Source organism: Pseudaquabacterium rugosum (assembly GCF_038066575.1).
GTDB lineage: Bacteria > Pseudomonadota > Gammaproteobacteria > Burkholderiales > Burkholderiaceae_C > Pseudaquabacterium > Pseudaquabacterium rugosum.
The window spans coordinates 1-56,740 of the sequence record NZ_JBBUTF010000023.1; the positions used below are offsets into that span (position 1 = coordinate 1).

At 74.5% G+C, this 56,740-nt stretch carries 44 protein-coding genes and 1 pseudogene (1 of these 45 cut by a window edge); 13 read left to right on the forward strand and 32 right to left on the reverse strand.

Translation table 11 applies throughout. The annotated features are described in order from the left end of the window. Window positions 1–128: 128 nt before the first annotated feature. The 4 genes from urtE (at window position 129) to AACH11_RS20545 (ending at window position 5,404) form a co-directional block, all read left to right on the forward strand. Window positions 129–833, forward strand: a complete 705-nt coding sequence (urtE, locus tag AACH11_RS20530; RefSeq protein WP_341376140.1) for an urea ABC transporter ATP-binding subunit UrtE — start codon at window positions 129–131, stop codon at window positions 831–833. A gap of 205 nt (window positions 834–1,038) precedes the next feature. Next, a complete protein-coding gene (locus tag AACH11_RS20535; RefSeq protein WP_423228787.1) occupies window positions 1,039–2,385 on the forward strand; it encodes a TIGR03862 family flavoprotein in 1,347 nt (448 codons plus the stop codon). Window positions 2,386–2,692: 307 nt separating this feature from the next. Then, the gene (locus AACH11_RS20540) at window positions 2,693–4,495 is read left to right on the forward strand and encodes a S8 family serine peptidase (RefSeq protein WP_341376142.1); all 1,803 of its coding nucleotides are present in this window, start codon (window positions 2,693–2,695) and stop codon (window positions 4,493–4,495) included. 216 nt (window positions 4,496–4,711) lie between these two features. Then, complete coding sequence (locus AACH11_RS20545; RefSeq protein WP_341376143.1) at window positions 4,712–5,404, forward strand: glutathione S-transferase family protein; 693 nt, start codon at window positions 4,712–4,714, stop codon at window positions 5,402–5,404. Between the two features lie 57 nt (window positions 5,405–5,461). Here the strand turns inward: AACH11_RS20545 and AACH11_RS20550 are convergent, their stop codons facing one another. After that, a complete protein-coding gene (locus AACH11_RS20550) occupies window positions 5,462–6,292 on the reverse strand; it encodes an urease accessory protein UreD (protein WP_341376144.1) in 831 nt (276 codons plus the stop codon). A 116-nt stretch (window positions 6,293–6,408) separates the two neighbouring features. Beyond that, complete coding sequence (locus AACH11_RS20555; RefSeq protein ID WP_341376145.1) at window positions 6,409–8,151, reverse strand: aminotransferase-like domain-containing protein; 1,743 nt, start codon at window positions 8,149–8,151, stop codon at window positions 6,409–6,411. Between the two features lie 153 nt (window positions 8,152–8,304). On the opposite strand from AACH11_RS20555, the gene AACH11_RS20560 reads away from it, so the two are divergent. Continuing rightward, a complete protein-coding gene (locus AACH11_RS20560; protein ID WP_341376146.1) occupies window positions 8,305–8,712 on the forward strand; it encodes a DUF2917 domain-containing protein in 408 nt (135 codons plus the stop codon). Here the strand turns inward: AACH11_RS20560 and AACH11_RS20565 are convergent. The 10 genes from AACH11_RS20565 to AACH11_RS20610 form a co-directional block, all read right to left on the reverse strand. Then, the gene (locus AACH11_RS20565; protein WP_341376147.1) at window positions 8,675–9,442 is read right to left on the reverse strand and encodes an ABC transporter permease; all 768 of its coding nucleotides are present in this window, start codon (window positions 9,440–9,442) and stop codon (window positions 8,675–8,677) included. The genes AACH11_RS20560 and AACH11_RS20565 overlap by 38 nt on opposite strands. After that, window positions 9,439–10,290: an ABC transporter ATP-binding protein gene (locus AACH11_RS20570; RefSeq protein WP_341376196.1), complete on the reverse strand. Its 852-nt coding sequence runs from the start codon at window positions 10,288–10,290 to the stop codon at window positions 9,439–9,441. Before AACH11_RS20570 ends, AACH11_RS20565 begins: the two co-directional genes overlap by 4 nt. A gap of 38 nt (window positions 10,291–10,328) precedes the next feature. Next, window positions 10,329–11,369: an ABC transporter substrate-binding protein gene (locus tag AACH11_RS20575; RefSeq protein WP_423228784.1), complete on the reverse strand. Its 1,041-nt coding sequence runs from the start codon at window positions 11,367–11,369 to the stop codon at window positions 10,329–10,331. Window positions 11,370–11,638: 269 nt separating this feature from the next. Next, window positions 11,639–12,268 (reverse strand): LysE family transporter, encoded by a 630-nt coding sequence (locus AACH11_RS20580; protein ID WP_341376148.1) that lies wholly within the window; start codon window positions 12,266–12,268, stop codon window positions 11,639–11,641. Between the two features lie 94 nt (window positions 12,269–12,362). Continuing rightward, window positions 12,363–13,184, reverse strand: coding sequence for a hypothetical protein (locus AACH11_RS20585; RefSeq protein ID WP_341376149.1), 822 nt, complete (start codon window positions 13,182–13,184; stop codon window positions 12,363–12,365). Between the two features lie 144 nt (window positions 13,185–13,328). After that, a complete protein-coding gene (locus AACH11_RS20590) occupies window positions 13,329–14,960 on the reverse strand; it encodes an ABC transporter ATP-binding protein (protein WP_423228785.1) in 1,632 nt (543 codons plus the stop codon). A gap of 4 nt (window positions 14,961–14,964) precedes the next feature. Further along, window positions 14,965–16,071 (reverse strand): ABC transporter permease, encoded by a 1,107-nt coding sequence (locus AACH11_RS20595; protein WP_341376150.1) that lies wholly within the window; start codon window positions 16,069–16,071, stop codon window positions 14,965–14,967. 16 nt (window positions 16,072–16,087) lie between these two features. Then, window positions 16,088–17,122: a microcin C ABC transporter permease YejB gene (locus AACH11_RS20600; protein ID WP_341376151.1), complete on the reverse strand. Its 1,035-nt coding sequence runs from the start codon at window positions 17,120–17,122 to the stop codon at window positions 16,088–16,090. Window positions 17,123–17,178: 56 nt separating this feature from the next. Then, the gene (locus AACH11_RS20605; RefSeq protein WP_341376152.1) at window positions 17,179–19,374 is read right to left on the reverse strand and encodes an extracellular solute-binding protein; all 2,196 of its coding nucleotides are present in this window, start codon (window positions 19,372–19,374) and stop codon (window positions 17,179–17,181) included. Window positions 19,375–19,384: 10 nt separating this feature from the next. Further along, entirely contained in the window at window positions 19,385–20,221 is an 837-nt protein-coding gene (locus AACH11_RS20610) for a Cof-type HAD-IIB family hydrolase (protein WP_341376153.1), read from the reverse strand. Window positions 20,222–20,369: 148 nt separating this feature from the next. Here AACH11_RS20610 and AACH11_RS20615 point away from each other — a divergent pair, with 148 nt between their 5' ends. Further along, on the forward strand, window positions 20,370–20,903 hold the full coding sequence (locus tag AACH11_RS20615; RefSeq protein WP_341376154.1) for a porin family protein: 534 nt from the start codon (window positions 20,370–20,372) through the stop codon (window positions 20,901–20,903). A 128-nt stretch (window positions 20,904–21,031) separates the two neighbouring features. Here AACH11_RS20615 and AACH11_RS20620 read toward each other — a convergent pair whose 3' ends face one another. The 5 genes and pseudogenes from AACH11_RS20620 to AACH11_RS20640 form a co-directional block, all read right to left on the reverse strand. Then, window positions 21,032–22,003: a dioxygenase family protein gene (locus tag AACH11_RS20620; RefSeq protein ID WP_341376155.1), complete on the reverse strand. Its 972-nt coding sequence runs from the start codon at window positions 22,001–22,003 to the stop codon at window positions 21,032–21,034. Between the two features lie 277 nt (window positions 22,004–22,280). After that, a complete protein-coding gene (locus AACH11_RS20625; RefSeq protein ID WP_341376156.1) occupies window positions 22,281–23,462 on the reverse strand; it encodes a DUF2894 domain-containing protein in 1,182 nt (393 codons plus the stop codon). Between the two features lie 158 nt (window positions 23,463–23,620). Next, a pseudogene (locus tag AACH11_RS20630) lies at window positions 23,621–24,271 on the reverse strand (OmpA family protein); the annotation flags it as partial. A 57-nt stretch (window positions 24,272–24,328) separates the two neighbouring features. Continuing rightward, window positions 24,329–27,067 (reverse strand): hypothetical protein, encoded by a 2,739-nt coding sequence (locus AACH11_RS20635; RefSeq protein WP_341376157.1) that lies wholly within the window; start codon window positions 27,065–27,067, stop codon window positions 24,329–24,331. Then, window positions 27,064–28,368 (reverse strand): DUF3348 family protein, encoded by a 1,305-nt coding sequence (locus AACH11_RS20640; protein ID WP_341376158.1) that lies wholly within the window; start codon window positions 28,366–28,368, stop codon window positions 27,064–27,066. Before AACH11_RS20640 ends, AACH11_RS20635 begins: the two co-directional genes overlap by 4 nt. A 380-nt stretch (window positions 28,369–28,748) precedes the next feature. Between AACH11_RS20640 and AACH11_RS20645 the strand changes: the two genes are divergently transcribed. Continuing rightward, window positions 28,749–32,672: a hypothetical protein gene (locus AACH11_RS20645; protein WP_341376159.1), complete on the forward strand. Its 3,924-nt coding sequence runs from the start codon at window positions 28,749–28,751 to the stop codon at window positions 32,670–32,672. A 171-nt stretch (window positions 32,673–32,843) separates the two neighbouring features. On the opposite strand, the gene AACH11_RS20650 is transcribed toward AACH11_RS20645, so the two are convergent. After that, window positions 32,844–35,978: an ATP-binding protein gene (locus AACH11_RS20650; RefSeq protein ID WP_341376160.1), complete on the reverse strand. Its 3,135-nt coding sequence runs from the start codon at window positions 35,976–35,978 to the stop codon at window positions 32,844–32,846. Window positions 35,979–36,345: 367 nt separating this feature from the next. Between AACH11_RS20650 and AACH11_RS20655 the strand changes: the two genes are divergently transcribed. Further along, window positions 36,346–37,548 (forward strand): ammonium transporter, encoded by a 1,203-nt coding sequence (locus AACH11_RS20655; protein WP_341376161.1) that lies wholly within the window; start codon window positions 36,346–36,348, stop codon window positions 37,546–37,548. A gap of 122 nt (window positions 37,549–37,670) precedes the next feature. Here AACH11_RS20655 and AACH11_RS20660 read toward each other — a convergent pair whose 3' ends face one another. The 13 genes from AACH11_RS20660 to AACH11_RS20720 all read right to left on the reverse strand — a co-directional run bounded on the left by AACH11_RS20660 (window position 37,671) and on the right by AACH11_RS20720 (window position 49,496). Continuing rightward, window positions 37,671–38,306: a PEP-CTERM sorting domain-containing protein gene (locus AACH11_RS20660; RefSeq protein ID WP_341376162.1), complete on the reverse strand. Its 636-nt coding sequence runs from the start codon at window positions 38,304–38,306 to the stop codon at window positions 37,671–37,673. Window positions 38,307–38,531: 225 nt separating this feature from the next. Next, on the reverse strand, window positions 38,532–39,302 hold the full coding sequence (locus tag AACH11_RS20665; RefSeq protein WP_341376163.1) for a class II aldolase/adducin family protein: 771 nt from the start codon (window positions 39,300–39,302) through the stop codon (window positions 38,532–38,534). Window positions 39,303–39,361: 59 nt separating this feature from the next. Further along, window positions 39,362–40,447: a ketopantoate reductase family protein gene (locus tag AACH11_RS20670; RefSeq protein ID WP_341376164.1), complete on the reverse strand. Its 1,086-nt coding sequence runs from the start codon at window positions 40,445–40,447 to the stop codon at window positions 39,362–39,364. Continuing rightward, the gene (locus tag AACH11_RS20675; RefSeq protein ID WP_341376165.1) at window positions 40,440–41,432 is read right to left on the reverse strand and encodes a tripartite tricarboxylate transporter substrate-binding protein; all 993 of its coding nucleotides are present in this window, start codon (window positions 41,430–41,432) and stop codon (window positions 40,440–40,442) included. Before AACH11_RS20675 ends, AACH11_RS20670 begins: the two co-directional genes overlap by 8 nt. A 47-nt stretch (window positions 41,433–41,479) precedes the next feature. Then, window positions 41,480–42,004 carry a flavin reductase gene (locus AACH11_RS20680; RefSeq protein WP_341376166.1) on the reverse strand — a complete coding sequence of 175 codons (525 nt, stop codon included), beginning with the start codon at window positions 42,002–42,004 and terminating at the stop codon, window positions 41,480–41,482. A gap of 22 nt (window positions 42,005–42,026) precedes the next feature. Then, window positions 42,027–42,998 carry a PDR/VanB family oxidoreductase gene (locus tag AACH11_RS20685; RefSeq protein ID WP_341376167.1) on the reverse strand — a complete coding sequence of 324 codons (972 nt, stop codon included), beginning with the start codon at window positions 42,996–42,998 and terminating at the stop codon, window positions 42,027–42,029. A gap of 61 nt (window positions 42,999–43,059) precedes the next feature. Then, complete coding sequence (locus AACH11_RS20690) at window positions 43,060–43,821, reverse strand: SDR family NAD(P)-dependent oxidoreductase (protein WP_341376168.1); 762 nt, start codon at window positions 43,819–43,821, stop codon at window positions 43,060–43,062. A 14-nt stretch (window positions 43,822–43,835) separates the two neighbouring features. Next, on the reverse strand, window positions 43,836–44,312 hold the full coding sequence (locus AACH11_RS20695; protein WP_341376169.1) for an aromatic-ring-hydroxylating dioxygenase subunit beta: 477 nt from the start codon (window positions 44,310–44,312) through the stop codon (window positions 43,836–43,838). A 68-nt stretch (window positions 44,313–44,380) separates the two neighbouring features. Next, complete coding sequence (locus AACH11_RS20700; protein WP_341376170.1) at window positions 44,381–45,676, reverse strand: aromatic ring-hydroxylating oxygenase subunit alpha; 1,296 nt, start codon at window positions 45,674–45,676, stop codon at window positions 44,381–44,383. A gap of 62 nt (window positions 45,677–45,738) precedes the next feature. Then, window positions 45,739–46,389, reverse strand: coding sequence for a nuclear transport factor 2 family protein (locus AACH11_RS20705; protein ID WP_341376171.1), 651 nt, complete (start codon window positions 46,387–46,389; stop codon window positions 45,739–45,741). A 30-nt stretch (window positions 46,390–46,419) separates the two neighbouring features. Continuing rightward, window positions 46,420–46,806, reverse strand: coding sequence for an IacB protein (locus AACH11_RS20710; RefSeq protein ID WP_341376172.1), 387 nt, complete (start codon window positions 46,804–46,806; stop codon window positions 46,420–46,422). A 31-nt stretch (window positions 46,807–46,837) separates the two neighbouring features. Then, complete coding sequence (locus tag AACH11_RS20715; RefSeq protein ID WP_423228788.1) at window positions 46,838–48,085, reverse strand: acyl-CoA dehydrogenase family protein; 1,248 nt, start codon at window positions 48,083–48,085, stop codon at window positions 46,838–46,840. A gap of 244 nt (window positions 48,086–48,329) precedes the next feature. Beyond that, the gene (locus AACH11_RS20720) at window positions 48,330–49,496 is read right to left on the reverse strand and encodes an amidase (RefSeq protein WP_341376174.1); all 1,167 of its coding nucleotides are present in this window, start codon (window positions 49,494–49,496) and stop codon (window positions 48,330–48,332) included. 379 nt (window positions 49,497–49,875) lie between these two features. On the opposite strand from AACH11_RS20720, the gene AACH11_RS20725 reads away from it, so the two are divergent. The 5 genes from AACH11_RS20725 (at window position 49,876) to AACH11_RS20745 (ending at window position 55,552) form a co-directional block, all read left to right on the forward strand. Further along, window positions 49,876–51,054, forward strand: coding sequence for an ABC transporter substrate-binding protein (locus AACH11_RS20725; protein WP_341376175.1), 1,179 nt, complete (start codon window positions 49,876–49,878; stop codon window positions 51,052–51,054). Between the two features lie 7 nt (window positions 51,055–51,061). After that, window positions 51,062–52,120 carry a branched-chain amino acid ABC transporter permease gene (locus AACH11_RS20730; protein WP_341376176.1) on the forward strand — a complete coding sequence of 353 codons (1,059 nt, stop codon included), beginning with the start codon at window positions 51,062–51,064 and terminating at the stop codon, window positions 52,118–52,120. Then, on the forward strand, window positions 52,120–54,054 hold the full coding sequence (locus AACH11_RS20735) for a branched-chain amino acid ABC transporter ATP-binding protein/permease (protein ID WP_341376177.1): 1,935 nt from the start codon (window positions 52,120–52,122) through the stop codon (window positions 54,052–54,054). The genes AACH11_RS20730 and AACH11_RS20735 overlap by 1 nt, the downstream gene beginning before the upstream one ends. Window positions 54,055–54,073: 19 nt before the next feature. Then, window positions 54,074–54,889: an ABC transporter ATP-binding protein gene (locus AACH11_RS20740; RefSeq protein ID WP_341376178.1), complete on the forward strand. Its 816-nt coding sequence runs from the start codon at window positions 54,074–54,076 to the stop codon at window positions 54,887–54,889. A gap of 135 nt (window positions 54,890–55,024) precedes the next feature. Continuing rightward, window positions 55,025–55,552, forward strand: coding sequence for a MarR family winged helix-turn-helix transcriptional regulator (locus tag AACH11_RS20745; protein WP_341376179.1), 528 nt, complete (start codon window positions 55,025–55,027; stop codon window positions 55,550–55,552). A gap of 395 nt (window positions 55,553–55,947) precedes the next feature. Here AACH11_RS20745 and purH read toward each other — a convergent pair whose 3' ends face one another. Continuing rightward, window positions 55,948–56,740 carry the 3' portion of a bifunctional phosphoribosylaminoimidazolecarboxamide formyltransferase/IMP cyclohydrolase gene (purH, locus tag AACH11_RS20750; protein ID WP_341376180.1) on the reverse strand. It continues 791 nt past the right edge of the window, so 793 of the gene's 1,584 nt are visible here — the last part of the coding sequence; the start codon falls outside the window, past its right edge — the gene reads right to left on this strand; it ends in the stop codon at window positions 55,948–55,950.

The following is a 56,740-nucleotide window of genomic DNA, read 5'->3' on the forward strand; positions in this document are numbered from 1 at the left end:
ACACCCCCCCGCCCCAGCGCGCGAACCGCCCCCCCACCATCCCGCCCGAACCACCACAGCCTCCAACCCGAAGAATCCGCCCCCCGCAGCGACAGAAAACCGCTGAACCGCAGGACAGGACCCCAGAGATGCTCACAGTCGACAGCCTCAACCAGTACTACGGCGGCAGCCACATCCTGCGCAACCTCGCCCTCGACGCCCAGGCCGGCGAAGTCACCGTCGTTCTCGGCCGCAACGGCGTCGGCAAGACCACCCTGCTCAAGAGCCTGATGGGCGTCGTCCCCGCCAAGACCGGCCGCATCACCCTCGACGGCACCGACATCACCCGCGCCACCGCCTACGACCGCGTGCGCCTGGGCGTCGGCTACGTCCCCCAGGGCCGCGAGATCTTCAACCGCCTCACCGTCGAGGACAACCTGCGCATGGGCCTGGCCTCCCGCCCCGGCACCAGCCGCATCCCCGAACAGCTCTACACCCTGTTCCCCGTCCTCAAGCAGATGCTCGCCCGCCGCGGCGGCGACCTCTCCGGCGGCCAGCAGCAACAGCTCGCCATCGCCCGCGCACTCGCCTCCAGCCCCAAGCTGCTGCTGCTCGACGAACCCACCGAAGGCATCCAGCCCAGCGTCATCAAGGACATCGGCCGCGTCATCCGCACGCTTGCCGACGAAGGCCTCGACGGCCACCCCATCGCCATCGTCCTCGTCGAGCAGTACTACGACTTCGCCGCCGAACTGGCCGACCAGTACATCGTCATGGAACGCGGCGAGATCATCGCCCGCGGCCGCGGCGCCGACATGGAGGCCGACGGCGTGCGCCAGCGCGTGGCCATCTGACGCCGCCGCCGCGTTCCCCCCGCCGGCGGGCGCGGATCCTCTGTCGGGCGGCCCGGGCGCGCCTTGCGCACGGCCGCCGGTGCGGCCGCGGTCGTAGACTGCGCGGCCGATGACGAATCCGACCCTGCCTTCCGCCGCTGACGGCGCCCCCGCCCCTGCCGACACCCCGGTCGCCACCCGTGCCGACACCGGTGACCGCGGCGCGATGCCACCCTCTCCCTCGGCCCCGCCTGCCGGCCCGACGCCCGCCGGCGCCGATCCGCTGGCCACGCTGGCGCGACCCTGGGTCGCCATCGTCGGCGGCGGCCCCGCCGGCCTGGCCGCGGCCGAGGAGCTGCTGGCCGCCGGACAGCGCGTCGTGCTGTTCGACGCCATGCCCAGCCTGGGCCGCAAGTTCCTGCTGGCCGGCAAGGGCGGCCTGAACCTGACCCACAGCGAGCCCGCCGCGCCCTTCACCGCCCGCTATGCCGAGGCCGCCGACTGGGTCGGCCAGTGGCTGGCCGCACCCGGGGGCGATGCCGCCGCGCTGCGCGACTGGGCCCAGGGCCTGGGCATCGACACCTTCGTCGGCAGCTCCGGCCGGGTCTTCCCGCAGGAGATGAAGGCCGCGCCGCTGCTGCGTGGCTGGCTGCACCGGCTGCGCGCGGCCGGCCTCGTCGTCCAGGTGCGCCAGCGCTGGAGCGGCTGGCTGCCGGGCGATGCGCCGACCACGCTGCGCCTGGACACGCCCGCCGGCCCGCGCGTGCTGCAGCCCGATGCGCTGGTGCTGGCGCTGGGCGGCGGCAGCTGGCCGCAGCTGGGCAGCGACGGCGCCTGGCAGCCCTGGCTGGCCGCGCGCGGCGTCGCGCTGGCACCGCTGCGCGCGGCCAACTGCGGCTTCGACCTCGCCACGCCCTGGAGCGCCCATTTCGTCGAGCGCCATGCCGGCGCGCCGCTGAAGTCGGTGCGCCTGCGCTTCGACCAGGACGCGGCCGCCACCGGCGCACCGGCCTTCGACCGCGCCGGTGAATGCGTGGTGACGGCCAGCGGCATCGAGGGCAGCCTGGTCTACGCGGCCTCGGCCCGCGTGCGCGAGGCCATCGCCCGCGACGGCCAGGCCACGATCCACCTCGACCTGCTGCCCGGCCGCGACGCCGCGCGCCTGGCCACCGAGCTGGGCCGCGGCCGCGGCAGCCGCTCGGTCTCCAGCCACCTGAAGGCGCAGATCGGGCTCGACGGCGTCAAGGCCGCGCTGCTGCGCGAGCGCTGGTCGGCCGAGGAGCTGACGCAGCGCCTGGCGCGCGACCCCGCCGGTCTGGCGGCCGAGCTCAAGGCCTGGCCGCTGGTGCTGGGCGCGCCGCGGCCGATGGCCGAGGCCATCAGCAGCGCCGGCGGCGTGCGGCGCGAGGCGCTGGACGCGACGCTGCAGCTGACCGCGCTGCCCGGCGTGGCCTGTTGCGGCGAGATGCTGGACTGGGAAGCGCCGACCGGCGGCTACCTGCTGACCGCGGCCTTCGCCAGCGGCCGGGTGGCCGGGCGCGGGCTGGCGCAGCGGCTGACGCCGGGCGGCTGACGCCGGGCGGCCGAGCCGGCCGCAGCGGCACCCCGACGGCGCCCGTCACGGATCCCCCACCCCCCGGAACCGGGCGGCGCGGCCCGTCGGCACCGCGCGTCGACACATCCAGCAACACACGCTCACCACAATCGTCGGCAGTCCTGGGCGGTGTGTGCCGACCTGTCCGGGGACCGCGGGCGCGCTGGCGGCCGTCGCGTCGCGGCCTGCGGGCCGGGCGGGCGAGGGCCGTCGCGCGGGCTCCGTGGTTTCCGGCCAGGGCCGTGGCCGCCCGCCCGCGTTCCCCCGTCCGAACGGAACCTGCCCCATGTCCGACCGTGTGTCCGCCCCGCTGCCGTCGCCGCGACGGCTGCTGATCCTGTCCGCCATCGCCGCGGCCGCCGCCCTGTGCGGCAGCGTCCTGTCGCCGGCCCGTGCCGCCGAATCCACCACCGCGCTGCTCACCGACCGCCTGATCATCAAGTACCGCAGCGGCAGTGCTGCCGAGCGCTCGCCCGACAGCCAGACCATGGCCCGCGCCCACGAGGCCGTGCAGCGCGGCGGCGTGCAGATGACGCGCCTGCGCGCCACCGCCCAGGCGGCCCAGGTGATGCAGCTCGACCGCGCCGTCAGCGCCGCCGGTGCGCGGGCGCTGGCCGCCTCGGTGATGAGCGCCGACAGCGACATCGAGTACGCCGAGCCCGACCTGGTGCTGCAGCACGCCAGCACCACCCAGCCCAACGACGCCAGCTATGGCAGCCAGTGGGCGCTGTGGGAGGCCACGGCCGGCATCCGCGCGCCGGCGGCCTGGGCCTCGACCACCGGTGGCAACACCGTGGTGGCGGTGGTCGACACCGGCTACCGGCCGCACGCCGATCTGGTCGCCCGCATCGTCACCGGCCACGACTTCATCAGCAGCGCGACCATCGCCGCCGACGGCAACGCGCGCGACGGTGATGCGCTGGATGCCGGCGACGGCGTGGCCGCCGGGGCCTGCGGCAGCGGCAGCGCGGCGGCGGCCAGCAGCTGGCACGGCACGCATGTGGCCGGCACCATCGCGGCCGTGGCCGACAACGGCAGCGGCGTGGCCGGCGTGGCGCCGGGCGCGCGCATCCAGCCGCTGCGCGTGCTGGGCCAGTGCGGCGGCTACACCTCGGACATCGCCGACGCCATCACCTGGGCCTCGGGCGGCACCGTCAGCGGCCTGTCGGCCAACCCGACCGTGGCCCGCGTGATCAACCTGTCGCTGGGCGGCACGGGCAGCTGCGGCACCACGCTGCAGACGGCCATCACCGGCGCGCGCTCGCGCGGTGCGCTGGTGGTGGTGGCGGCCGGCAACGCGGCCACCGCGGCCAGCAGCGCCACGCCGGCCAACTGCCAGGGCACGACGGTGGTGGCCGCCGTCGGCCGCACCGGCGCCCGCGCCTACTACAGCAACTACGGGGCACCGGTGGCGCTGGCCGCACCCGGCGGCGACATGCGCAGCGGCGCCGCCGACGGCATCCTGTCCACGCTCAACACCGGCACCACCACGCCGGGCGCCGACACGCTGGCCTGGTACCAGGGCACCTCGATGGCCACCCCGCATGTCGCTGGTACGGCCGCGCTGATGCTGGGCCGCAACCCGGCGCTGACGGTCGAGCAGCTCGACCAGCTGCTGCGCAGCTCGGCGCGCGCCTTCCCGGTGGCCTGCAGCGGCTGCGGCGCCGGTCTGCTCGATGCCGGTGCGGCCGTCGCCGCGGCCGCGGCCGCTGCCGTGCCGGTGGCCACCCGCGTGAGCGAGACCACGGCCGCCAACGACAGCCTGGCGACCGGCCAGACCGTCAGCGGCGACACGCTGGCCATCAGCGGCAGCCTGAGCGCGTCCACCGATGTCGACCATTACCGCATCAGCGTGGCCGCCGGCCGCACGCTGGGTGCGCGGCTGAGCCCGGCCTCGACGCTGGGGGCCACGGTCAAGGTCTACACCAGCGCCGGCACGCTGGTGGGCAGCGCCACGTCCTCGGCCAGCGGCGCCCAGGCCTATGCGCTGGCCAGCCACACCGGCACGGCGGCGGCGACCTATGTCGTGGCCGTCAGTCGCGCCAGCGGCGCCAGGAGCGGCAGCTACGCGCTGCAGCTGCGCCAGTGACCGGCGCCTGAGGCGCGCGGGCGGGTGGTGATGGCCGTGCGGTGATGACTGTGTGGTGATGGCCGTGCGGCCACGGCCGAGACCGCGGCGTGTCCGGGGTCTCGGGCCGCCGGGCTGGCCGGTGCCGGGCCAGCCGGGCATGATCCGCGCCGGTCCGGCACCCGCCGGGCGCAGCGGCCGGCCCGGCGATCGGCGGACCGCCGACACGGAGCCCCGATGATCACCGTCCACCATCTGGAGAACTCGCGGTCGCAGCGCGTGCTGTGGCTGCTGGAGGAGCTGGGCCTGCCGGCCCAGGTCGTGCGCCATCCGCGCGATCCGCAGACGCTGCTGGCGCCGCCCGCGCTGCTGCAGGTGCATCCGCTGGGCAAGAGCCCGGTCATCGTCGATGACGTCGATGCCGCGCGTGAGGGGGCGCCGCGCGTGGTCGCCGAGACCGGCGCCATCGTCGAGTACCTGATCGAGCGCCACGGCCAGGGCCGGCTGCGCCCGCCGCCGGGCACGCCCGAGGCCCTGCGCTGGACCTACTGGCTGCATTTCGCCGAGGGCTCGGCCATGCCGCCGCTGCTGCTGCAGCTGGTGGCCAGCCGGCTGGGCGGATCGGCCACGCCCTGGCTGGTGCGGCCGGTGGCATGCGCCATCGGCGAGCGGCTGCGGGCGCTGCTGGTGACGCCCAATCTGAGGCGTCAATGGGACTGGATCGAGGCCGAGCTGCAGCGCGACGGCTGGTTCGCCGGCACCGCCTTCAGCGCCGCCGACGTGATGATGAGCTTCCCGATCGAGGCCGCGGCCGCGCGCGCCGGGCTCGACGCGCGCTGGCCGGCGATCCAGGACTGGCTGGCCCGCATCCATGCGCGGCCGGCCTGGCAGCGTGCGCTGGCGCTCGGCGGGCCCTACGCCTACGCCTGAGTCCGGGCGTCAGGCGTGGACTGCGGCCTGCGGACGGCGGACCGCAGGCCGCGGGTGCTACATCCGCCAGATGCGCGGCGTGTGGGCCGGCAGGCCCCAGTGCAGCGGCCGCCAGGCGGCGCGCACCTGCTGCAGCAGCGTCATCGCCGGCTCGACCCGGTCGGCCAGCACGCGCAGCACGATCAGGCCCTCGTCGAGGGCGCTGACGCCGGCCTGCGGGGTCAGCGGGCTGGCCTCGATGCGCTCGCGGGCGGCCTCCAGCAGGTCCTCGCGCCGGGTGCGGGTCATCGCCGCGCCGTCGGCCAGGAACAGCGTGGCCAGCACGCCGTGGCCGGCCAGACCCAGCGGTGAGTCCAGCAGCAGGCGGTCCGCGCTGTCGAGCACGCCGCGCTCCAGCCAGCGGCCGGGCAGTTCCAGCCGCTGCGCATAGCGGCCGCCGGTCCAGGCCTGGCCGGCCGCCGGCAGGCCGAGGGCCAGCAGATCCCAGCCCATCAGTTGCGCGGTGGGGGCGAGGTCGAAGCGCAGCGTGTTGTCGACCTGGCAGGACGGGTAGGCGATGGTCTCCAGCGGCAGCCATTCCAGCCGCGCGCCGTCGGCCAGCGTGAAGTGCACCTGCTGCTCGGCCAGCGGCCCGGCGCTGCGGTAGAAGCGGGTGGCGCCGGGCGTGGTGATCACCGCATGGGTGCCGCTGGCGAGCTGGCCGTCGAGCGCCAGCACGTCGCCGCCGGCGATGCCGCCCGGCGGATGCACCAGCACGTGGTGGCAGATCGCGTCGCCTTCGGGGTAGAGCCGCTGCAGCACGCGCAGCGGGCCGTGGTGGCGGTCCAGCGCGATCGTGCGGTCGCCGTCGCGCGTGTAATCGAGTTGCAGATGGCCGTGCCAGCCCATGACGCGGGGGCGCGCCGCGAGGACGCGCGATCGGATGCGAGGAGGAGGCCGCCAGTGTAGGGCCGCGGACCGCGCGCCCCCCGTGTGCCGGTGCGCCGCGCGGGGTCGGTGGGGCCTCAGTTGTCCTGTTGGGCCGCGATCAGTTCGCCCAGCCGGGCCAGCGCCGCGCGCCGGGCCGGCGTCCACGGTGCGCTGACGCTCAGCCGCAGGCAGTGGCGGTAGCGGGTGCTGGCGCTGAACATCGCGCCCGGCGCGATGCAGATGCCCTCGGCCAGCGCGGCATGGAACAGCGCCAGCGTGTCGAAGCGCGGCGGCAGCTCGACCCACAGCATGATGCCGCCGGCCGGATCGGTGACCCGGGTGCCGGCCGGAAACAGCTCGGCGATCAGCGTGCGGCCCTCGGCGATGCGCGGCGCGTGGGTGTTGCGCAGGCGACGCAACTGGGCCTGCATGCCGGGCTGCTCCAGCAGATCGGCCATCGCCGCCTCGACCACGCCGGTGTGGCCGCCGATCATCGCCGCCTGGCGCCGGCGCAGCGCCTCGGTGTGGCGGCCGGCTTCGAGCCAGCCCACGCGCAGCCCCGGTGCCAGCGTCTTGGAGAAGCCGCCGCACAGCATCACCAGCCCTTCGCGGTCGAAGGACTTGACGGTGCGGCGGTGCTCCTCGTGCTCGGCCAGCGCGTTGAAGATGACGTCCTCGATCAGCGGCACCTGGTGCTCGGCCAGCAGCTCGGCCAGACGTTGGCGCTCGACCAGCGGCATGCTCGCGCCCAGCGGGTTCTGCAGCGTGGGCACGGCCAGCACCGCGCGCACCGGTTGCGTGCGCAGGGCCAGGGCCAGCGCGTCCACGCTCAGGCCGTGGCGCGGGTGGGTCGGGATCTCGAGGGCCTTCAGGTGCAGGGCTTCGAGCATCTGCAGGAAGGAGAAGCAGGTCGGTGATTCCAGCGCCACCGTGTCCCCGGGCCGCGTCACCGTCTGCAGGCACAGCGCGACCGAGGCGGTGCAGCTGCTGGTCAGCACGATGTCCTGCGGCCGCAGCGTGCAGCCCATCGACAGGCTGCGGCGCGCGATCGCCTGGCGCAGACCCTCGTGGCCGAGTGGCGGCGGGTACAGCTGCAGCGAGCCGCGGTGGCGCAGCGTGGCCTGGCTGAGCGCGCGGCGCAGCCGCTCCTGGTCGAACAGCTCGGGTTCGGGGCAGGCGGCGCCGAAGGAGATCACGGCCGGATCGGCGGCCGCGCGCATCACCTGCTCGGTCAGCGCGCTGATGCCCACGTCCTGCGCGTCGACGGGCGGATGCGAGGGCGCCGGCTCGGCCAGCGCGGTACGGCGGCCGGAGCGGCGGGCGCCGCCGGGCGCCGGGGGGCTGCCGTCGGCGTTGACCGCGCCGTCGCGGGCCGGCTGGCGATCGGGCGTGCGGCGCACGAAATAGCCCGAACGCGGCCGCACCTCGATGCGGGCCTGGTCCTCCAGCAGGCGGTAGGCCTGCAGCACGGTGGACACCGACACCAGCTGCTCCGCCGCCGCCTCGCGCACCGACGGCAGCCGCGTGCCGGCGGCCAGCGCGCCGCTGTCCATCAGCTGCGCCAGCCGGTCGGCCAGCTGCTGGTAGAGCGGGCGTTCGTCGGCGGCGGTGGCGGGCGTGTCCGCGGCCGGGGCGGCCGGCCGTGCGCCAGCCGGCGCGCGCGGCGGGGTCGCCGTGGCCTCGGTCGCGGTGGCCGGGTTGGTGGTCGGGCTGGTGGTGGGGCTGGTGGCCGTACCGGCCGTCAGCGTCCGCGCGCCGATCGCCGTCGTCCGACCGATGCCGCGCCGCGCGGGCGTGGGGCTCGGGCGGGGCGTCAGGGTCGGATCGGACGGGTTCATGGGCCGATTGTGCGGTGCGGTGCCGGGCCCCGACCAGCACAGACGCCGGCCGTGCCCACCGGCACAGATGCCGTGCATCACGCGCTGTGCTGGTGCGGTCTGCACCTGACTGTGGCTGTCAGCTCCGGGCGGTGGCCGGCATCATCGGTGCCCATGAACCGCAAGCCCACCCTCCTGTCCGACGAGCGGGTCCGCCAGCTGGCCCGCGGCCACACCATCACGCTGCCGGCCGGCCAGGCGCTGCGCCTGCCGGCGGTCACCGGCCACGCCCCGCGCCGTCTGCACCTGCTGCAGGGCCGGCTGTGGCTGACCTGCCGCGGCGACCTCGACGACCACCACCTGGAGCCCGGTGCCCAGTGGCCGCTGGGCGAGCCCGGCGCGGTGGTGATCGAGGCCGAGCCGGGCCAGACCGTGCGCCTGCGGCTGGAGCCGCCGCCGCGCGCGCTGCTGATCGATGCCGGCCTCGGCCTGCTCGAAGGCCTGCTGCGCGCCGGTGCCGCCCGGCTGCGCCGCCGGCGCACGCTCAGGCCGCTTGCGAGCCGCGGTGCGCCCAGCCGGTGAGCCGGCGCTCCAGCAGGCTGAAGGCCTCGTACATGCCCATCGCCATCGCACCGACGGCCACCAGGCCGGCGAAGGCCAGGCCCATCTGCATCGCGCTGCCGGCCGACACCAGCAGGTAGCCGATGCCCTCGTTGGACGCCGTCATCTCGCTGACGGTGGTGCCGACGAAGGCCAGCGTGATGGCCACCTTCAGCGAGCCGAAGAAGTGCGGCAGCGTGCGCGGCAGGCCGACCTTCATCAGCACGTCCCAGCGCCGTGCGCCGAGCACGCGCAGCACGTCCTCCAGCTCCGGCTCCAGCGTGGCCAGGCCGGTGGCGATGTTGACGGTGATCGGGAAGAAGCTGATCAGGAAGGCGGTCAGGATGGCCGGCCCGACGCCGATGCCGAACCACACCACCAGGATCGGCACGAAGGCCGCCTTGGGCAGCGCGTTGAAGCCGGTCATCAGCGGATAGATGGCCGCGTAGGCCAGGCGCGAGCTGCCGACCAGGAAGCCCAGCAGCACGCCGAAGACGATGGCCAGGCCGAAGCCCGCCAGCGTGACCCAGAAGGTGCGCCACGCATGCCGGCCGATCTCGCCGCGGAACTCGACGGCCTGCTCGGCGATGCGCAGCGGGCTCGGAAAGACGAACTCGCTGACCGAGAAGGCGCTGCACAGCCCCTGCCAGACGAGCAGGGTGAGGAGCAGCAGCGCCCACGGCGCCCAGGCTTCGAGACGGCGGGCGGTCATGCGGGTGCTCCGTGTGCTCCGGGTGCCCCGGATGCGGTACCGATGGCCGTGCGGGCCGCGCCGATGTGGCCGCGCAGCTCGTGCACGATGGCGGTGAAGGCCGGCGTGTAGGTCAGCTCCAGATCGCGCGGGCGCGGCAGGTCGATCTCGCGGCGCACGACGAAGCGGCCGGGGCGCTGGCTCATCACGTAGACGGTGTCGGCCAGGAACACGCTCTCGCGCAGGTCATGGGTGACCAGGATGACGTTGAACCGCTGCGCCGCCTGCAGGTCGCGCAGCGTGCACCAGAGCTCCTCGCGGGTGAAGGCGTCGAGCGCGCCGAAGGGCTCGTCGAGCAGCAGCATGCGCGGCTCGTGGATCAGCGCGCGGCAGATGCTGGCGCGCTGCTGCATGCCGCCCGACAGCTGCCACGGGTACTGGTCCTCGTGGCCGGCCAGGCCGACGCTGCGCAGCAGCGCGCGGGCGCGGGCCTCGTGTTCGGCGCGGCGGCGCTTGAACTGGCTGCGGTGCGGCTCGACGATCTCCAGCGGCAGCATCACGTTGGCCAGCACCGTGCGCCAGGGCAGCAGGCTGGGCGCCTGGAAGGCCATGCCGGTGATCTTCAGCGGCCCGTCGACCGGCGCGCCGTCGATGCGCACCGTGCCGCGGCTGGGCGCCTTCAGCCCGGTGGCCAGCTTCATGAAGGTGGACTTGCCGCAGCCCGAGGGGCCGACGATGGCGATGAACTCGCCCTCGCGCACCTGCAGGTCGATGGCCTCGACCGCGTACTGGCCGGCGGCCTGCAGCGCGGGCGAGTAGGCCAGCCAGACGTCGCGGAAATCGACGAAGGGCGCGTCGCTGCCCGGCACCGGCCCCGGCTCCGGTGCGGCCGCGCGTGCGGTGCCGCTCACTTGCGGGCCTTGACCGAGAAGATGTCGCGCTCGGCCGGGGCCGGCAGATAACCGGGTATCCAGACGGCCTCGGGGTTGATGCGGGTCTTGGTCGCGTAGGCGTCGGCGACCTGGCTGGCCATCAGCGCCAGGCGCGGCAGCCTGACCTCGCCGAAGCCCTCGGCGCGCGCATCCGGCGTGGCCACCGCGAAGTCGATGGCCAGCTTCAGCCGGCGTTCCTCCAGCTCGGCGTGGATGATGCCGTCGCGCGCCTTGACGAGACCGATGGCGGCCTTGGGATCGGCGATCACCTGCTTCGCGCCCTTGGCGAAGGCGCGCAGGAAGCCCTTGACCGCCTCCGGGTTCTTCTTGAGGAAGGCCTCGTTGACGATGATGGCGTTGCCGTAGAGCTTGACCCCGTGCTGCGGGTAGAGCTGCACCGCCACGTCCTCGGCCTTGACGCCGCGCGCCTCCAGGTTGAGCAGGCTGGTGAAGTAGAAGCCGGTGATGGCGTCGACGTCGCCGCGCACCAGCAGGGTCTCGCGCAGCGGCGGGTCCATGCTGACCCAGTTCACCGGGCCGATGCCGTTGGCCTTGGCATAGATCGGGAAGGCGCGTCGGCCGGCATCGAACACCGGCGCGCCGAGCTTGCGGCCGGCCAGATCCTTCGGGCCGGCGATGCCGGTCTTCTTCAGGCTGAGGACGGCGGCCGGCGTGGCGTTGTAGACCATCATCACCGCCACCGGCCGCGACGGCGCGCCGGGGTTGTTGGCGTGGAACTCCATCAGCGCGGCCATGTCGGCGAAGCCCATGTCGTAGGTGCCGGAGGCCACGCGGTTGATCGCGTTGGCCGAGCCGTTGCCGGCGTCGATGCTCACGTCCAGCTTCTCGGCCTTGAACAGGCCCTGGGCGGCGGGCAGCAGGAAGAAGGCGCTCGGGCCCTCGAAGCGCCAGTCGAGCTGGAACTTCACCGGCGTCTCGGCCGCCTGGGCCCGGGCGGTGTCCGGGACCAGGCTGCCCACCAGGCCGCCCACCAGACTGCCAACCAAGCCGAGCACGGCCAGCGTGGCCGTCCGCCGCCGTCGGCCCAGGCCCGCACGGCGATGGCCGGACGGGGCGCGGACAGCGGGAACCGGGGCGGAAGCCGGGGCGGATACGGGCAGCGTGGGCGACATGGGCGGTGCGGAAGTCGAGGGGACGTTCCGGTCGACCGCGGGCGGCGCGCCGGATGCCGACCCTGACAGCAAGCTCCGTGCGCACCCGCGGCCGCAGCAGCCGGCCCGTGATGCACCGGCGCGGGGCGCGACGGCGGCCGCGGCCGTCCGCCTCAGGTGCCGCGGCGCACCAGGGCCAGCAGGCTGCCGGCCAGCATGAAGCAGGCGCCGAAGACGCGGTTCATCGCCTTCAGATGGCGCTCCGAGCGCAGCGTGCGCAGCAGCCGGGCGGCCAGCGCGGTGTAGCCGGCCATCACCACCAGATCGGTGAAGCCCAGCGTGGCGGCGATGATCAGGTACTGCGGCGCCAGCGGCTGCGCCAGGTCCAGGAACTGCGGCACCACGGCCAGCAGGAAGACCGTGCCCTTGGGGTTGAGCGCGTTGATGACCCAGGCGCGGCCGATCTGGCGGCCGAGCGTCGGCGGCGGCGCGTCCGCATCGCGCGTGGCCAGCGGCCGGGCCGGTGCGCGCCACTGCTGGATGCCCAGCCACACCAGGTAGCTGACGCCGATCCACTTGATGACCGCGAAGGCGGTGGCGCTGGTGGCCACCACCGCGCCGAGGCCGACGCCGATCAGCGCGACCTGGGTCCAGATGCCGGCCACCAGGCCGAAGGTGGTGACGTAGCCGCGGCGAAAGCCCAGGTTCAGCCCGGCGCTCATGGCGGCGACGGCGCCGGCACCCGGCGACAGGCTGATGGCCCAGGCGGCGGCGAAGAAGGCGAGCCAGACGGAGAGATCCATGGCGGAAGGACGCGCGGGGGTGACAGGAACAGGGCGGACAGGATAGGACAGATGGCCGGGCCGCGGCCCCTGCCGCGCCCGGTCCCGTGCGGGGTCAAGGACGGGGGCGCGTTCCGGTGCGGGGATGGCCCTCGGCGGCCGGGGGGGCGGAGGCCGTGGTGGCGATCGGCCCGGCCTCCTCGTCCAGCACCTCGGCCTCGGGCCGGGCCGACCACAGCAGGGCCAGCGCGGCGGCGCCGCAGCAGGCGCTCAGGATCATCGCCATCGTGCGCAGCGTGGGCCGGGCCAGGGCCAGCGCGCCATCGTCGCCCGGCGCCAGGGCCGCGCTCAGCGCCAGGCCGGCCACGCTGGCGCTCAGCACCAGGGCGATGGCCGCCCGACGGCGCCAGCGTGCGGCCCCCGCGCCGGACGGGCCGTCCGCCTCGGGGGCCACCCGGCTGGCCGCATGGCGCAGCGCGGCCGCGCACATCAGTTGCAGTGGCCAGGCGTCCTGCGGGTCGAGCCGGGCCCGGTTCTGGCCGAACTGCAGCTCGGCATGGACGGCCTGCAGCGCGTCCACCCGCCAGGCCAGCGACCAGCGGCGCGGGCTCAGGCGCTGCAGCTGCGGGCTGTCGTCGGTGGTGCGGCCGATGGCGGTCACGGCATTCAGACCGGCGGCCGACAGACCGCCTTCACCGCGGCCGTGGCGGGTGCGGCCGCGGGCATCGAGCTGCCAGCGCAGGCTGCAGCCCAGCGTGTCGAGCTCGACCAGCGCCAGCTGGCAGGCCTCGATGCCCTGCTGCGCCAGCAGGCGCTGCAGCTCGCGGTCCAGCAGCGGGGCGGCGGCCAGCGCCCCACCGGTGCCGGCAGCGGCCGCGGCAGGCGAGGCGGGTGTGGCCGCAGGGGCCCGGACAGACGCGGACGGGGCGGACTTCATCGGGCCGGCAGTGTAGAAGCCTGGCCGCACCGCGCAAGCCACCGCGCGGCGCGGTCGTGCGATGCGCCACACCGCGGATGGCCGGCAGATGGGGGGTGGCCCGCGTGCACGCCGGTGCACGCCGGTGAGCGCGGCCGCCGGACCTCAGCCGGCGACCGGCTCCCCGAGTGCGGCCAGCAGCGCCCGCGTGCAGTCGCTGCGCGGCGCGGCGAACAGCGCGTCGACCGCCTGCTGCTCGACCACCCGGCCGGCCTGCAGCACGATCACCTCGTGCGCCATCGCCCGGATCACCGCCAGATCGTGGCTGATGAAGACATAGGCCAGGCCGCGCCGGCGCTGCAGCTCGGCCAGCAGGCCCAGCACCTGCTGCTGCACCGAGGCGTCGAGCGCCGAGGTCGGCTCGTCGAGGATCAGCACCTCGGGCTCCAGCACCAGCGCGCGGGCGATCGCGATGCGCTGGCGCTGGCCGCCCGAGAACTCGTGCGGGTAGCGCCCCAGCACGTCGTGCACGCCGCGATCGGCCGACAGGCCGACCTCGTCGAGCACCGCCTGCACGCGCACCAGGCGCTGCGCGGCGTCGAGCTGCGGCTGGTGCAGGGCCAGGCCCTCGTCCAGCGTCTGGCCGATGGTGCGGCGCGGGCTCAGCGAGCCGAACGGGTCCTGCAGCACCACCTGCAGCCGGGCGCGGGCGGCGCGCAGCGCACGCGGCTCGGCCCGGTCCAGGCGCAGGGCGGCCGGGCCGTCGCCCAGCCAGACCGCGCCGCCGTCGAGCCCCTGCAGCGCCAGCAACGCCAGGCCCAGCGTGGTCTTGCCCGAGCCCGATTCGCCGACGATGCCCAGCGTGTGGCCGCGCCGCAGCTGCAGGCTGACGCCGTCGAGCGCGGCGAAGCGCCGGCGGCGCCAGAACGGCCCGCCGGCATCGAAGCCCACGCGCAGGTCCTCGGCGCGCAGCGCCAGCGGGGCGTCGGCCGGCGCGGGCGCGACCTGGCGCTGCGGCCGGGTCGCCAGCAGGCGCCGGGTGTCGAGGTGCTGCGGCTGGGCGAAGACGGCCTCGGTCGGCCCCTGCTCGACCAGCCGTCCGCGCGCCATCACGCCGACCTGGCCGCAGAAGCGCCGCACCAGGTTCAGGTCGTGGGTGATGAACAGGATGGCCATGCCGAACTCGGCCTGCAGCCCGGCCAGCAGCTCCAGGATCTGCGCCTGCACCGTCACGTCGAGCGCGGTGGTCGGCTCGTCGCAGATCAGCAGCTGCGGCGCGCAGGCCAGCGCCATCGCGATCATCGCCCGCTGCCGCTGGCCGCCCGAGAGCTGGTGCGGGTAGGCGTCGATGCGCCGCTCGGGCTCGGCGATGCCGGTGCGCGCCAGCAGCGCGATCGCCCGCTCGCGCGCGGCGGCGGCGCCCAGGCCCCGGTGCAGCACCAGCACCTCGGCGATCTGCGTGCCGATGCGCTGCACCGGGTTCAGCGCCGTCATCGGCTCCTGGAAGATCATGCCGATGCGCGCGCCGCGGATCGCGCGCAGCGCGGGCTCGGCCAGCGTGGTCAGCTCCTGGCCGTCGAAGCGGATCGAGCCGGTGGTCTGCGCGTCGTCGAGCAGGCGCAGCACCGACTGCGCGGTCACCGACTTGCCCGAGCCCGATTCGCCGACCAGCGCCAGCGTCTGGCCGGCCTGCAGCGACAGGCTCAGGTCCTGCACCACCTCGGTGGTGCCGAAGCGCACGCTCAGGTGCGCGATCTCCAGCAGGGCGTGGCGGGCGGGCGGGCGCGGTGCGGTCACGGCTTCAGCCCTTGCGGGTGTCGAAGGCGTCGCGCAGCGCGTCGCCGATGAAGGTCAGCAGCAGCATGGTCAGCGCCAGCAGCACGAAGGTCGGCACGATGATCCACCAGGCATCCAGATTGGCCTTGCCCTGCTGCAGCAGCAGGCCCAGGCTGGGCACGTCCGGCGGCACGCCCAGGCCGAGGAAGTCCAGCGAGGTCAGCGCCAGGATGGCCCCGCTCATGCGGAAGGGGATGAAGGTGATCACCGGTGTCATCGCGTTGGGCAGCACGTGGCGCCAGATGATGGCCGCCGGCCCCAGGCCGAGCGCGCGCGCGGCCTTGACGTGGTCGAGCGCGCGCACGCGCAGGAACTCGCCGCGCACGTAGTCCGACAGGCCCATCCAGCCCCACAGGCTCAGCAGCACCAGCAACAGGCCGAGCGAGGGCTGGAAGATGGCGGCGAAGATGATGAGCAGATAGAGCTCGGGCACCGCGCCCCAGATCTCGATGCCGCGCTGCATCAGCAGATCGGTGCGGCCGCCGAAATAGCCCATCACCGCCCCGGCGGCCACGCCCAGCAGCGTGCCGATGGCCGTCAGCGCGAGGCCGAACCAGATGCTGACCCGGAAGCCGTAGAGCAGCTGCGCGGCGATGTCGCGGCCCTGCGGATCGGTGCCCAGCCAGTTGCGGGCCGAGGGTGGCGTCGGCGAGGGCTGGGGGCTGAAGTAGTCGGTGCTGGTGGCCGAGTGCGGGTTGGGCGCGTGCAGCGCCCAGTTGCCGGGCGCGGCCAGCCGGGCCTGGGCCCAGGGGTCCTTCCAGTCGGTGGGGGTGGCGAAGTCGCCGCCGATCGCGCGCTCGGACGGGTTGTCGATCACCGGGAACCACCAGCGGCCGTCGATGCGGGCGACGAAGGGCTTGTCGTTGCTGACGAGCTCGGCGGCGGTCGCCAGCACCAGCAGCACGCCGAAGATCCACAGCGACCACCAGCCCAGGCGGTGGCGGCGGAAGCGTGCCCAGGCGCGGGCGCCGGGTGAGCGGCCGGCGGCCAGGGCCGGGCCCGTGGCGGTGGCGGTGGCGGTGGCGGTGGCGGTGGCGGTGGCCGGCGGGGCGGTGTCGGTCAGGATCGTCATGCGCGCGGGCCTTCCTTCAGCGTTGCGCGGCACCGAACTGCACGCGCGGGTCGACCCAGACGTACAGCAGGTCCGACACCAGCTTGACCACGAGGCCGATCAGCGTGAACAGGTAGAGCGAGCCCAGCACCACCGGGTAGTCGCGCCGCTGCACCGCCTCGAAGCCCAGCAGGCCCAGGCCGTCGAGCGAGAACAGCGTCTCGATCAGCACCGAGCCGGCGAAGAAGGCGCCGACGAAGGCCGACGGAAAACCGGTGACCAGCGGGATCAGCGCATTGCGCAGCACGTGGCGGCGCAGCACCTGGCCCGGCGACAGGCCCTTGGCGCGGGCCACCATCACGTACTGCTTGCGCAGCTCCTCGACGAAGGTGTTGCGCGTCAGCAGCGTGGTGACGGCGAAGCTGCCGATCACCATGCAGGTCAGCGGCAGCGTCAGGTGCCACAGGTAATCGGTGATGCGCGCGGGCCAGGACAGGCTGGCCCAGTCGTCCGAGACCAGGCCGCGCAGCGGGAACCAGTCGAGGAAGGTGCCGCCGGCGAACAGCACGATCAGCAGCACGCCCAGCACGAAGCCGGGGATCGCGTAGCCGACCAGCACCAGCAGCGTGGTGGCGGTGTCGAAGCGCGTGCCCTCGCGCCGCGCCTTGGCCATGCCCAGCGGCACCGAGATCAGGTAGCTGAGGACGAAGGTCCACAGCCCGAGGCTCATCGACACCGGCAGCTTGCTCTTGATCAGCGTCCACACGTCCTGGTGGTGCATGAAGCTCTGGCCGAGGTCGAAGCGGGCGAACTGCACCAGCATGTCGAGGTAGCGCTGGCCGACCGGCTTGTCGAAGCCGTACAGGCGCTTGAGCTCCTCGACCTGTTTCGCGTCGATGTCGCGCGCGGCGCGGTAGCCCTCGCCGTCGGCGCTGCGCGAGGCGCGTGCCTCGGCCAGCGCCTGCTCGACGGGGCCGCCGGGCACGAACTGGATGACGACGAAGGTGAGGGTCAGCGCGCCCAGCAGCGTGGGCACCATCAGCAGCACGCGCTTGAGCAGGTAGGCCAGCATCGGGTCGGGCTCCGGGGGGCGGGTGGGTCGGAGGATCGGGGTGGGCGGCGCCGGGCTCAGCCGCCGGCCGGCCGCGGGGCGGCGGGGGCCGCTGGCGCCCCGCCGTCACCCAGGCTGCGGTCCCACCAGGTCCACAGCGGCCAGGGCTGGCTGTGGTTGTCGGGCAGCGAATCGATGGCCATGTAGGGCGCCGGCACCGCCGGCAGGCCGAAGCGCGCCCAGTACGACAGCGGCAGCGTGCGGCTGTAGAGCTCGGGCACCTGCCACCAGGAATGCATGACCACGCGGTCGAGCGCGCGCGCCGCGGTGCGCAGGTCGTCGAGGCTGCGCGCCTGCTCCAGCCGGGCGATCAGCGCGTCGACCACCGGGCTGCGAACGCCGCGGGTGTTGCCGCCGCCGGGCGTGACGGCCGATGTCGAGCCGAACAGCTCCTTGAGCGTGCCCGCGCTGGGCAGCGTGAACTGGCCCTCGACGATGGTGATCAGCTCGAAGTCGAAGTTCTCCAGCCGCTGGCGGTAGAGCGCGTAGTCGACCTGGCGCTCGCGCAGCACGATGCCCAGCTTGTCGAGGTTGCGCTTGAAGATCGCGCTCGACGGGTTGGACGAGGGCTCCAGGTACTCGACCTCCAGCGCCTCACCCTTGGCGTTGCGCAGCCGGCCGTCGGCGCCCACCGTCCAGCCGGCCTCGGCCAGCAGGCGGGCGGCGGTCTTCAGGCTGTCGCGCAGGGCCTGCGCATGGTCGGGGCCGCCGCGGCCGGCCGGCACCCGCCAGGGCGGGCCGAAGACGGCTGGCGGCAGCGTGGCGCGGAAGGGCTCCAGCAGTGCCCGCTCGGCGGCCGAGGGCAGGCCGCTGGCGGCGAAGTCGGTGTTGGCGAAGAGGCTTTCCGACGGCTCGTAGACGCGGAAGCGGTTGACCGCCGCGAAGTCCCAGGCCCGCACGATGGCCTCGCGCACGCGGATGTCCTGGAACTTGGGGCTGCGCAGGTTGAACTGCGTGGACTGCAGCATCGAGCCGGTGGCGATCGGAAAGCGCGCCTTGACGATGCGCCCGTCGCGCCACTTCGGCCCCTGGTGGGTGCGCACGAACTGGCTGGCCGAGTACTCGCGCAGGAGGTCGAACTCGCCGGCCTTGAAGGCCTCGCGCCGCACGGCCACGTCCTGGTAGAGCCGGTACTCGATGCGCGCGAAGTTGAAGTGGCCGCGGCGCACCGGCAGATCGCTCGCCCAGTAGGCCGGGTTGCGCTGCAGCGTCAGCCGCGAGGGCATCTCGGCGCGCTCGACCACGTAGGGGCCGCTGCAGATCGGCGGCTCGGTGACCAGGTCCTTGAACGGCTTGCCGGCGCCCCAGCGGCGCGAGACCACCGGCAGCCCGATCGCGTCGAACACCGTCTCGACCTGCCGGCGCCTGAGCGGGATGCGCACCGTGCGCGCGTCCAGCGCCTCGGGCGTGCCCAGGCCTTCGAGCAGCGTGGCATAGCCGGGCGACAGCAGCGGGCCGTGCAGCCGGCGCACGGTGTCGACCACGTCGGCGGCCTCGACCGGCGAGCCGTCGGAAAAGCGCGCCTGCGGCCGCAGCCGCAGCGTGACGGCCGACAGGTCGGGCTCGACCCGCATCGCCTCGGCCAGCAGGCCGTACCAGGCCTCGGGCTCGTCCATCGACGGCGTGGCCAGCGACTCGACCATGAACAGGCTGACGGCCGCCGGCGCCACGCCCTTGAGCGTGAACGGGTTGAGCTTGTCGAAGCTGGTGCGGCGGTCCGGATTCGACAGCCGCAGCACGCCGCCCTTGGGCGCGCGCGGGTGGACGTAGGGGAAGTGGGGGAAGTCCGGGCCGTGGCGCGGCGGCGCGTAGGCCGACAGCGCGTGCACCCACTGGCCGGTGACGATGGGCCAGGCGGAGGCGGGTGGGGTGCCGGCCGGGGCGGCGGGTGGCGCGCTGCCGCTGCCGGACGCCGCGGCGCCCGGGCCGTTCGCCGCGGCACCGGCCGTGCCCGCCGGCGCACCGCTGGCCGCGGCCTGGGCCAGCGCGCCGGCCAGCCCGGTGCCCCACTGCAGCAGGCGGCGCCGGCGCAGGCCGGGTGGCGGCAGGGGGGCGTCGTCGTCGTCGGGCGGAGCGGGTACGGCGGTGGCGGCGTCGCCCGGCGCGGCGGCAGGGTCGGCCGGATCGGACCGGTCGTCCAGGGGGCGCGAGGCGGCGAGGTCGCCCCGGTCAGACCGGAGGGACGGACGGCAGCGGACGGGGCGGCGGCGCATCACGGCCCCGTCAGCCCAACCGGCCCTCGGCCTGCAGCCGCTGCAGCACGGCGGCGATCGAGGGCTGCTCGTTCGAGCCGCAGACCTCGTCGGCGGCCTCACGCACGGCCTGAGGTGCACCGGCCATCGCCACGCCGTGGCCGGCGGCGCGCAGCATCGCGGTGTCGTTGTGGTTGTCGCCGAAGGCCACCACCTGCGCGGCGCTCAGGCCGCGGGTGGCCAGCCAGCGCGCCAGCCCGGTCGACTTGTCATGGCCCGGGCGGCCGACGTCCAGCCGCAGCGGCCCGGTCTGCAGCGTGCCCAGGCCGAGTTCATCGCCGATGCGCGCGGCCAGCGGCGCCACCTCGGCCGGGTCCTGCACGCTGACGGCCATCTTCCAGACCCGCGGCGCCTGCGCCAGCACCGGCGCCAGATCGGCCACCCGGTCGAAGCGCGGTTGCAGCGCCGGCGCCAGCGTGGCCGCCCAGTCCATCACCTCCTGCAGCACCGGCTCGGTGTCCTCGAAGGCGAAGCCCTGGTCGAGGTAGGCCAGCACGTGGTGGCCGGCGCCGCGCAGCAGTGCCAGCAGCGCCAGACGCTGCTCGACCGCCAGCGGATCCCCGTGCAGCGGCCGGTCCTGCGCGTAGTCCTGCAGGTAGATGCCGTTGCAGCAGACGGCCGGCGTGTCCAGCGCCAGCTCGGCATGGAAGGCCTGGGCCGCGCGGTGGTGGCGGCCGGTGACCAGCACCACCTCGATGCCGCGTTCGCGCGCGGCCTGCAGCGCCTGCCGGTTCTCCGGCAGGATGGACATGCGTTCGTCGAGCAGGGTGCCGTCGAGATCGAGGGCGATGGCGCGCAGCGGGGTCATGGCGCGATGCTAGCCCAGCCATCGGACCGGGTGAGGGCGGTGGCGGCGCAGCGCCATCCCCTGTCCACCCGCCGACCGGGGATCGTGTCCGCTGACCTGGGCCGCTAGCATCGCGCACCTCCGCAGTTCCGTCCTCTTCCGACCTCCCATGCGCCTGTCTCCTGCCCTGATCCTGCCGCTGCTCGTCGCGGCCGCCGCCCCTGCCGCCTCCGCGCAGGACCTCCACGTCGGCCTGCAGGCCGGTCGCCTGACCTACAAGGAGGACGGCTTCGACCCCTTCAAGTCCGGTGGCTGGACGCTGAGCCTGGGCACCCGGCTGGCGCCGCAGCTGGCGCTCGAGGCCCGTGTCGGCCGCGGCACCTCGACCGGCCAGGCCGAGGTCATGGGCCTGCCGATGACGATCCGCGTCGACCGCTGGTACGGCGCCTTCCTGCGCGGCTTCGTGCCCGTGGCCGATACCGGGATCAGCGCCTACGGCCTGATCGGCGCCACCCGCGGCAAGATGGCCTACACCGTGATGGGCCAGCCGGATGCCGACACCGACAGCGACGTCAGCTGGGGCATCGGCGCCGAGCTGCCGGTCACCCCGCAGCTGAGCGTCACGCTGGAATGGGCGCGCCTGTTCACCGGCGCCACCTACCGCGTCGACCAGCTGTCCGGCGGCCTGAACTGGAAGTTCTGAGCCCCCCATGGCCGGGCTGCGCCCGGCCCGCCGCCCCCGCGGGGGCCCAGGAAACCTGGGGCGGCCCGGCGTTTCCTTGAGCGCAGCCCGGGGCGGGGACGCCCACCTCGGGGGCGTCGGCGACGGCCTCAGGCCGAGGCCAGGCCGATCACCAGCTCGGCGGTGTAGCCGCTGCTCAGGTCGCCGGTGACGGTGGCCATCTGGCTGGCGTAGCCGTCGCTGAAGACGTTGTCGCTGGCCAGCGTGATGCCGTTGAGCGCGCTCAGGCTGCCGGTGTAGCCGCTGGCCTGGCCGTAGACGGTGCGGCAGACGGCCTCCGGCAGCGCGATCTGCGAGACCAGCGCCCAGTCGCCGGTGCTGCCGGCGTCGGTGGCCGCGCTCAGGCTGCGGTAGACCTCGAAGTGGATGTGCGGCCAGCGGCCGCTGTAGCAGCCGGGGAAGACAGTGGTGAAGCTCAGCGCGCCCGCGCTGTCGCTGACCTGCACGCCGCGCAGGTAGTTCTGGCCGGTCAGGCCCGACGAGTACAGCGAGTACAGGCCGTCGCGGGTGCAATGCCAGATGTAGACGGCGTAGCCCGACAGGTCGGCACAGCTGCTGCCGACGTTGACCAGGCGCAGGTTCAGCGTCAGCGGGATGCCGGCGGCGGTGCCGCTGGCGCTGCCCACGCTGCTGCGGATGTCCTGCCGCACGATGCCCGACAGCGCCAGCGCGTTCAGCGTCTGGTTCGAGGCCCGCGTGCCGTCGGCCGGGTAGGGGCCGTTGGTCTCGGTGGGCTGGGTGCTGCAGCTGCTGACGGTGCCACTGCTGGTGCTGCCACTGCTGCTGCTCCCGCTGCTGCTGTCGGACAGGGCGTCACCGGCCTCGGTGCCGGCGCCGCCGCAGCCGCCGAGCAGACCGGCCAGCCCCAGACCGCCGGCCGTGCTGGCGACGCCCAGCGCCCCGGCCGGCAGCAGGCGCAGCAGTCGGCGGCGATCGGCCCGCGGAGGGCCGCTGGTGGCGCTGGCGGGGCCGGGGTCGGCCGCCGCGCCCGGCGCGTGGACGGCATCGCCGCGCAGGGCGCGCAGCGGGATCAGGTCGTCAGGCAGGTGGCGGCGGCTCATGCGGGGCTCCGGGCAGATGGGCGGCAGATCGTGCCTGATCCAGGCTGCGGCCGTGCTGCGCCTCTGTGTCGCGCATGTTTCCGCTGGCGCAGCTGCCGGTGCGCCAGGTGGGCGTTTCGTGCGCGGGCCGTGCGGGGGGCGTCCGTGGTGCCGTGGGGGGGCACGGCGTGCCGTCACTCTCGGGTTCTCGGGTGCGTGCCGTCGGGGCGCATGTCGCCTGGCGCCAGCCGCCCGGTGGCAGGTGACTGGCGGCCGGCGGTGGGCCCGGGTCGGCGGCTCAGCGCCGCGGGCGGGCGCCGCGGCGCGTGGCGGGTGTGGCCGGCGTGCCGGGCGTGCCGTCAGCGGTCTCGGCCAGCAGCTGTTCGAGCGCGGCCAGCGCATCGACCTGGGCCAGGAACTGCTGCAGGTGTTCGGGCGCACGCTGCTGCAGCGTCTGCAGCGCCTGCAGCACCAGCGCGTGCGAGTTCAGCGGGCCGGCCTTCTGCGGCGCGGCGGCGCGGGCGCGGTCCAGGCGCTGGTCCAGCCGCAGGCGGTCGAAGCGGCGGGCGAAGACCGTGGCGGTGCGCAGCTGTGGTCGGGCCGGCGGGTGGGGCGGCGCGGGGATGCCGGTCGGGGATGCGGCGCCGATCGTGCCGGGCGCGCCGGGTGCGGGCCCGGACGGGAGGCCACCGGGGCCACTGACGCCACCGACACCACCGACACCACCGACGCCACCACCGCCACCATTCGCGCCGAGTGGGTCGCCGATGCGACCGAGGTCGTGGGCGCGAGCGCTGTCGGCCGCCTGGCTGATGAGGCCCCCCGCGCCATCCGCCGGGCCTGCATCGCCGGCGGCGTTCATGTCGCCGCCCGTGCCCTGACGGCCGCGATGGCGGTCTGTCCCGTCGTCCACGCCGCGGTCTGCACCGGCCGTCGCGCTGGGGGATGGTCCGGCGGTCGCGGTGAGGTGAGCGGCGGGCGGCCCGGCGAAGGGGGCGCTGTCTGCGCTGCTGGCGCTGCGGGCGTTGCTGGCACTACTGGCGTTGCTGGCGTTGTTGGCGCTGGTGGCGCCGTCGGCCACGGGAAGGTCGGCCTGCGGCGGGTCCGCCGTCGTCACGTCCAGGCTGCAGCCGTCGTGCATCTGCCGCACCAGGCTGCGCAGGGCCTGCAGGCCGCGGCCCGGCCGCGCGGGTGCCGACCCGGGGGGCGCCCCCGTCTCCGTCCCCGCTCCCGTCCCGGTCCCTGATGCCGACACGGGCGCGGGGGGGGCCACCGACCAGCGCCGGCCCAGCAGCGCCAGCAGCGCCGGATCGTCCGCGGTCGCGGCCTGCAGCCGCCGCGCGCGGGCCGCCTGCAGGGCGTCCAGCCAGGCCGAGGGCGGCCGGGCCTGCGCGGCGTCTGCGAGGTTCGTGACCTCCGTGACGTCCGTGATGTCCGTGACGGGCGGCGCGTCATCCGCGGCGCGGGGGGCCTGGCTCATCGGCTGCTCGGAGCGTCGGTGCGCGGCGCGCCCGGGTCGGCGTCGCCGGGCGTGCGCAGGGTGGCGGCGGTCGCGCCTGCGGACGCGGCCGCGTCCGCGCTTGTGCCTGCGCCCGCACCTGCCCCTGAACCTGCACCTGAACCTGCGGTGCCGCCGCCGGTCTGCCGCGGCACCGGCGCGATCTCGACCCGGCGGTTCAGCGCCCGGCCCTCGGCGCTGTCGTTCGAGGCCACCGGCTGCTGCGGGCCGAAGGCGGCGGTGAACACGCGCTCGGCCGGCAGGCCGGCCTCGATCAGGGTGCGGGTGACGGTCAGCGCGCGCTGGGCCGACAGCTCCCAGTTGTCGGCATAGCTCTGGCCCTGGCGCAGCAGGCGGTCGTCGGTGTAGCCGCTGACCATCAGCAGCTCCTCGCGGCGTGCCAGATAGGCCGCCAGCGGGCCGGCCAGGCTGCGCAGCAGCTCGCGGCCTTCCGGTTGCAGTTCGTGCGAGCCGGAGGCGAACAGCACGCTGCCGTTGATGCCGATGCGCCCGTCGCGCAGCGTCACGCGGCCGCCGGCCAGCGGGCCGGCCAGGGCCTGTTCCAGGCTCTGGCGGCGGGCCTGCTCGGCCTGGCGCAGCTGCTGCTCGGCCTGCAGCCGGCTCGTCAGGTCCAGCTGCGAGGCGATCAGCCAGACCACCAGCAGCACGAAGGCGCCCAGCATGCCGGTCATCAGGTCGCCGAAGACGGCCCAGGGCGCACCGCCGCCGGCATCGGCCGGCTCGGGGCCGTCGGCCAGGGCGTCATCGTCGAATTCGGCGTCGAAGGCCATCGGGTTCGGTCAGGGCGTGGGGGGCGGAAAGGATGGGGCGGGCCGGGCGTCGCCGGTTCAGCCGACCCGCTCGGCCGCCGTGCCGACGCCCTGCTGGCCGATGCGCTGCAGGTCGGCCAGCATGCGCTGCTGCGACAGCAGGCTGAGGTCGATCAGCTCGCGGGCCTGGGCCACGTAGTAGGCCAGCTGCTCGTCGCTGCGGGCCATCGACTGGCCGAGCGCCGACTCGATGCGCTGCAGCTGGCCGCCCAGCTGCTCGTTGCTGCGGGCGTAGTGGGCGACGGCCTGGCCGAAGGCCTCGCCCAGCGTGCCGACCTCGACCGCGCTGCCCTGCAGCCGCAGCGCCAGCTCGCCGAGCTGGCGCGTGGCCTCGCCCAGCTGGTCGGCCTGGCGCTCGCCGAGCGTGGCCAGCGTGCGCGCGGTGCCGTCGATCAGCGCGTCGATGCCGGCGCGCTGCTGGTGGGTGGCGTGCTGCAGGCCGTCGAGCAGGCCGCCGAGCGTCTGCATCAGCGTCTGGCGTTCGGCCAGCAGGGCGTTGTCGTGGGCCAGCGCCTCGCTGCGCTGCTGGCGCAGCTGCTCCATCAGCTCGGTGGCGGCGCGCGGGGCGTCCGTGGCGGCCACCAGCAGGCGCTGCACGTCCTGCAGCAGGGTGCGCGACTGCTGCTCGCCCTGCTCGGCGATGCGGCGGGCGCTGGCCTCCAGGGTCTCGGCGATGGTGCGCTGGCGGGCCAGATCGGCCTCGGTCTGGGCGGCCAGGCGCTGCTGCATCTGGGCCAGCAGCTGTTCGAAGCCGGCGGCCTGGCGCGCGGCCAGCTGCTCCTGCAGCGCCTGGCGGGCCTGGGCGGCGGCGGCCTGCTCGGCCTCGGCCTGCGCGTGCAGGCGGTGCTGGGTCTCGACGCTGTCGCGGACCTGGGCGCCCAGGCTCTCGCGCCAGCCCTCGATCAGGGTCTGCGTGCTCTGCGTCAGGCGGGTGTCCCAGCGCGCGCCGGCCTCGGCCAGTGCGGTGCTGACCTGTGTCGCGCTGTCGGCCATCTGGCCGCTGACGGCCGCGGTCTGCTGCTGCAGGCGGCCGTCGAGGTCATGGCCGAGGGCCTGCAGCGCCTCGACCGACTGCCGCAGCCCCTGGTCGAGGCGGCTGCCGAGCTGCTGCAGCGGCGCATCGACGCGGCCGGCCAGCTGTGCCAGGCCCTGGCCCAGGCCGTCGGTCAGCGCGCCCAGGCGGGTCTCCAGCGTCTGGCCCAGGCCGCCGACGCGCTGCTCCAGCGCCTGCGTCAGCGCCTGCAGCTGACGGCTGACTTCAGCGGTCTGCCGCTCGGCCTGGGTCTGGCCATGGGCCAGCAGTTGTTCGCGCAGCGTGCGGCCGTCGTCGGCCAACGTCTGGCGCTGGGCCTGCAGCGCCTGCTCGTGGGTCTGCAGCAGCTGCGCGGCCTGGGCCTGCAGCGCCTGCACCTGCTGCTGCACGGTGGTCTGCAGCGTGCCGGCCTGGGCCAGCAGGCCGTCGGTCAGGCCGCGGGCTTGCGTGTCCAGCTGCTGCGCCTGGGCGGCGTGCCAGTCCTGCAGGCGCTGGCTCAGGGCCTGTTCGCGCTCGGCCAGCGTCTGCTGCAGCGCCAGGGCCTGTGCCTCGTGCTGGCGGCCCAGGGCCTCGGCCTGGGCGCTGGCGATGCGGTCCTGCTGTTCGGCGCGGGTCTGCAGCGCGGCATCGAGCGTGGCGCCGCGGCTCAGCAGGGTGTCGTGCAGGGTCCGTGACTGCTGTTGCAGCTGGTCGAGCAGGGACTGGCCGTGCTCGCCCAGCTGGCGCTGCAGCTGCTGGCTGTCCTCACCCAGGCGCTGGCCGAGCTGCTGCAGGCGCTCGCCCAGGCCGTGGCCCAGCGTCTCGTGCAGCGTCCGTGCATCGTGGGCCAGTTGCTGCAGGCCGGATTGCAGCAGCGGCTGCAGCCCGGCGCTGGCGGTCTCGGCGCCGCGGGCCACGCCCTCGTGCAGACGGCTGCCCAGCTGCTCGCCCAGCTCGCGCCAGGTCTGCAGGCTGCGGGCCTGGAAGTCGCGCTGGCCGTCGGCCAGGTCGCGGGCCAGCGCCTGCTGCTGGCCGGCCAGTTGCTCGGCCAGCGTCTGCAGCTGCTGGGCCAGCGCCGGCATGGCCTCGGCCTGCTGCTGCAGGGCCTGCCAGGTGCGTTCGCGCTGGCGGCCGCGGTGGTGCGGCGCCAGTGCGCCGGCCAGCGCCTGGTCGACGCGGCCGGCCAGCGCCAGCCGCTCGCGCCGCTGCAGCGCGGCCAGCAGGCCCAGCGCGCCGGAGGCGGCCACACCGGCCACCGAGGTGCCGAAGGCCATGCCCAGGCCCTGCACCGGTGCCGACAGCGCCTGCCGCACCGCCTGCAGATCGGCCGCCGACTGCAGTGCGGCCACCGTGCCGTTCAACGTGGCGACCATGCCGATGAAGGTGCCCAGCATGCCCAGCAGCACCAGCAGGCCGATCAGATAAGGCGTCAGCACAGGGGCCGGCAGCGCCGTGCGCTCACCCTGCAGGCGCAGCCGCAGCGTGCCGCGCCAACGTGCGGGCAGGCCGTCGAGCCAGGTGGCGACATCGGCCGGGGCGGTGTCGGACAGCGCGGCCAGGGCCTGGCCCAGCCCTTGACCGTCGCGCTGGTGGCGCCGCAGTTCCGCACAACCTGCGAGGTAGGCCAGCAGCGTCAGCGCGACCATGGCCAGGGCCAGCGGATGACCGCCGAGATGGCTGGCGGCGACCCACAGCGGGGCCAGCAGTCCGGCGGCGAAGACGATGGGCGGCAGCAGTCGGTTCATCGGGTGGGTGCGGCCGGCGGCAAGGGCCGGTCGGCGCGGGAAGGGGCGGTGCGGGGGGCGTGGGCCGTGGTGGACGGGTGTCCGGCGGCCGGCGCGGGTCCGGCCAGGCCGCCCGCGCGTTCCAGCAGTTCGAGCAGGCCGGCCACCGGCGCCCAGCGCAGCGCCAGCTCGGCCTGCAGCAGGGCCAGCGCCTCGTCAGCCAGCGTGCGCCGCCAGGCCGGCAGGTCGGGCGCCGGGCTCAGGCCGGCCTTGTGCACGGGCAGGGGCGTGGACCCCGAGCCCGGAGCCGCGCCCGGGCCGGCCAGGTGGGCGTTCGCCGCCAGCTGGCGGCTGGCCAGCGCGCGGCCGATCGGACGCCGTGGTGGCAGGCGCGGCAGGGCCGCCAGATCCTGCATCGCGGCGTGGGGGGGCGCCGTGGGGGCCGTGTGCGCCGCGTGTGCCGTGTGTGCCGAGTGAGGGGCAGGGTGGGCGGATGCGGGCCCGGCCGCGGCCGTCGGGATCGACTGGGGCGCGTCTGCTGCCATTCCGCCCGCCATTCCTCTCGCAGGTGTGCCGGCCGTGGCCGGATCGGCGGACCGGGGCGGCACCCCGGCCGGGGTGATGGCCTGTGGGCCCGGGGCCGCCTCGGCCTGGCGCAGCGCATGGAAGCGCTGTTCGAGCAGGCCGATCGCCTGCGCCAGCAGATGGCGTTCGCGTTCACGCAGCGTGTCCTCGAACACCGTGTCCAGCGCGGCCACCGCGGCCAGCGCCGGGTCGATGGCCGGCAGGCGCTGGCGCAGCCGGGCCCGCCAGTCAGCGACGAACTGTTCGAGCCGCCGCTGCTCGGCGGCCAGGTGGCGGCGCAGCGGCGCGAACCCGGCGGCGCTCTGCGTGGTGGGTGCGGCCGTACGGGGGGCGGCATCACCCTCCGCACGCGGCGCGCCGGTGCCCACGCGGCCGCCGGCACGGGCCGGCAAGGGGTCGGTCTGCCAGGTCTCGTCCTGTGCCAGACCGTCGGCCAGGCTGGTGTGCAGCCAGGCCAGCCGGTCGTCGAGCTCGGCGCGCAGCGCGAGGGCCTCGCGCCGGTGCCGCGGGTCCGTGCCGGCGGGCGGCAGGTCCCGGCCTGCCGCCGATGCGGGCGTGCCGCCGGCGCTGCCCGATCCGCCCGATCGGGCGACCGCCCCCGACAGCGCGATCGCGTCGGTCCAGCCCAGCCAGCCCGCCAGGCGCGCGACGACATCGCCGGCCGGCGGGCGCAGCGGCGCCTGCTGCCAGCGTGCGAGCAGCTCGGGCAGGGCGCTGGCCGCGGGCGTGGGGTTCATTCAGGGGGGGTGGACGAGAAAAACCGCGCAGTCTAAGCCAAGCACCGTCCGTACCCGGGCACCGCGACGGTGCCCGGACCGGGCGGCACGAGAGGGCACCGGGGTCCGCAGCGGGAATTCCGTACGCCGACCGACGGAGAGACCCGACCCGTTCTCCCCAATCCTGTGGGTGTGCGGTCCTGCGGGGGCTGGCGCCGCTCCAGCGGCTGCCTAGAGTGCGGCGCAGCGTGGGCGGCCTGCGGGCCGCCACGGTCCTTTTTCGTCCGTTGTCTCCTGCCCTCTCACCGTGTCGGGCCGTGTCGTGCGGTCCGCGGGGCGCCACCAGGGCCCCCGGTCCGCGACCGGTCCGTCCGCTCGATCCCCCGCGAGGAAATCCGCCGATGAACGTCGCCCGTCCGCCCGTGCGCCTGAATCCGCCGACCCAGCTGCACGGCATCACCGACCTGACGGTCCTGGCCGAGCTCAAGCCCGGCCTGATCGACGGCATCTTCGACAGCCGCAGCCATGTCTGGCGGTTGCGCTGCGTGCTGGCCCTGCTCGATGCGGCCCGCCATGCGGCCCGTGAATCCGATGCCTGGCCGGGCCCGCTGCCCGATTTCGTCGCCCGTGTGCGCGACGTGCACTTCTTCCGCTTCGCCATCCTGCCGCGCAGCGCCACCGGCAGCCAGCAGTTCCTGCTCAACGTCACCTTCGACGGCGGGCTGGAGCCCTACATGCGGCTGATCTGGAAGCCGCTGGGTTCGATGCTGGACCTGATGTTCTGCCACACGACGGACTACCCGCTGGCCGCCGCCTGCAGCTACGACGACTACCTGCGCTGGGTGCGCGCCAAGGAGATCCCGAGCCAGTTCTTCTTCGCCGACTCGCCCGGCACCGTGGCCGACCGCGCCTATCTGGAGCGGCTGGAGGCGCTGCAGCGCCGCGACGGCCATCGCCCCGATGCCGATCTGCAGGCCGCGCGCCTGGCCCTGCCGCCGACCGCGCCACCCACGCCGCCGTCGCCGGCCGCGGTGGCGGCCTCGCTGCGCACGCTCAAGGCGCTGTTCGCGCTGCTGCCCTTCTTCGGCCGTGCGCCGGCCCTGGCCGATCCGGTGCCGCTGGACGATGCCAGTGTGCTGTGGCGTTTCGCCCAGGATCTGCTGGCCGATCTGCGCGGCTGGACCGCCCAGGGCCTGTTCCAGCCCGGCGGCCGCCACGATGCGCTCTACCGCAGCGCCGCGCGCGAGCTCGACTGGCTGATGCACCCGACCGCCTGGCAGCGCCCGGCGCGGGCCGACCGCCCGCCGGTGGCCCTGCCGCGGCCCGAGCTGCCGGCCACCCTGTCGCCGCGCGAGGCCTTGCGCGCCCGCGTGCAGACCGGCGTGCTCGACGGCCTGAGCCCGCCGCCCGGCCAGGGCCTGCGCGGCGCCGTCGCGCTGCTGCGCGTGCGCGACGCGGCCCGCGCCCGGCGCTGGCTGGCCGAGGCCACGCTGGGCGAGCGCCCGCGGGTCAGCGACGGGCGCACCGTCGCACTCGGCGGCGGCCGCATCGTCGCCAGCGTGGCGCTGACGCTGCCGGGCCTGCGCGCCCTCGGTTGCGCTGACGGCCTGCTCGACGCGCTGCCGGCCGATTTCCGCCAGGGCATGGCCCAGCGGGCCGGCGTGCTCGGCGATCTGCGGCTCAACCATCCGCAGCAGTGGCAGCGGCCGCTGTCCGGCGCACTGCAGCAGCCGCTGGACCTGGAGCAGGTGCACCTGCTGGTGCAGCTGCGCACCGTCGATCCCGAGACCCGGCCCGACGCCGACCGCAGCGCGCTGCTGCCGTCGCTGCGCCAGTGGCTGGACGCGCACACCGGTGCCGACGACCCCTGGCAGCTGCTGGCCGTCGAGGCCGGCTGGTCGCGCCCGCCGGTGGCCGGCGAGGCCGCGCCGCGCAACCACTTCGGCTTTGCCGACGGCATGAGCCAGCCGCGGCTCGACCCCGCGCCCGGCGCCCAGTTCTGGGACGACGGCGTGCGCCTGGGCGACGTGCTGCTGGGCGCCGTCAACAGCCTGGGCGACGGCCCGCTGGCGCCCGGCCTGTCGCTGCCGCCGCCCAGTGACCCGACCGCCTGGTACGGCGACGGCCGCACGCCGGCCTGGCTGTGCGACGGCAGCTTCCTGGTGCTGCGCAAGCTGCGGCTCTATCCGCAGCGCCTGGACCGTGCGGTCGAGCAGGCGGCACCGCAACTGGCCACCAGCGTGCCCGACGCGGCCGCCGCGCGCGAGCTGGTGCGCGCCAAGCTGATGGGCCGCGACAGCGCCGGCCGGCCGCTGGCCGTGCGGCGCGGGGCCGGCGACAACGACTTCGACTACGCGCAGGACGCCGATGGCGCCCAGTGCCCGTTCGCCTCCCACGTGCGGCGGGCCAACCCGCGCACGCCGAGCGCCGGCGGCATGCCGGTGCCGCGCATCGTGCGCCGGGGCATGAGCTACGGCCCGCTGCAGGCCCACCGCCCGGGCGAGGACGTGGACCGCGGCCTGATGTTCATCGCCTACAACGCCAACCTGGCCGAGCAGTTCGAGACCCTGCAGCGCTGGCTGTCCGGCGGCAATGCCAGCGGCATCAACAGCGCCCAGCCCGACCCCTTCCTGGGCCTGCCGCCGGCCGGCGAGTCCATGGTCCACCGCTTCGTCCATGGCCAGCAGGTGGTGCGGGTCGACGTCGGCACGCAGCCGCTGTCGCGCCTGATGTACGGGCTCTATGCCTTCGTGCCGTCGATCGACACGCTGCGGCGTTTCGAGGTCCTGGTGCGCGACCAGGGCCTGGCGGCCGCGACGGCGCCGACACCGTCGCCGGTGCCGGTGCCGATGCCGTCCACCGCCGTGGCCATGGCACCGGCGACGGGTGGCGTCGCCGATGCCGCAGGCGCCACGTCTGCAGCCGCGTCCGTGGCGGTGGTCGGCGCCACGGGTGCGGGCACCGGCACGGCTGCACCGGCGCCGGACGTGCCGCCCCTGGCCGTCGATCTGCCGGGCCCCGGTGATGCCGACGCCAAGCAGGCCTTCGAGGACGACGAGGGCCGGCGCGAGCGCTGGCAGGCGCTGCGCACCACCCACGGCGGGGTGCAGCGTTTCGGCCGCAACCTGGTCGCCGGTTCGCTGGCGACGGTGCGCGCGGTGCTGGCCGATGGCGGTGCGCGCTACAGCGCCGCCGGCTACGATGCCCGCATGGGCGCGACCGTCGGCCGCTGCCCGTTCGGCCAGGACCATGACACCCCCGGGGCGCCGGCCGCGGGCGGCCATGCCCGGCCCCATGTGCAGCCCTTGAAGACCGCCATCGCCCAGGCCGTCAGCGAGGACCAGGCCTGTGCGACCGGCTTCGCGCTGATGCAGCGGGTGCTGGCCGGGATGGCCGCACGTGGCCTGGCCGCCGGCCCCGGCGTGCCGGTGCGCGTCGATCTGCAGGAGGCCGGGCTGGCGGTGCTCGACGCCCTGCTGCAGCGCTGGTTCGGTGCCGATGGCGTGCGCAGCGAGGCACAGCCGCTGAGCCCGACGCTGATGCCGGTGTTCGACCGCACGGCCGGCGGCCCGGCGCTGCGGCCCGGGCCGCTGCTGTCGATCGCGCGCTACGTGTTCTCGTCCCACCCGTCGGAGGCGGTGCGGGCGGCGGCCCGTGCCGATGGTGGGCCGCTGGCGCGGTCGGTGGCCGAATGGATCACCCGCACGCGCCTGCTCTCATCCCAGGACCTGCCGGCGCCGGTCATGCGGGCGGCCCTGCAGGTGCTCGGCCCGGCCGTGCAGGCCGGCCACATCACCGCCGCCGAGGAGCGCGCGACGGTGGCGGTGATGATCCTGGGCCTGCCGGCGACCTGGCTGGGCAGCTTCGTCAAGGTGCTGCTGGCCTGGATCACCGACCGCCGGCTGTGGGGCCTGCAGCTCGATCTGGCCAGCCGCCAGCCGACGCCGCCGCAGATGCGTGCGCTGCTGCGCGAGCCGCTGCTGCGCACGCTGGTGGCCGACGCGGTGGCCGACGGCATCTGGCGCCAGGCCGTGGCGCCGGGTCCGCTCGGTCCGCAGCAGGTGCAGCCGGGCGACGTGGTCTGGATGGGCCTGGGCTCGGCCTGGGCCGATGCCTCGGCCCAGGGCCAGGCCGATACCGCGCTGGCGCTGGACCTGATCTACGGCGGCCACTGGGACAGCACCGCCGCCGGCCACGCCCCCCATGCCTGCCCGGGCCGCGACATGGCCACCGGCACGCTGATCGGTGCCGTGGCCGCGCTGCTGGCCGCCGGCGAGCTGCGCACGACGCCGAGCGCGACGGTGCTGGAGCTGCTGCCGGCCTGAGCCGGCGTGCGGTGGCCGCCGGGTCCGACGCCGCGGCCGGGCGGCCCGGGCTGTCCGGGCTGTCCGGGCGGCTCGCGTCGGCGGTCCGGCCCGGGGCGTCGATGTGGCCGGTGTGGCCGGCCGTCCTGGGTGACGGTTGGGCTGACGGCCGAGGTGAAGGCTCCCCGGCCTTCAGCCCGCGGCCAGCGGCACCGTGCCGGAGCTGACTGCCGCCAGCCGCTCGCGCAGCGGCTGCAGCTGGGCGCGGCGGCCGGCCATGTCCATCGCGACGAAGCCGGCATCGGCCCGCTCGATGGCGCGGGCGGCGGCCTCGTGCTGGCCGCGGGCCAGGGCGATCTCGGCGGCCAGCACCTCGTTCTCGGCCTGCTCGCGCTGCGAGCCGCGCACGCCGGCCCAGTGGCGGGCGGTGCGCAGCCAGCGCTCGGCCGCGCGCGGATCGCCGTCGTCCAGGTGCAGGCGGGCGACCGCGCGTGAGGCGCCGCTGGCGCCCAGCAGATCGCTGCGCCGGGCGCGGCGCAGGGCCTGGGCCGCATGGTGGCGGGCGCCCTGGCGGTCGCCGAGCTCGCCCAGCGCCTCGGCCAGCCAGCCGTGGTTCAGCGACGAGAACAGCGCGTTGCCGCGCCGCGCCAGCCAGCCCACGGCCTCGCGCAGGTCGTCGAGGGCGCGCGGCTGGCCGCTGTCGCGCCAGCGGGCGAAGCCCAGCACCGCGCGGCCCATCGCCATCAGGTGCACGCTGCGCACGCGCTCGCCCTGGCGCCAGGCCTCGCGGGCATGGTGCATCGCCTCGCGCGGGCGCCCCTGCCAGATCAGCACCGCGCCGTACCAGCCGTGGACCGAGCCGACGACCTCGGGCTGGTCGCAGCCGGTCTGGTGCAGCGCCTCGTCGAAGCAGGCGCTGGCCTGGGCGAAGGCGCCCTGGTCGCCCAGCGCATAGCCCTGGCAGGTCAGCGTGTAGGTCAGGCCGACGGCGGCGCCGGCACCGCTGCGGTGCTGGCGCTTGATCGCCGCGGCCTGGTCCAGCAGCGGCAGCGCCTCGTGGTAGCGCGCGGCCGAGGCCAGCGCCTGGCCCAGCGTGGCGTCGATCTGCACCATCAGCCGTGCGTCCTCGGCCTCGGCGCCCAGCTGGCGCGCCGTGCGCAGCTGGTCGAGCGCCTGCGGGGCCTGGCCGAGCGCATAGTGCATGTAGCCCAGCCAGTAGCGGGTGCGGGCGATGGTGGTCGCATCGCCGCCGGCCTGGGCCAGCTGCAGGCCGCGCTCGAACCGCGGCAGGTCGTCGCCGGAGGGGTCGAACACGCTGGCCAGGCCCAGGCGCTGGGCCACGCCCAGCCAGCGCCGCACGACGCCGGGGGTCGGCCCCAGGCGGTCGAGCGAGCCCAGCGCCGCCAGGTACTGCGACTTGGCGCGGTCCAGCACCGAGGCCTGCAGCGCGCGGTCGCCGGCCATCTCGGCATAGGCGGCGGCCTGCTGCGATTCGCCGCCGGCCTCGAAGTGGTAGGCCAGGGCCTCGCAGGCATCGGTGCCCATGGTGCCGAGCTCGGACTGCGCGACCAGCGCGCGTGCGGCCATCAGGTGCAGGCGCATGCGCTCCTGCAGGCCCACGCCCTCGTAGACGGCGTCGCGGGTCAGGCCGTGCTTGAAGCGCAGCGTGCCGGCCTGTTCGCCCGGGTAGATCAGGTCGGCGTCGGCGAGCGCGCGCACCAGCGGCTCGTCGACCGAGCAGCCGGTGACCCGCTCGAACAGCCAGGCCGGCATCGTGTGGCCGAGCACGGCCGCGCTGCGCACCAGATCGAGCTGGGCCTTGGGCAGGCGGGCCACGCGGGCGGCGATCAGGCCGTGCAGCCAGGCCTCGCCGCCGCGCACCTTGACCACCGGCTGCACCTGGGCATCGTGCTGGGCGCGGTGGCACAGCTCCTCCAGGTAGAGCGGATTGCCGCCGGCGTAGGCGCAGATCTCGGCGATCAGCAGCGGATCGGCCTGCGGCAGGGTGCGCTTGACGGTGCGCTCGGCCTCGCTCTCGGCCAGGGGTTCGAGGGACAGCAGCTGCACCGCGCTCGGCAGCGGCAGCTCGTCGGCGCCGGCCGCGCGTGCCGACAGCAGCAGCAGCAGCGGGGCCTCGGCCTCGGTCAGCGCGGCCAGCACGGTGTGCGAGCCGTCGTCGGCCCACTGCCAGTCGTCGATGAAGATGGCCAGCGGACGCTGGCGCGCCATCGCGGTGAACAGGCTGACGAAGCCCTGGTGCACCGCCTGCGGTGACGGCGGCGGGCCCCGCAGCTCCAGCGGCAGTTTCAGGGCCAGCGTGTGGGCGAGGAAGCCGACCGGCGCCTGCCAGCCCGGCGCCAGCCGGTCGAGCTGGGCCTGGGCGTGCTGCAGCAGGTACTCGGCGCTGGCGCCGGCGGGCGGCGCGACCAGTGTGCGCAGCAGCTGCAGGAAGGGCTGCAGCGGCTCGGCACCGCGGTGGCTGTCGCAGTAGGCGCGCAGCACGGTGATGCCGGCATCGGCGGTGCTGCGGTCCAGGAAATGGTGCGCCAGCCGGGTCTTGCCCAGCCCGGCCGGCCCGACCAGGGCCAGCGCGCGCACCGCGCCCTGGGTGGCGGCGTCCAGCGCATCGCCCAGGGTGTTGATCAGCGCGGCGCGGCCGACGAAGGGCGTCTGGCCGCGCCGGGCGGCGGCTTCGTAGCGGCTGTGGGTCGAGGTGCGGGCCAGCACCGACAGCGCCTCGACCGCCGTCGGCGCGCCCTTGAGCTGCAGCGTGCGGCGCGAGCCGATGACGAAGCGGCCGCTGTCCGGCCCCAGGGTCTCGGCGCTGATCAGCAGCTCGTCGGCCTGGGCCGTCGCGGCCAGCCGGGCGGCGACATTGGGTGCGATGCCCGAGAGCTCCAGCCGGCCGCGCACGATGTCGCCCTCGCCGACCAGCACCATGCCGGCATGGATGCCGCTGTGCAGGCTCAGCGGGCCGTGGCGCCGCACCGCGGCATCGACGGCCAGGCTGCGCACGGTGGCGTGCAGCTCCAGCGCAGCCTCGGTCGCGCGGCGGCCGTCGTCCTCCATCGGCTCGGGGTAGCCGAAGACCGCCAGCATGCCGTCGCCCTGGATGCGCACCACATAGCCGCCGTGGCGTGCGACCACCGTCCAGTAGGCGTGCGACAGCTGGGCCAGCAGGGCGGCGTAGTGCTCGGCCTCCAGCAGCGAGGACAGACGGGTGGAATCCGTCAGGTCCGAGAACAGCATGGTCACGAAGCAGCGCTGCGGCCGCTCGGGCGGTGGCGGCGGGGCGGCGGAGGCGTCGGGGGGCAGGTGGTCGGCCATCGGACTATGGTTCGGGAGCGGGGCGGCGCCTGTCAAGGCGTGCTGCGGTGCGGCAGCGCTGCCGCATGCCTCCGATTGTCGATGGCCGTCGCCGTGGTGGTCTGCCGCCTCGCGTTCTGCCGCTGCGGCCGCACCGCACGGCCTTCGTGCATGTGACTGCACCGACATGGTGCAATCGAACGCACCGTGATCGTGCGACGGCGGGCGGTCACGGGGGCGTCACCGGCGCCGCCCTCAAGGTGGGCTCGGCGCATCCGATTCGCACCATATTGGGCATCCATCTTGCTTGATTGGTGCACGAACAGGCCGGGTCGGTGCGTGGCGCACCGGTCTGGCGCAGATCAAGAACCCCCCGAGGAGTCTTCTCATGGATCCGATCCAGCAGGGCAGCCATGTCCTGTTCATCCTGTTGGGCGCCATCATGGTGCTCGCCATGCACGCCGGCTTCGCCTTCCTGGAGCTGGGCACGGTGCGGCAGAAGAACCAGGTCAACGCCCTGGTCAAGATCCTGGTCGATTTCGCGATCTCGACCGTCGTCTACTTCTTCGTCGGCTATGCGGTGGCCTACGGCACCGGCTTCATGGTCGGCGCCGACGTGCTGGCGCAGAAGAACGGCTACGAGCTGGTCAAGTTCTTCTTCCTGCTGACCTTCGCGGCGGCGATCCCGGCCATCGTCTCCGGCGGCATCGCCGAGCGTGCGCGCTTCGGCCCGCAGCTGATGGCCACCGCCGTCATCGTCGGCCTGGTCTATCCGCTGTCCGAGGGCGTGGCCTGGAACCAGCGCTTCGGCGTCCAGGCCTGGCTGAAGGCGAGCACCGGCGCCGAGTTCCACGACTTCGCCGGCTCGGTGGTCGTGCATGCGGTCGGTGGCTGGATCGGTCTGGCCGCGGTGCTGCTGCTGGGCGCGCGGGCCAACCGCTACCGCAAGGACGGCGGCGTCAGCGCCCATCCGCCCAGCAGCATTCCCTTCCTGGCGCTGGGCGCCTGGATCCTGGCCGTGGGCTGGTTCGGCTTCAACGTGATGAGCGCGCAGACGCTGGACAAGGTCTCGGGCCTGGTCGCCGTCAACTCGCTGATGGCGATGGTCGGCGGCACGCTGGTGGCCGTCTGGATGGGCCGCAACGACCCGGGCTTCGCCTACAACGGCCCGCTGGCCGGGCTGGTGGCGGTGTGCGCGGGCTCGGACCTGATGCATCCGGCCGGCGCGCTGGTGGTCGGCGGCGTGGCCGGCGCGATCTTCGTGCTGTTCTTCACCTGGACGCAGAACCGCTGGAAGATCGACGACGTGCTCGGCGTGTGGCCGTTGCACGGCCTGTGCGGTGCCTGGGGCGGCATCGCCTGCGGCATCTTCGGCCAGCCGATGCTCGGCGGCCTGGGCGGCGTCAGCCTGCCGGCGCAGGTGATCGGCACCGTGGCCGGCGTGGCCTGGGCCTTCGGCGGCGGGCTGGCGGTCTACGGCACGATCAAGGCCGTGACCGGCCTGCGCCTGAGCCAGGAAGAGGAGTTCGACGGCGCCGACCTGTCGATCCACCGCATCTCGGCGACGCCGGACCGCGAATCGCACTGGTGATCCCGGGGCCGGCGCACGGTGCGCCGGCTTGAAACGCCACCGGGCCCGTGCGGGCCCGGTGGTGGCGACCGCCGGTGCCTCGGTGCACCGTGCGGTCCGCGGCTCAGGCCGCTTCGACCCGCTCAGCGGCGGCGGCGCAGCGCGGCGCCGATGACCACCAGGCCACCCAGCAGCAGCGCGTTGGTCGCGGGCTCGGGCACGGCGCTGGCCAGGCTGGCGCCGGCCACGTTCAGACCGGCCAGGCCGTTCGAGGACGTGCCGGAAAAGGCGACGAACTCCGAGGCGGGCATGCCGTACTGGAAGCCGAACCAGCCGGTCGCTTCCGGCGCCAGACCCATGCCGGAGCCGCCGACCGCGCCGCTGGGCAGACCATCGATGCCGAGCTCGCCCGTCCAGTAGACGAAGGCCGCGTGCTCATCGGTGCCGAACAGCGTGGCGAAGCTGCCGGCGCCCGACAGGCTGGCGGTGCTGTTCCAGGTCGCCTCGCTGACCCAGGCCGCGTGCCAGCCGAAGGTCTCCGACCAGGCCCAGCTGTCGGCGCCGGCCGTGGTGCTGATGGCGACCGCGGTCAGCTCCTGTGCCGAGCCGTTGGAGACCGTGTAGATCACGTTGCCGAAGGAGGCGCATTCCTCGATGCTCACGCCGGAGCTCGATGCCATCGTGGTACAGCTCGGCAGGGCGACCACCGCATGGGCGGCGGGGCTCAGGGTGGTGGCGGCCAGCAGCGTGAGTGCCGGCAGGTTCAGCAGGTGTCGCATCGAAGATGTCTCCCTCGTGTCTGGAGTGCGTGTGCGAGGGATGCTAGGTGAGCCGGCCGGATGGCCGCTCCCCCCTGGACGCGGGGAGCGGCCATCCCGGTGGGGTCCGGCCGATGGACAAGGCGCAAAGTGAGCGTGCACTCGGCCGTCTGCCGTCTGCCGTCTGCCGTCTGCCGTCTGCCGTCTGCCGTCGACCGTTCGCGGCGGGCCGCGCGCTGGCCGCGCTCAGCGTGGGGCGCCCCGCCGGCTGCGCATCTGCCGCACCATCGCGGCGAAGAACTTGTCCGCGAAGTCGTCGCCTCGGATCAGCTGTTGGGTCAGGTCGGCGCAGCGCTGGCTGATGGCGTGCGGCAGGGCCACGTTGTCGCCCGGGATCGCACCGGCGGCGAGCTGGATCTCGGCCGCGCGCTGCACCGTCCACAGCAGGAAGAAGGTGCGCGGGATGTCGATCTCGCCGACGGCGATGCCGTGGTTGCGCAGCACCAGCACGTGCTTGTCCTGCCCCAGGCTGGCCAGCATGCGCGGCTTCTCGTCGGCGAACAGCGTGATGCCCTCGAAGGCGTGGTAGGCCACGCGGCCGGTCAGCTGGGCGCCGTAGAAGTCGTCGTGGCCGAAGCCGGCGCGCTTGAGCGCGATCGCCGACACCGCGGTGGTGTGGGTGTGGATCACGCAGTGGATGTCCTCGCGTGCGGCGTGGATGGCGCCGTGCAGCGCGAAGCCGGCCGGGTTGCCGTCCCAGGGCGAGGGCTCGACCTTGCGGCCGTCGACGTCGACCTTGATCAGGTTCTCCGGCGTCACCTCGTCGTAGTTCAGGCCGAAGGGGTTGACCAGGTAGTGGTCGGTGCCGGGCAGGCGGGCCGAGATGTGGTTGAAGATGGTCTCGGTCCAGCCGAAGAAATCGACCAGGTGGTAGCAGTCGGCCAGTTGCTGGCGCAGCGCCCATTCGTCTTGCGCGATGTGCGGCGGCCGGGCGGTGGTGGGGGTGGCGAGGTCCATGGTGCGGGGGGGCGGGCGGAGGTGGATCGGGGGGGCGACGGTGCGGGCCGGCCGCGGGGTCAGGTCGCCGGGCAGGCCGCGGCGCGCTGCTCGGCATGCCAGCGGGTCTGCAGCAGCAGGCGGCGGGTGGCCGGCACCGGCAGGCCGTAGCGCTCGGCCAGCTCGACGACGGCGTCGCCGATGGCCGCCAGCTCCAGCGGCCGGCCGCGCTCGACGTCCTGCAGCATCGAGGTGCGGAACTCGCCCATGCCGGCGCCCAGGCGGACGAACTCGATGGGGTCGATCTCCAGCCGCGCGCCGTAGGCCGCGGCCGTCAGCATCACCTCGTGCATGACGGCATGCACGGTGTCGAGCAGCGCCGGCTCGCTGTAGATGCGGCGCAGCGTGGCGCCGGTGAGCACCGACAGCGGGTTGCTGGTGAGGTTGGCGATCAGCTTGGTCCAGAGCTTGTCGCGCAGCCGGGGCAGGGCGCGGCAGCCGATGCCGGCGCCCTGCAGCCAGCCGCAGACGCGCTGCAGCCGTGCGCTGGGCCCGTCGGCCGGCGGATGGGCGGTGGTGTCGGGCTCGCCCAGCATCAGCAGATGTGGTGTCTGGCTGCGCAGGCGGCCGGGGCCGTCGGACTCGGCGGTGACGAAGACGACGGCGCCCAGCACGCGGTCCATCGGCAGTGTGCGCAGCAGCGCGCCCTCGGGATCGACCGCGCGCACCGGCTGGCCGTCGAAGCGCCCGCCGTGGCCGTGGAAGTACCAGAAGGGCACGCCGTTGACCAACGGCAGCACCAGGGTGTGCGGCGCGATGGCGGGCGCGGCCGCGGCCACCAGACCGGCCAGATCCTGCGACTTGCTGGCCAGCAGCAGCAGATCGGGCGCCCGGGCCTCGGCGGCGCTGGCGATCACGCGCAGCGGGGCGGTGTCGGCGAGGGCGGGGTGGGCCGCTGTGCCGTCCATCGCCGCGGCCGGCACCTGCCAGTGGCCATCCAGATCGTCCAGCCGCAGGCCGTCGGCGCGCAGCGCGGCCAGCGTGCGGCCACGGGCCAGCAGATCGACCCGCGCGCCGGCGGCGGCCAGCCGCGCGGCCAGCGTGCCGCCGATGGCGCCGGCACCGGCCACCAGCACCGTGGGCAGGGCACAGGTGGATTCAGTCATCGGCGCTGTACCCGGTGGCCTTGACGATCGGTCCCCAACGCTTGAGATCGGCGGATACGCGCTGGGCGAAGGCCGGCTGCGGCTGGCTCATGCGGTCCAGGCCCAGCTTGTCGAGCAGGGCCGCGACGTCGGGCATGGCGGCCACGGCCTGCACCTGCTCGGCCAGCGCGGCGACGGTGGCCGGCGGCGTGCCGGCCTTCAGCCAGGTCGCGTAATAGACCTGGGCGACGACGTCCTTGTGGCCGGCCTCGGCGAAGGACGGCACATCCGGCAGCCGCGCGTAGCGGCCCGGCGTGCTGACGCCCAGACAGCGCAGGCGGCCGCTGGCCAGGTGCGGCAGGGCCAGGCTCATCGAGGTCATGGTCGAGGCGATCTGGCCGCCGACCACGTCCTGCACCGCCGCCGCGCCGCCGCGGTGCGGCACGTGCAGCAGATCGGTGCCGGAGGCATGGGCCAGCTGCGCGCCGACGAAATGCATCGTGGTGCCGGCCGCCGCCGTGGTGTAGGCGGCCTGCTTCGGGTTGGCCTTGCACCAGGCCAGGAAGTCGGCCAGCGTGCGCACGCCGGCCGGCACCATCGGCCCGACGCACAGGCCCACCGGCTCGCTGGCCAGCGGCACCAGCGGCAGGATGTCGGCGGCCGTGTCATAGGCCAGGCGCGGGAAGACGTGCGGATAGATCGTCAGGATCGGGTCGGCCGAGACCATCACGGTGTGGCCGTCGGCCGCCGCGTTCTTCAGCTCGACCACGCCCAGACGGCCGCCGGCGCCGGGCTTGTTCTCGACGATGACGGGCTCGCCGCGGCGCGTCTGCAGGGCGGGCTGCAGCGCCCGGGCCAGCACGTCGGCGGTGCCGCCGGGCGGAAAGCCGACCAGCAGGCGCAGCGTGCCGGGGCGGGCGGTCTGGGCCGTCGCTGGTGCGCACAGGCCGGTGGCGGCCAGCGCGCCAGCGCCGGCCAGCAGCTGTCGTCGGGTCAGGATGGACATGGCGGGGACTCCGGACGGGGGTGGGATGCGGGCGGGCGCAGGCGCGCTCAGCCCACCGCGTGGTAGCGGCGGTTGAACCAGGTCAGCGCGCTGGCGTCGGCGGTGGCGCCGGGGTGGCGCACCTCGTCGAGCGTGACGATGAAGATGCTGTGGCTGCCCACCTCGTGGCTGGCGGTGATGCGGCCGGCCAGCTGGGCCAGCGCGCCGTCCAGGCCCGGGGCGCCGCCGGCCAGCGGCTGCCAGGGCGTGCGGGCGAAGCGCGCGTCCATCGACACCGTGCGGTCGGCGTACAGCGCGGAGACCTCCTGCTGCGCGGCGGCCAGCACGTTGACGCACAGCACGCCGTTGCGCTGGAAGTGGCCATGGGCCCAGCTCGCGCGGTTCATGCAGACCAGCACCGTGGGCGGGCTGTCGCTGACGCTGGTCACCGCCGTGGCGGTGAAGCCGGCCAGGCCGGCCGGGCCGTCGGTGGTGATCACGTTGACGGCGCCGGCCAGCAGCGCGAGGCCCTGGCGGAAGGTGTCGACCGGGACCGCGGCCGTGGGTGCGGCGGTGTCGAGGGTGGGGCTCATCGGGGACTCCGGTGGGGTGTGCTCAGAGGTCGAGCACCAGGCGCGGGCCGGCGCTGCGCGAGCAGCAGACCAGGATCTGGTCGTTGGCCGCGCGCTCCTCGTCGGTGAGGAAGGCGTCGCGGTGCTCGGGCGTGCCGTCGATGACCTCGCAGGCGCAGGTGCCGCACACGCCCTCCTGGCAGGAGACCGGCACGCGGATGCCGATGCGCGCGAGCGCGGCCAGCGGCGTCTCGTCGGCGGCCACGGTCACCGTCTTGCCGCTGCGCCGGGCGACCAGCTCGAAGGCGCGGTCGCCGCCGGCCGGCACCGGCTGGGCCGGGGCCTGGAAGTACTCGCGGTGCAGCTCGGCCGGGGCCAGACCGGCCTCGCGCGCCTGCGCCAGCACCGCGTCCATGAAGCCGGCCGGGCCGCAGACATAGACGTGGCGGCCGGCCGGCGCGGCGCGCAGCACGGCCAGCGCATCGAGCTTCTGCGCCGCGGGGCCGTCGTCGGCATGCACGCGCACCCGGTCGGCCCAGGGCGCGGTGGCCAGCTCGGCCAGGAAGGCGGCCTGGGCCGTGCCGCGCACCGCGTAGTGCAGTGCGAAGGGTCGGCCGGCCGCGTGCAGCGCCCAGGCCATCGCGATCATCGGCGTGATGCCGATGCCGCCGCCGATCAGCACATGGTGCGTGGCCTCCTCGGCCAGCGGGAAGTGGTTGCGCGGCGCGCTGATGCGCAGCGCGGTGCCCGGCAGCAGCCGCGCGTGCACGGCCTGCGAGCCGCCGCGGCTGGCGGCATCCTTCAGCACGCCCAGGCGGTAGGCGCCCGTGCGCGTCGGATCACCGCACAGCGAGTAGGCGCGCACCAGGTCCGGGCCCAGGTGCAGGTCGATGTGGGCGCCGGCGCTCCAGGCCGGCAGCGGGGCGCCGTCGGCGCGTTCGAGTTCGAGCACGGCCACGGCCGCACCCTGGATCTGGCGCTGGCGGACGACGACGTCGAGCAGGGGGGAGGTCATCGGCGGGTGCTCCTGAATCATGAGGTTGGGTAGGGTGTGGCGCTGCCGTGGCCGGCCGCGCTCAGCGCATGTAGAGCCCGCCGTTGACGTCCCAGGCCGCGCCGGTGACGAAGCCGGCCCCGGCATCCAGCAGCAGCGCCACCATCCGGGCGACGAAGCGCGGATCGCCGAGCCGCTGCACCGGGATGGTCTGGACGATCTGCGCCAGGCGCTCGGCCGGCACCATCGCGTGCACCGAGGGCAGGTCCATCGGGCCCGGGGCCACCGCGTTGACGGTGACGCCGCGCGGGCCCAGCTCGCGGGCAAAGATCTTGGTCAGCGCCAGGATGCCGGCCTTGGACGAGGCGTAGTGCGCGCCGGAGGCGGTGCCGCCGTTCTGGCCGGCCAGCGAGGCGAGGTTGACGATGCGGCCCGATCCGGCCGCGGCCATCGCCGCACCGAACACCTGGCAGCCCAGCAGGCAGCCGCGCAGATTGACATCCAGCACGCGGCTGAACTCCTCCGGGGCGATGTCCATCACTTTCGTCGGCAGGGTCAGTGCGGCGTTGTTGACCAGCGCCTGTGGCACCGCGCCCCAGGCCGCCTGCACGGCGGCCAGCGCCGCTTCGAAATCGGCCTTGTGCAGCACGTCGAGGGCCAGCGGCAGCAGGCGGTCGGCGTGTGCCGGCGTCTCGGCGCACAGCGCGGCCACGGCCTCGGCGGCCAGGGCCGGGCTGCGGTCGGTCAGCGCCACGCGCCAGCCTTGCGCCAGCAGCTCGGTGGCGATGACGCGGCCCAGGCCGGCGGCCGCGCCGGTGATGACGGCGATCGGGGCGGTGCTCATGCGGGCCTCCGGGCTCAGAGGATGAAGCCGATGCCGGCCAGGGCGTCGGTCGAGTTCAGCAGGCGCAGCACCTTGCGCTCGATGCGCCAGCTCTGGCCGTTGGGCACCAGCGTCCAGCTGACGTCGGCCGTGTAGTGGTGGAAGCCGGTCTTGCGGAACTCGCGCAGGTCCTGCGCGCCGCGCACGGTCAGCGTGCTGCCGTCGTCGGCCACGATGCGCAGACGCGAGACGCTGCGCACGGTGCGCGCCATCGGCTGGGTGGAGACGGATTCGCCGCTGGTCAGCCGCGTGACGCGGGCCAGGCGCATCGCCGCGTCGTCGTGCGCGTAGTTCAGCGTGTTGGCGAAGTCGGTGGTGTCGGGGTCGATCGGCACGATGTAGGTGCCGCCGGGCGACCACAGGTCCAGCCAGGCGGCGTACTCGCCGTGGTCGAGCATGTCGGCCTCGGCCCAGAGGAAGGCGGTGACGCTGGAGAGCTGTTGCAGGTTCATGGTGAGGGGTCTCGGAGGCGGTGCACGGGGCGGTGACGGGGGACGGTGACGGGGAGGGCCGTGGCCGCTCAGGTCGCCGTCATCAGCGCCTTCCACTGCTGGTAGGCCGCGCGCATGCCGGTCTCGGCGCTGACGTCGCTGGCGCGGCCGTCCTCGGTCAGACGCTCGCCGGGCAGGCCGCGGTTGACCAGGATCCACAGATCACGCCCGGCCTTGGCGCCTTGCTGCACGCGCTCCCAGGCCTCGGAGTCATCGGGCGTGCCGAAGCCCATCGGGCCCTGGAAGTGCTCGTGCAGGCGCAGCCGGGCCTGGTTGGCCACGGCCGGGCCGCCGTCCATCACGATGGCCGCGTGGTGGATCTCGGTCTCGGTGACCGACACCGGCTGCAGCACACGGAAGAAGGCCATCGAGCAGGCCACGTTGGGGAACAGGTTGAGGTTGAAGCCGGTGCCGCCGACGGCGCGCACCAGACGCCGCACCTGCGTCTCCTCGTGGCCCTCGTCGCGCAGGGCCTGGGCCAGCTCGGCGAAGCGTTCGGGGATCGGCGCGTCCAGGTTCTCGTCGAGATCGACCAGCTGCGGGATCATCACCATCACGCTGTGGCCGTGGCCCAGGTCCTCCACGTAGCCGGGGCCCTTGACGAAGTCGAAGACCTCCTTGGTCTGCTCGTCGATCGAGCTCAGGAAGCTCTTGTGGACCAGTGGGAAGTGGTAGGCGTCGGTGGTGTTCTCCAGCTGGATCTTCCAGTTGCCGGGGAAGCGGAAGCGGTGCTCGCCGGCCACCTTGACCGGGTAGCCGCCGGCCTGCTTCATGAACAGGTCGATCCACTTCTTCGCCGGGCCCAGCCAGTCGACCAGCGGCTCCAGGTCGTCGCGGAAGGTGGCGAAGACCATGCCGTTGTAGGTCTCCACCCGCAGGCTCAGCAGCGGGAACTCGCCCTTGTCCAGGCAGTCGCCATAACTTTCCGGATGCGGCACCGAGCGCAGCTGGCCGTCGAGCGCGTAGGCCCAGCCGTGGTACGGGCAGACGAAGCTGGCGGTCTTGCCCTTCTTGTGCTCGCAGACGGTGGCCGCGCGGTGGCGGCAGCGGTTGAGCAGCACGTGGATCTGGCGCTTGCGGTCGCGCGTGACGATCACCGGCTCCATGCCCACCCAGTGGGTCTTGAAGCTGCCGGGCTCGGGCAGCTCGCTCTCGTGGGCGACCCAGACCCAGCAGTTGCGGAAGATCTTGTCCATCTCGGCATCGAAGATGGCCGGGTCGGTGTAGAGCGAGGTGTGGACGCGGTCGGCGCGCACCAGCTCGCCGTAGCGGGCGGCGTCGTCGGCCGGGCGGTGCAGATGGATCGGGGCGGTGGGGGCGTTCATGGCGGGGCGGGAGGCTGTCGGGGTGGGGATGCGGTCGTGATCGGGCCGTGAGGGGCCTGTGTTCAGCGGTCAGGCACCGGCAGCGGTGCGGCGGCATGCCAGGTGCTGACCGGGCGGCTCAGCAGGTTCTCGGTCTCGAAGCGGGCGATGCGCCAGCGGCCGTCGGCGCCGCGCCGCAGGCGCAGCGTCAGCTCGGCGGCGTTCAGGTGGGCGCCACCGGCGCTGAAGGTCGAGGTCTGCACCATCTGCCAGTGCGCGTCGGCGGCGTCGGCATCGGCCGCATCGGGCGTGATGCGCTCGTTGCAGAGAAAGTGGGCGTTGAAGGCGAAATGAGGGGCCCGCGGGGCTTCGTCGGCCGGGCGCAGCTCGCCGGGCAGGCTGCCGCGGTAGCGGCCGAGCATGGCGACGATGGCGGCGCGGCCCTGGTGGCCGCCGAAGCGCTCGCCGTAGCGCGCGCCCTTGCCGGCCCACACCGCGTCGTCGGTGAAGCAGTCGCCGAGCGCGTCCATCGGCGTGTCGGCGTCGAGCCGGTCGCACAGCGCCATGTAGCGCAGCACGCAGGCGCGGATGGCCTCGGCGTCGTCGACGGCGCGCAGGCGCTGCTCGGCCGCCTGCAGCCGCGCGTCGAGCGCGTCGAGGCGCTGCTGCAGCGCGGACCCGGACAGCGCCGCGGACCCCGGCGTGTGCATCGACATGTGCATCGACGTGGACATGGCGTGGCCTCCTGCGGTGCTGTGCCGGTCTCAGGCCGCCGCGGCCGGTGCGGGCGCCGTGGCCAGCAGATCCGGCGGCACCACCAGCTCGCGGCCCATGCGGGCCTCGATGCGCGCGTACTTCCACAGCTTGAACGGGCCGGCGCCGACGACCGTGGTGCGGAACAGGTTGCAGGCCGCGTGCACGGTGGCCTGGTCGGGCACGTCGGCCAGCACGTAGCAGGTCCACGGCCAGCCGGTGCTGGGGCCGACCATGCTCTGGTCGTCGTCGATGTTGCCCAGCACCGTCACGCCGGGCAGGGCGGCGATGCCGTTCATCATGCGGCCGAAGGCCAGCCACACGTCCTTGGCCTCCTCCGGCGTGGCGTCGAAGAAGTTCTGGTTGATGCCGATGCAGAACAGGGTGCGGATGGGCATGGATGCTCCTGGGATGCGGGGTCAGGCGGGATCAGAGGAAGCCAGGCAGAGGCGGCAGGCCGAAGGCCATCGCGCCGGCGTTCTGGTAGGTGATGTCGCCCATGAAGGCGTGCTGGGTCAGCACCTGGGCATCGCGCACCTGCTGCGAGATCGGGCTGGCGTGGTAGACGCCGCTCATGCCGGTCTGCAGCTGGATCGCGCGCGCCACCTCGGCGCCGGTGCGTGCGGCATGGGTCGAGGACAGGCGCAGCAGCCGCGTCTGCTCGGCGCTGATCTGCTCGGCACCGGTCTGCAGCGTGGCCCAGGCCGCGTCGATCGCGTCATAGAAGAAGGCACGGGCGGCGCGCAGCTGGGCCTCGGCGCGGGCCAGCTCGATCTGCACCAGCGGCCGGTCGGCCAGGCGCGGCGCGCCGGTGACGGACGGCCGGTCCAGCGCCAGGCGCTTGAGCTCCTCGATCGCGCCGCGGGCGATGCCCAGGCCGACCACCGACAGCACCTGGGTGGCGAAGCTCAGCGTCGGGTAGCGGAAGGTGGCCTCGTCGCGCTGGGCGCGGCTGCCGCGCACGAAGGTGTGGTCCTCGGCGACGAACTGGCGCTCGACCACCAGGTCGTGGCTGCCGGTGCCCACCAGGCCGGTGACGTCCCAGGCGCGTTCGATGTGCACCTGGGCGCGCGGCAGCACGGCCATGCGCGGCAGCGAGGGCCGGGCGGCCGGCCCTTCGGCCGAGGCCGGTGGATCGACCGGTGCGATGCCCACGCCCAGCACATCGGCGCCCAGGCAGCCGCTGGACCATTCCCAGCGCCCGCTGACCTCGAAGCCACCGTCCACGCGCGGTGCGCGCTGCGGCGGGAAGATGCCGCCGGCGAACACCAGGTCCGGGCCGTCGGCATACAGCCGGGCCAGCGTGGCCGGCGGCAGCGCGGCCAGATAGGTCACGCCCATGCCGAAGCTGGCGACCCAGCCGGCCGAGCCATCGGCCTGCGCGACGCGCTCGACCATCTCGCAGAAGGCGCGCGGGCCCAGGCCGTCACCGCCGAGCGCGGCCGGCACCAGCGCGCGGTAGACGCCCAGGCGCTTGAAGGCGGCGATCACGTCGGGCGCGATCTGGTGGGCGGCGGTGAACTCCTGGCGGCGGGCGCGGATGTCGGCCAGCAGGGCCTGCCAGTCGGCGCCGTCGAGATCGGCGATGGTGGTGCGGGATGCCGGGGCCTGGGGGGGGACGGCCGTGGCTGTGGTTGTGGCCGTGGCGGCCAGAGCCTGTGTGCTGACGGCCGACATGGGCGGCTCGGTCGCGGGTCGGCGCTCGGGGGCGGGCCGTTCGGCCAGGGGATCGGCCAGGGTGTCGGGCAGGGCGCTCATGGGCAGGTCCGGGGCGGGGTGTCGGGGGCGCGGCGAGGGCGGGTGGCGCGCTGCGGGCGGAGGTGGGGCGGGATGAACGTGGGGGGCGGTTGGGCCCGGTGGATCGGGCGGGTCGTGACGGCGCCGGGCCGTACCGGGCCGGACCGTGACGGGCTGCCCTGGCTCAGCCGGTGGCCGGGCACGGCCGTGTGCGCAAGCCCAGCTCGGCCGCCAGGCGGCGGCCGATCGCGCACAGCGTCTCGTCATCGCCGAGGCGGCCGACCAGTTGCAGGCCGACCGGCAGGCCGTCGGCATCGTCCAGCGGCAGCGTCAGGGCCGGATGGCCGCTCAGGTTGAAGGGCCGCACGCTGCGCGTCATCGCCACGGCGGCCTGGGTGTCGGCGGCTTCGCTCACGCGCGGCGGCGGCACCACCAGCGTGGGCAGCATCAGCACGTCGCAGGTCCGCAGCGCGGCATCGACCTGGGCGCGGAAGGCCGTGCGCACGGCTTCGGCCCGCTCGCGGTCGGTGTCGGTGGTGGCGGCCGCGCGGCGCAGGCGCGCGGCCACGTCGGCGCCGATGCGCCCACCTTCCAGCAGCGGAGAGAGCGCAGGCCAGTTCTCGTGGTTGATCACCACCAGACCGGCGTCATACGCGGCCTCGAACAGCGGCAGACGCAGGCGTTCGACGGTGTGGCCGAGGGCGCCGGCCGCGTCGGCCACCTGCCGCAGCGCGGCTTCGGCGGCGGCCGGTGCATCGATGTCGAGCCAGCCCAGGCGCAGCGTGGCGGGCAGCGTCGGCAAATTGCCGAAATCAGGGGCCAGCGCCTGCATCGCGCGCACCAGAGCGTCCATGTCGACGGCCAGCGGGCCGACGCAGTCCAGGCTGCTGTCGGCCGGCATCACGCCGGCCCGGCTGACGCGGCCGAAGCCGGGCTTCAGGCCGAACACGCCGCAGCAGGCCGCCGGCGTGCGGATGGAGCCGCCGGTGTCGGTGCCGATGGCCACCGGCACCCGGCCGCGGGCCACGGCCACCGCCGAGCCGCTGGACGAGCCGCCGGGCACGCGGTCCGGCCAGCGCGGGTTCAGCGGCGTGCCCAGGTGGTGGTTGATGCCGGTGGTGCCGTAGGCCAGTTCGTGCAGCGCGGTCTTGCCCGTCAGGTGCCAGCCGGCGTCCAGCAGCCGCTGCACGACCGCCGCATGACGCGGCGCCGCAGCGGCGCCGTCCAGCGCCGGGCTGCCGGCCCGGGTGGGCGTGCCGGCGACGTCGATCGTGTCCTTGACCATCACGGCCGGGCCGTCGGCGGGGCCCAGGTCCAGCGGCAGGACGACGGTGTCGGTGGGGTGGCTCATCCAATGATCCAGGTCGGCGGCGGGGTGCCGGAAGGGGCTTGTGTTGGCGCAAACGATAGACGATCAAAACGTGAAGAGTCAACTAAAAAGTCCGAGCGCTGAGGCCGGTCAAATCCGGTGCAACCCCGATGTAATTGCGCCACTTTCTGGCGCAGCATGCACCGACTTGGCCCAGATCAAGCGGAAATTCCGCGATCGAGCGGACGACGCCCTCGCGGCAGCACAGGCGTTCCGCGTCCTCGGTGTACATGACGATTCACGCAATGAAAACGTGAAGTGGCATGCAATCTGCAGAGTGACGGCCAGCCCCGCCCGCTTCCCTTCCCACGCCGATCCACCGCCGGCCGCCGCGCCGGCCCGTGCCCCAGGAGTCCTGCCCATGAGCCGTTCGTTCCCGTCCGCCCCGCGTGCCCTGTCCGCCGTCGCCCGCGCATCCGCCGTGGCCCTGCTGGCCTGCGCTGCGCTGGCCGCCCAGGCCCAGATCAAGATCGGTGTGGTGTCCTCGTCCACCGGCCCGATCGCGTTGGTGGGCATCCCGCAGAAGAACACCGTGCCGCTGCTGCCGACCCAGGTCGCCGGCCAGACGGTGCAGTACATCGCGCTGGACGACGCCAGCGACCCGACGGCCTCGGTGGCCGCCGTCAAGAAGCTGATCACCGAGGAGAAGGTCGACGCCCTCATCGGGCCCAGCGGCTCGCCCAACGCGATGGGCGTGATCCCCTTCGTGGCCGAGGCCGGCGTGCCGATGTTCGCCCCGGTGGGCACGGCCGCCGTCGTGCTGCCGATGGACGAGAAGAAGAAGTGGGTCTTCAAGACCACGCAGAACGACGACCTGATCGCCCGTGCGCTGGTGCAGCACATGGCCGGCGCCAAGGTGCGCACCGTGGGCTTCATCGGCACCGCCGATGCCTATGGCGACAACTGGCTGAAGGTGTTCACCGCGCTGGCCGAGAAGGCCGGCCTGAAGGTGGTGGCCGCCGAGCGCTTCGCGCGCCAGGACACCTCGCTGACGGCCCAGGGCCTGAAGGTGCTGTCGGCCGCACCGGACGCGGTGCTGATCGCCGCGCCCGGCAGCTCCTCGGTGCTGCCGCAGACCACGCTGGTCGACCAGGGTTTCCGTGGCCGCTTCTACCAGACGCATGGCGCGGCGCTGCCGGACTTCCTCAAGCTCGGCGGCCGCAAGGTCGAGGGCACCATCCTGGCCGCCAGCGCGATGCTGGTGCTCGACCAGGTGGCCGACAGCCATCCGACGAAGAAGATCGCCGCGCAGTACGTGGCGGCCTACGAGAAGCTCAACGGCAGCAAGCCGGCCACCTTCGGGGCCAACGTCTATGACGCGGGGCTGATGCTGCAGGCGGCGATCCCGCAGGCGCTCAAGACGGCCAAGCCCGGCACGCCGGCCTTCCGCAGCGCGCTGCGTGACGCCATCGAGCAGATCAGGGAGCTGCCGGCCACCCAGGGCGTCTACACGCTGAGCCCGGCCGACCACAGCGGCTTCGACGACCGGGGCCGTGAGCTGATCACGGTGAAGAACGGCCAGTGGGCGCTGCTGAAGTGAGCCGGCGATGAATGCGCAGATCGCACTCCTGCTCGGGCAGGACGGGCTGACCAGCGGCGCCGTCTACGCGCTGCTGGCGCTGTCCATCGTGCTGGTGTTCACCGTCACCCGGGTGCTGCTGGTGCCGCAGGGCGAGTTCGTCACCTTCGGTGCGCTGGGCATGGCCGCGATGCAGGCCGGCACGCCGCTGCGCCTGGCCTGGCTGCTGCTGGGCGTGGCCGTGCTGCGGCTGGCCTTGCGCGTGGCCGCCGTGCTGCGCGCCGGCCGTGCGGCGGCGCCGGGCGCGGTGGCGCCGCTGGGCTGGGGCGATCTGGCCGCGCCGGCCTGGGCGGTGGCGCTGCTGGTGGCCAGCCAGGCGCTGCCGCTGCAGCGCCTGCCCCAGGTGCTGCAGGTGGCGCTGGTGCTGGCGCTGGTGGTGCCGCTCGGCCCCTGGCTCTACGACCTGTGCTTCCGCCCGATCGCCTCGGCCCATGCGCTGGTGCTGCTGATCGTCTCGATCGCGCTGCACGTGGTGCTGGTGGGCCTGGCGCTGCTGATGTTCGGTGCCGAGGGCGCGCGCACCCAGCCCTTCACCGACACCGCGCTGGAATGGGGCGTGGTGCGTCTGCAGGCGCAGACGCTGTGGGTGGTCGGCGTCACGCTGGCCCTGATCGTCGGGCTGTGGCTGCTGTTCGAGCGCACGCTGGTGGGCAAGGCGCTGCGCGCCACCGCCGTCAGCCGCCTGGGCGCCCAGTTGATGGGCATCTCGCCGACGGGGGCCGGGCGCCTGAGCTTCGCGCTGGCGGCGGCCATCGGCGCGCTGTCGGGCGTGCTGATCGCGCCGGTCACCACGCTGTACTACGACTCGGGCTTCCTGATCAGCCTCAAGGGCTTCGTCGGCGCCGTCGTCGGCGGGCTGGTGAGCTTTCCGCTGGGCGCCGCCGGTGCGCTCGGCGTGGGCCTGATCGAATCGTTCTCGACCTTCTGGGCCAGTGCCTACAAGGAGGTCATCGTCTTCACCCTGATCCTGCCGGTGCTGCTGTGGCGGTCGCTGGCCGCGGGTCATGCCGATGAGGAGCACGCCTGATGGCTGCCTCGCCCGTCGTCGCGGTGGCTGCGGCCGCCGTCCCGGTCCCGGTCCCGCCTGTCGCCACGGCCGAGCCGCCGCGCATGGACCTGCCCGATCCGCACGCCCTGGCGCGCCGGCTGCGCTGGCTGCCCTGGGCCGCCGGTGCGGCGCTGCTCGCGCTGTTGCCGCTGCTGCCGGCCTTCCAGATCACGCTGCTCAACCACATCGGCGTGTATGCGCTGGCCGCGCTCGGCCTGGTGCTGCTGACCGGCGTGGCCGGCATGACCAGCTTCGGCCAGGCCGCCTTCGTCGGCCTCGGCGCCTACACCGGGGCCTGGCTGTCGCTGGGGGCGCCCGGCGGGCCGGCCTGGCTGGCGCCGCTGGCCGGCTCGCCCTGGCTGGCGCTGCTCGTCGCCCTCGGCCTGACGCTGGTGGTGGCGCTGCTGCTGGGGGCGCTGACGCTCAAGCTCAGCGGCCACTTCCTGCCATTGGGCACGCTGTGCTGGGGGCTGGCGCTGTTCGCGGCCTTCGGCACCTCGGAGGCGCTGGGCGCGCACAGCGGGCTGTCGGGCCTGCCGGCGCTGCAGCTCGGCCCCTGGACGCTGGACAGCCCGGCGGCCACCGGCCGGCTGATCCTGGTGGTGCTGGCGCTGGCGCTGTGGGCCGTGCACCAGCTGCTGGACTCGCGCTCGGGCCGTGCGCTGCGCGCGCTCAACGGCGGCCAGTCCATGGCCGCGTCGATGGGCGTGCCGGTGCTGGCCACCAAGATGAGGGCCTTCGTGCTGGCCGCGCTGCTGGCGGCGATCGCCGGCTGGCTCTACGCGTTCGAGCAGCGCTTCGTCAGCCCCGCGCCGTTCAGCCTGGGCGCCGGCATCGACCTGCTGTTCATGGTGCTGATCGGCGGGGTGGGCCACCTCTGGGGTGCGCTGGCCGGTGCCGTGCTGGTGACGCTGGCGCGCGACCTGCTGCAGGACTGGCTGCCCGCGCTGCTGGGCTCGACCGGCAACTACGAGGCCATCGTCTTCGGCACGCTGGTGGTGCTGCTGATGCACAAGGCGCCGCAGGGCCTGTGGGGCTGGCTGGCCCACCGCTGGCCGGTGCTGGGCGGCGCCGGCCGCGTGCCGGCCGACCGCGCGGCCGAGGCCGCCGGCCGCACGCCGGCCGCGCTGCCCCGCCGTGCGCTGCCGGCGCGCGGCGAGCAGGTGCTCGACGTGAGGGGCATCACGCGCCGCTTCGGCGGTCTGGTGGCCAACAAGGACATCAGCTTCACGCTGCAGGCCGGCGAGATCCTGGCCGTCATCGGCCCCAACGGCGCGGGCAAGAGCACGCTGTTCAACCAGCTCTCGGGCGTGGACACGCCGACCGCGGGCGAGGTGCGCTTTCTCGGCCGCTCCACCCGCGGCTGGGGCCCGGCGCGGGTGGCCGCGGCCGGCCTGGCGCGCACCTTCCAGCACGTCAAGCTGCTGCCGACGATGAGCGTGCTCGACAACGTCGCCCTCGGCGCCCATCTGCGCGGCCGTGCCGGCCTGCTGCGCCACGCCCTGCGCCTGGACCGCGCGGAGGAGGCCCGTCTGCTGGCCGAGGCCCGGCGCCAGCTGCAGCGCGTGGGCCTGGGCGATCTGGCCGACCGGCCGGCCGGCAGCCTGGCCCTCGGCCAGCAGCGCCTGCTGGAGATCGCCCGCGCGCTGTGCGCCGACCCGGCCGTGCTGCTGCTCGACGAGCCCGCCGCCGGCCTGCGCCTGAAGGAGAAGCAGGCGCTGGCCGCGCTGCTGCGCCAGCTGCGCGACGAGGGCCTGGCCGTGCTGCTGGTCGAGCACGACATGGACTTCCTGATGACGCTGGCCGACCGGGTCGTCGTCATCGTCTTCGGCGAGAAGCTGACCGAAGGCCGCCCGGCCGAGGTCCAGCGCCACCCCGGCGTGCTCGAGGCCTACCTCGGCGCCGATGTCTGAACCCCGGAGCCTGCCGACCATGAATGCATCCCCGCCTGCCGCTCCCGATGTCCGCGCGCCAGCGCCGTCCGCACCGCAGCAGCCCGTGGCGCCGCTGCTGCAGGTGCGCGGCCTGCGCGTGGGCTACGGCCGCGTCGAGGCGCTCGGCGGCGTCGATCTGGACGTGTCCGCCGGCCGCATCGTCACCGTCATCGGCCCGAACGGCGCCGGCAAGAGCACGCTGCTGAACGCGCTGATGGGCGCGCTCGACGCCCGCGCCGGCCGCATCACCTTCGACGGCCAGGACCTGACCCGCGCCAGCGTCGAGCAGCGGGTCGAGGCCGGCCTGGCCCTGGTGCCCGAGACCCGCGCGCTGTTCGCCACCATGAGCGTGCTGGACAACCTGCGCCTGGGCGGCTGGCGCCAGCGCGGCCAGGGCGCGGCCGCGCGCCGGCGCGCGCTCGACGAGGTGTACGCGCTGTTCCCGCGCCTGGCCGAACGCCGCGACCAGGCCGCCGGCACCCTGTCCGGCGGCGAGCGCCAGATGCTGGCCCTCGGCCGCGCGCTGATGGGCGCACCGCGCCTGCTGATGCTCGACGAGCCCAGCCTGGGCCTGGCGCCGCTGATCGTGCGCGACATCTTCCGCATCGTCGCCACGCTGCGCGAGCGGGGCGTGGCCGTGCTGCTGGTCGAGCAGAACGCGCGCGCCGCGCTGCGCGTGGCCGACCATGGCCATGTGCTGGAGCTGGGCCAAGTGGCGCTGCACGGACCGGCCGCCGAGCTGCAGGGTCATCCGCAGGTGGTGGCGGCCTACCTCGGCCAGGGCCACAGCCACCAGGACCGGATGATGGCCTGAGCGGCGGGGCCGCGGACTGCGGATCTGCCGCAAGGTCCACGCAGGACGCGCGGCTTAAGATCCTGCTCACGTCCCGGTGCTGCCGGCCCGCGTGACCCACCGCATCCGCCCCCGTCTGTCTGTCCCCCGTCCGCCGTGAGCCGCCACGACCCCTCCAGTCCCGATTTCGTCCGCGAGGAGTTCCCGTTCTACTGGCTGGCGCGGCTCTACGGCGTCTACTCCATGCAGATGGAGCAGGCGCTCAAGCCGATCGGCCTGGACATCCCGATCTGGCGCACGCTGCTGATCCTGCAGCAGCAGGGCGAGGCCGCCAGCATGTCCGAGATCGCGCTGCACGCGATCGCCAAGCTGTCGACCGTGACCAAGCTGGTCTACCGCATGAAGGCCGAGGGTCTGGTCGAGACCGCCACGGCCGAGCACGACGCCCGCGTGACGATGGTGCGTCTGGCCGAGCCCGGCCGTGAGGCCATCGAACGCGGCCAGCTGGCCACCCGCCACATCTTCCAGCGCAGTTTCGACGGCCTGACCCCGGCCCAGATCCGCAAGCTCAACGAGACCCTGCACCAGATGCTGGACAACCTGTCGCCGCGGCATGCGGATCTGGCGGCGGGGCGGGGCGGGGTGGGTGGGGTGTCGTCGGCTGATGGCGAGACGCCGTCCTGAGCCATGAGCCGAGCAGGGCACGGGGGGGCGACGGGACGCCTGTGCGGTCGGGCGGTGAGGGGGGAGAAGGCGTCGGGGCGTTCGGGGTGGGTGCGGCGTGTTTGGCACGACCGCGCCGGGACGGGGCGACCCCTTTTGCTCCGTGTCCCCCGGGCCTTCGGCCCTCCTCCTTGACCTGCGCAAAAGGGGTCACCCCATCCCGGCGCTTGGAGGCCGTTGGAGGCCGTCGGCGGTCGTTGGCGGCCGTGGGCTTCTGGCGTCAGGGGCCGGGGCGCCACCTCCGGTGCGCGCGGGGACATGGCGTCGTCGACGCGTCACCGTGCGTTGCATGGCGGCCCTGCGCCTTCATCGTGCTGCGGTCGGGCATCACGATGGAAGGCAGGGCCCGCCTTGCATCAGTGGCGGAAGTGGCGGGTGCCGGTCAGCACCATGGCGATGCCACGCTCGTCGGCGGCGGCGATCACCTCGTCGTCGCGCATCGAGCCACCCGGGTGGATGACGCAGGTGGCCCCCGCGTCCACCACCACGTCCAGGCCGTCACGGAACGGGAAGAAGGCGTCGCTCGCCACGGCCGTGCCCGACAGGCTCAGGCCGGCGGCCTGGGCCTTGATGCTGGCGATGCGGGCCGAGTCCAGGCGGCTCATCTGGCCGGCACCGACGCCGAAGGTCATGCCGTCCTTGCAGAAGACGATGGCGTTGCTCTTGACGAAGCGCGCCACGGTCCAGGCGAACTTCAGGTCTTCCAGCTGCTGCGCGGTGGGCTGCAGCTTGGTGACGACCTTCAGCTCGCCGACGATGTCGAGGTTGTCGGCCGACTGCAGCAGCATGCCGCCGCCCACGCGCTTGAAGTCCAGTGCGTTGACGGCCTTGCTGACGGGCACTTCCAGCAGGCGCACGTTGACCTTGCTGGCATAAGCGGCGCGGGCGGCCGGGGTGACCACCGGGGCGATCGCCACTTCGACGAAGTGCTTGTTGGCGTTGATCTTCTCGACCACGTCGGCGTCGAGCGGGCGGTTGAAGGCGATGATGCCGCCGAAGGCCGAGGTCGGGTCGGTCTTGAGCGCCTTCTCGTAGGCTTCCAGCAGGGTCGCACCGACGGCCACGCCGCAGGGGTTGGCGTGCTTGACGATCACGCAGGCCGGGGCGTCGAAGGCCTTCACGCATTCCCACGCGGCGTCCGCGTCGGCG

Coding starts and splice junctions, on each gene's coding strand:
- AACH11_RS20740 (WP_341376178.1), top strand. CDS start 54,074: ATGAATGCATCCCCGCCTGCCGCTCCCGATGTCCGCGCGCCAGCGCCG.
- AACH11_RS20675 (WP_341376165.1), bottom strand. CDS start 41,432: ATGTCCATCCTGACCCGACGACAGCTGCTGGCCGGCGCTGGCGCGCTG.
- AACH11_RS20715 (WP_423228788.1), bottom strand. CDS start 48,085: ATGTCGGCCGTCAGCACACAGGCTCTGGCCGCCACGGCCACAACCACA.
- AACH11_RS20705 (WP_341376171.1), bottom strand. CDS start 46,389: ATGTCCACGTCGATGCACATGTCGATGCACACGCCGGGGTCCGCGGCG.
- AACH11_RS20605 (WP_341376152.1), bottom strand. CDS start 19,374: ATGCGCCGCCGCCCCGTCCGCTGCCGTCCGTCCCTCCGGTCTGACCGG.
- AACH11_RS20680 (WP_341376166.1), bottom strand. CDS start 42,004: ATGAGCCCCACCCTCGACACCGCCGCACCCACGGCCGCGGTCCCGGTC.
- AACH11_RS20690 (WP_341376168.1), bottom strand. CDS start 43,821: ATGAGCACCGCCCCGATCGCCGTCATCACCGGCGCGGCCGCCGGCCTG.
- AACH11_RS20625 (WP_341376156.1), bottom strand. CDS start 23,462: ATGAGCCAGGCCCCCCGCGCCGCGGATGACGCGCCGCCCGTCACGGAC.
- AACH11_RS20545 (WP_341376143.1), top strand. CDS start 4,712: ATGATCACCGTCCACCATCTGGAGAACTCGCGGTCGCAGCGCGTGCTG.
- AACH11_RS20565 (WP_341376147.1), bottom strand. CDS start 9,442: ATGACCGCCCGCCGTCTCGAAGCCTGGGCGCCGTGGGCGCTGCTGCTC.
- AACH11_RS20655 (WP_341376161.1), top strand. CDS start 36,346: ATGGATCCGATCCAGCAGGGCAGCCATGTCCTGTTCATCCTGTTGGGC.
- AACH11_RS20610 (WP_341376153.1), bottom strand. CDS start 20,221: ATGACCCCGCTGCGCGCCATCGCCCTCGATCTCGACGGCACCCTGCTC.
- AACH11_RS20560 (WP_341376146.1), top strand. CDS start 8,305: ATGAACCGCAAGCCCACCCTCCTGTCCGACGAGCGGGTCCGCCAGCTG.
- AACH11_RS20600 (WP_341376151.1), bottom strand. CDS start 17,122: ATGCTGGCCTACCTGCTCAAGCGCGTGCTGCTGATGGTGCCCACGCTG.
- AACH11_RS20670 (WP_341376164.1), bottom strand. CDS start 40,447: ATGACTGAATCCACCTGTGCCCTGCCCACGGTGCTGGTGGCCGGTGCC.
- AACH11_RS20695 (WP_341376169.1), bottom strand. CDS start 44,312: ATGAACCTGCAACAGCTCTCCAGCGTCACCGCCTTCCTCTGGGCCGAG.
- AACH11_RS20540 (WP_341376142.1), top strand. CDS start 2,693: ATGTCCGACCGTGTGTCCGCCCCGCTGCCGTCGCCGCGACGGCTGCTG.
- AACH11_RS20650 (WP_341376160.1), bottom strand. CDS start 35,978: ATGGCCGACCACCTGCCCCCCGACGCCTCCGCCGCCCCGCCGCCACCG.
- AACH11_RS20580 (WP_341376148.1), bottom strand. CDS start 12,268: ATGGATCTCTCCGTCTGGCTCGCCTTCTTCGCCGCCGCCTGGGCCATC.
- AACH11_RS20620 (WP_341376155.1), bottom strand. CDS start 22,003: ATGAGCCGCCGCCACCTGCCTGACGACCTGATCCCGCTGCGCGCCCTG.
- AACH11_RS20710 (WP_341376172.1), bottom strand. CDS start 46,806: ATGCCCATCCGCACCCTGTTCTGCATCGGCATCAACCAGAACTTCTTC.
- AACH11_RS20720 (WP_341376174.1), bottom strand. CDS start 49,496: ATGAGCCACCCCACCGACACCGTCGTCCTGCCGCTGGACCTGGGCCCC.
- AACH11_RS20585 (WP_341376149.1), bottom strand. CDS start 13,184: ATGAAGTCCGCCCCGTCCGCGTCTGTCCGGGCCCCTGCGGCCACACCC.
- AACH11_RS20735 (WP_341376177.1), top strand. CDS start 52,120: ATGGCTGCCTCGCCCGTCGTCGCGGTGGCTGCGGCCGCCGTCCCGGTC.
- AACH11_RS20645 (WP_341376159.1), top strand. CDS start 28,749: ATGAACGTCGCCCGTCCGCCCGTGCGCCTGAATCCGCCGACCCAGCTG.
- AACH11_RS20595 (WP_341376150.1), bottom strand. CDS start 16,071: ATGACGATCCTGACCGACACCGCCCCGCCGGCCACCGCCACCGCCACC.
- AACH11_RS20730 (WP_341376176.1), top strand. CDS start 51,062: ATGAATGCGCAGATCGCACTCCTGCTCGGGCAGGACGGGCTGACCAGC.
- AACH11_RS20635 (WP_341376157.1), bottom strand. CDS start 27,067: ATGAACCGACTGCTGCCGCCCATCGTCTTCGCCGCCGGACTGCTGGCC.
- AACH11_RS20550 (WP_341376144.1), bottom strand. CDS start 6,292: ATGGGCTGGCACGGCCATCTGCAACTCGATTACACGCGCGACGGCGAC.
- urtE (WP_341376140.1), top strand. CDS start 129: ATGCTCACAGTCGACAGCCTCAACCAGTACTACGGCGGCAGCCACATC.
- AACH11_RS20555 (WP_341376145.1), bottom strand. CDS start 8,151: ATGAACCCGTCCGATCCGACCCTGACGCCCCGCCCGAGCCCCACGCCC.
- AACH11_RS20685 (WP_341376167.1), bottom strand. CDS start 42,998: ATGACCTCCCCCCTGCTCGACGTCGTCGTCCGCCAGCGCCAGATCCAG.
- AACH11_RS20640 (WP_341376158.1), bottom strand. CDS start 28,368: ATGAACCCCACGCCCGCGGCCAGCGCCCTGCCCGAGCTGCTCGCACGC.
- AACH11_RS20615 (WP_341376154.1), top strand. CDS start 20,370: ATGCGCCTGTCTCCTGCCCTGATCCTGCCGCTGCTCGTCGCGGCCGCC.
- AACH11_RS20535 (WP_423228787.1), top strand. CDS start 1,039: ATGCCACCCTCTCCCTCGGCCCCGCCTGCCGGCCCGACGCCCGCCGGC.
- AACH11_RS20725 (WP_341376175.1), top strand. CDS start 49,876: ATGAGCCGTTCGTTCCCGTCCGCCCCGCGTGCCCTGTCCGCCGTCGCC.
- AACH11_RS20665 (WP_341376163.1), bottom strand. CDS start 39,302: ATGGACCTCGCCACCCCCACCACCGCCCGGCCGCCGCACATCGCGCAA.
- AACH11_RS20700 (WP_341376170.1), bottom strand. CDS start 45,676: ATGAACGCCCCCACCGCCCCGATCCATCTGCACCGCCCGGCCGACGAC.
- AACH11_RS20660 (WP_341376162.1), bottom strand. CDS start 38,306: ATGCGACACCTGCTGAACCTGCCGGCACTCACGCTGCTGGCCGCCACC.